At 64.9% G+C, this 56,826-nt stretch carries 51 protein-coding genes and 3 tRNA genes (1 of these 54 only partly in view); 34 read left to right on the forward strand and 20 right to left on the reverse strand.

Annotated elements, in window-relative coordinates:
• From NA2_RS18600 to NA2_RS18610, 3 genes are all read left to right on the forward strand, one after another.
• A partial coding sequence (locus NA2_RS18600; protein WP_008598708.1) for a DUF192 domain-containing protein occupies positions 1 to 420 on the forward strand: 420 nt, incomplete at its 5' end.
• Positions 421 to 447: 27 nt separating this feature from the next.
• On the forward strand, positions 448 to 1,212 hold the full coding sequence (locus NA2_RS18605; protein ID WP_008598709.1) for an alpha/beta fold hydrolase: 765 nt from the start codon (positions 448 to 450) through the stop codon (positions 1,210 to 1,212).
• Positions 1,199 to 2,068, forward strand: coding sequence for an alpha/beta fold hydrolase (locus NA2_RS18610; protein WP_008598710.1), 870 nt, complete (start codon positions 1,199 to 1,201; stop codon positions 2,066 to 2,068). Before NA2_RS18605 ends, NA2_RS18610 begins: the two co-directional genes overlap by 14 nt.
• A gap of 34 nt (positions 2,069 to 2,102) precedes the next feature.
• Here NA2_RS18610 and NA2_RS18615 read toward each other — a convergent pair whose 3' ends face one another.
• Entirely contained in the window at positions 2,103 to 2,903 is an 801-nt protein-coding gene (locus tag NA2_RS18615) for an enoyl-CoA hydratase/isomerase family protein (RefSeq protein WP_008598711.1), read from the reverse strand.
• 108 nt (positions 2,904 to 3,011) lie between these two features.
• Here NA2_RS18615 and cysE point away from each other — a divergent pair, with 108 nt between their 5' ends.
• Together cysE and NA2_RS18625 are read left to right on the forward strand one after the other, a co-directional pair.
• Positions 3,012 to 3,848: a serine O-acetyltransferase gene (cysE, locus tag NA2_RS18620; RefSeq protein ID WP_008598712.1), complete on the forward strand. Its 837-nt coding sequence runs from the start codon at positions 3,012 to 3,014 to the stop codon at positions 3,846 to 3,848.
• A gap of 223 nt (positions 3,849 to 4,071) precedes the next feature.
• Positions 4,072 to 4,278: a DUF3126 family protein gene (locus NA2_RS18625; RefSeq protein ID WP_008598713.1), complete on the forward strand. Its 207-nt coding sequence runs from the start codon at positions 4,072 to 4,074 to the stop codon at positions 4,276 to 4,278.
• Positions 4,279 to 4,385: 107 nt separating this feature from the next.
• On the opposite strand, the gene NA2_RS18630 is transcribed toward NA2_RS18625, so the two are convergent.
• Positions 4,386 to 5,114 (reverse strand): hypothetical protein, encoded by a 729-nt coding sequence (locus tag NA2_RS18630; protein ID WP_008598714.1) that lies wholly within the window; start codon positions 5,112 to 5,114, stop codon positions 4,386 to 4,388.
• A 265-nt stretch (positions 5,115 to 5,379) separates the two neighbouring features.
• On the opposite strand from NA2_RS18630, the gene NA2_RS18635 reads away from it, so the two are divergent.
• Positions 5,380 to 5,907 (forward strand): gamma carbonic anhydrase family protein, encoded by a 528-nt coding sequence (locus NA2_RS18635; RefSeq protein WP_008598715.1) that lies wholly within the window; start codon positions 5,380 to 5,382, stop codon positions 5,905 to 5,907.
• A gap of 190 nt (positions 5,908 to 6,097) precedes the next feature.
• On the opposite strand, the gene NA2_RS18640 is transcribed toward NA2_RS18635, so the two are convergent.
• Complete coding sequence (locus NA2_RS18640; RefSeq protein ID WP_420798714.1) at positions 6,098 to 6,706, reverse strand: transglutaminase-like cysteine peptidase; 609 nt, start codon at positions 6,704 to 6,706, stop codon at positions 6,098 to 6,100.
• A gap of 348 nt (positions 6,707 to 7,054) precedes the next feature.
• On the opposite strand from NA2_RS18640, the gene NA2_RS18645 reads away from it, so the two are divergent.
• Positions 7,055 to 7,549 carry a GNAT family N-acetyltransferase gene (locus NA2_RS18645; protein WP_008598718.1) on the forward strand — a complete coding sequence of 165 codons (495 nt, stop codon included), beginning with the start codon at positions 7,055 to 7,057 and terminating at the stop codon, positions 7,547 to 7,549.
• Positions 7,550 to 7,621: 72 nt separating this feature from the next.
• Here NA2_RS18645 and NA2_RS18650 read toward each other — a convergent pair whose 3' ends face one another.
• Positions 7,622 to 8,239, reverse strand: coding sequence for a PilZ domain-containing protein (locus tag NA2_RS18650; RefSeq protein WP_008598719.1), 618 nt, complete (start codon positions 8,237 to 8,239; stop codon positions 7,622 to 7,624).
• 90 nt (positions 8,240 to 8,329) lie between these two features.
• Complete coding sequence (locus NA2_RS18655) at positions 8,330 to 8,968, reverse strand: PAS domain-containing protein (protein WP_008598723.1); 639 nt, start codon at positions 8,966 to 8,968, stop codon at positions 8,330 to 8,332.
• A 326-nt stretch (positions 8,969 to 9,294) separates the two neighbouring features.
• Here NA2_RS18655 and NA2_RS18660 point away from each other — a divergent pair, with 326 nt between their 5' ends.
• Positions 9,295 to 10,038: a rhomboid family intramembrane serine protease gene (locus tag NA2_RS18660; protein WP_008598724.1), complete on the forward strand. Its 744-nt coding sequence runs from the start codon at positions 9,295 to 9,297 to the stop codon at positions 10,036 to 10,038.
• Positions 10,039 to 10,156: 118 nt separating this feature from the next.
• Positions 10,157 to 10,588 (forward strand): CBS domain-containing protein, encoded by a 432-nt coding sequence (locus NA2_RS18665; RefSeq protein ID WP_008598725.1) that lies wholly within the window; start codon positions 10,157 to 10,159, stop codon positions 10,586 to 10,588.
• 49 nt (positions 10,589 to 10,637) lie between these two features.
• Here NA2_RS18665 and NA2_RS18670 read toward each other — a convergent pair whose 3' ends face one another.
• Entirely contained in the window at positions 10,638 to 10,895 is a 258-nt protein-coding gene (locus NA2_RS18670; protein ID WP_008598726.1) for a YjhX family toxin, read from the reverse strand.
• Between the two features lie 285 nt (positions 10,896 to 11,180).
• On the opposite strand from NA2_RS18670, the gene gatB reads away from it, so the two are divergent.
• From gatB to NA2_RS18695, 5 genes are all read left to right on the forward strand, one after another.
• Complete coding sequence (gene gatB / locus NA2_RS18675; protein WP_008598727.1) at positions 11,181 to 12,683, forward strand: Asp-tRNA(Asn)/Glu-tRNA(Gln) amidotransferase subunit GatB; 1,503 nt, start codon at positions 11,181 to 11,183, stop codon at positions 12,681 to 12,683.
• The gene (locus NA2_RS18680; RefSeq protein ID WP_008598728.1) at positions 12,676 to 13,182 is read left to right on the forward strand and encodes a GNAT family N-acetyltransferase; all 507 of its coding nucleotides are present in this window, start codon (positions 12,676 to 12,678) and stop codon (positions 13,180 to 13,182) included. The genes gatB and NA2_RS18680 overlap by 8 nt, the downstream gene beginning before the upstream one ends.
• 11 nt (positions 13,183 to 13,193) lie before the next feature.
• Entirely contained in the window at positions 13,194 to 13,670 is a 477-nt protein-coding gene (locus NA2_RS18685) for a GNAT family N-acetyltransferase (protein WP_040678589.1), read from the forward strand.
• 203 nt (positions 13,671 to 13,873) lie between these two features.
• Positions 13,874 to 14,272 carry an NADH:ubiquinone oxidoreductase subunit NDUFA12 gene (locus tag NA2_RS18690; protein ID WP_008598730.1) on the forward strand — a complete coding sequence of 133 codons (399 nt, stop codon included), beginning with the start codon at positions 13,874 to 13,876 and terminating at the stop codon, positions 14,270 to 14,272.
• Positions 14,273 to 14,519: 247 nt separating this feature from the next.
• The gene (locus tag NA2_RS18695; RefSeq protein WP_008598731.1) at positions 14,520 to 14,906 is read left to right on the forward strand and encodes a DUF2155 domain-containing protein; all 387 of its coding nucleotides are present in this window, start codon (positions 14,520 to 14,522) and stop codon (positions 14,904 to 14,906) included.
• Positions 14,907 to 14,909: 3 nt separating this feature from the next.
• Here NA2_RS18695 and aat read toward each other — a convergent pair whose 3' ends face one another.
• From aat to NA2_RS18730, 7 genes are all read right to left on the reverse strand, one after another.
• Positions 14,910 to 15,533, reverse strand: coding sequence for a leucyl/phenylalanyl-tRNA--protein transferase (aat, locus tag NA2_RS18700; RefSeq protein ID WP_008598732.1), 624 nt, complete (start codon positions 15,531 to 15,533; stop codon positions 14,910 to 14,912).
• A gap of 47 nt (positions 15,534 to 15,580) precedes the next feature.
• On the reverse strand, positions 15,581 to 16,924 hold the full coding sequence (gene accC, locus NA2_RS18705) for an acetyl-CoA carboxylase biotin carboxylase subunit (protein ID WP_008598733.1): 1,344 nt from the start codon (positions 16,922 to 16,924) through the stop codon (positions 15,581 to 15,583).
• A 16-nt stretch (positions 16,925 to 16,940) separates the two neighbouring features.
• Positions 16,941 to 17,405 carry an acetyl-CoA carboxylase biotin carboxyl carrier protein gene (accB, locus tag NA2_RS18710; protein WP_008598735.1) on the reverse strand — a complete coding sequence of 155 codons (465 nt, stop codon included), beginning with the start codon at positions 17,403 to 17,405 and terminating at the stop codon, positions 16,941 to 16,943.
• 20 nt (positions 17,406 to 17,425) lie between these two features.
• Entirely contained in the window at positions 17,426 to 17,869 is a 444-nt protein-coding gene (aroQ, locus tag NA2_RS18715; protein ID WP_008598737.1) for a type II 3-dehydroquinate dehydratase, read from the reverse strand.
• Positions 17,870 to 18,048: 179 nt separating this feature from the next.
• A complete protein-coding gene (locus NA2_RS18720; protein WP_008598739.1) occupies positions 18,049 to 18,813 on the reverse strand; it encodes a DsbA family protein in 765 nt (254 codons plus the stop codon).
• A 77-nt stretch (positions 18,814 to 18,890) separates the two neighbouring features.
• Positions 18,891 to 20,261, reverse strand: coding sequence for a M48 family metalloprotease (locus tag NA2_RS18725; RefSeq protein ID WP_008598741.1), 1,371 nt, complete (start codon positions 20,259 to 20,261; stop codon positions 18,891 to 18,893).
• Between the two features lie 185 nt (positions 20,262 to 20,446).
• Complete coding sequence (locus NA2_RS18730; RefSeq protein WP_008598742.1) at positions 20,447 to 23,152, reverse strand: ribonuclease E/G; 2,706 nt, start codon at positions 23,150 to 23,152, stop codon at positions 20,447 to 20,449.
• 676 nt (positions 23,153 to 23,828) lie between these two features.
• On the opposite strand from NA2_RS18730, the gene NA2_RS18735 reads away from it, so the two are divergent.
• From NA2_RS18735 to prfB, 3 genes are all read left to right on the forward strand, one after another.
• On the forward strand, positions 23,829 to 25,013 hold the full coding sequence (locus NA2_RS18735) for an N-acetylmuramoyl-L-alanine amidase (RefSeq protein ID WP_008598744.1): 1,185 nt from the start codon (positions 23,829 to 23,831) through the stop codon (positions 25,011 to 25,013).
• 363 nt (positions 25,014 to 25,376) lie between these two features.
• Complete coding sequence (locus NA2_RS18740) at positions 25,377 to 27,833, forward strand: penicillin-binding protein 1A (RefSeq protein WP_008598746.1); 2,457 nt, start codon at positions 25,377 to 25,379, stop codon at positions 27,831 to 27,833.
• A 218-nt stretch (positions 27,834 to 28,051) separates the two neighbouring features.
• Positions 28,052 to 29,180 (forward strand): peptide chain release factor 2 gene (gene prfB / locus NA2_RS18745; protein WP_157188315.1). Its coding sequence is split into 2 segments (ribosomal slippage): positions 28,052 to 28,120 and positions 28,122 to 29,180, totalling 1,128 coding nucleotides; the frame shifts between segments, so codons are not numbered across the junction.
• Positions 29,181 to 29,211: 31 nt separating this feature from the next.
• On the opposite strand, the gene NA2_RS18750 is transcribed toward prfB, so the two are convergent.
• Both NA2_RS18750 and NA2_RS18755 read right to left on the reverse strand, forming a co-directional pair.
• Positions 29,212 to 30,510, reverse strand: coding sequence for a M23 family metallopeptidase (locus NA2_RS18750; protein ID WP_008598751.1), 1,299 nt, complete (start codon positions 30,508 to 30,510; stop codon positions 29,212 to 29,214).
• A gap of 128 nt (positions 30,511 to 30,638) precedes the next feature.
• Positions 30,639 to 31,118: a peroxiredoxin gene (locus NA2_RS18755; RefSeq protein WP_008598752.1), complete on the reverse strand. Its 480-nt coding sequence runs from the start codon at positions 31,116 to 31,118 to the stop codon at positions 30,639 to 30,641.
• A 194-nt stretch (positions 31,119 to 31,312) separates the two neighbouring features.
• On the opposite strand from NA2_RS18755, the gene NA2_RS18760 reads away from it, so the two are divergent.
• Positions 31,313 to 34,579: a YhdP family protein gene (locus NA2_RS18760; RefSeq protein ID WP_008598753.1), complete on the forward strand. Its 3,267-nt coding sequence runs from the start codon at positions 31,313 to 31,315 to the stop codon at positions 34,577 to 34,579.
• 14 nt (positions 34,580 to 34,593) lie between these two features.
• On the opposite strand, the gene tyrS is transcribed toward NA2_RS18760, so the two are convergent.
• Together tyrS and NA2_RS18770 are read right to left on the reverse strand one after the other, a co-directional pair.
• A complete protein-coding gene (gene tyrS, locus NA2_RS18765) occupies positions 34,594 to 35,847 on the reverse strand; it encodes a tyrosine--tRNA ligase (RefSeq protein WP_008598755.1) in 1,254 nt (417 codons plus the stop codon).
• A 72-nt stretch (positions 35,848 to 35,919) separates the two neighbouring features.
• Positions 35,920 to 36,594, reverse strand: a complete 675-nt coding sequence (locus NA2_RS18770; protein WP_008598757.1) for an alpha/beta hydrolase — start codon at positions 36,592 to 36,594, stop codon at positions 35,920 to 35,922.
• A 259-nt stretch (positions 36,595 to 36,853) separates the two neighbouring features.
• On the opposite strand from NA2_RS18770, the gene NA2_RS18775 reads away from it, so the two are divergent.
• The 8 genes from NA2_RS18775 to NA2_RS18810 all read left to right on the forward strand — a co-directional run bounded on the left by NA2_RS18775 (position 36,854) and on the right by NA2_RS18810 (position 46,514).
• A complete protein-coding gene (locus NA2_RS18775) occupies positions 36,854 to 38,017 on the forward strand; it encodes a cysteine desulfurase family protein (protein WP_008598759.1) in 1,164 nt (387 codons plus the stop codon).
• A gap of 186 nt (positions 38,018 to 38,203) precedes the next feature.
• A complete protein-coding gene (sufB, locus tag NA2_RS18780) occupies positions 38,204 to 39,727 on the forward strand; it encodes a Fe-S cluster assembly protein SufB (protein ID WP_008598761.1) in 1,524 nt (507 codons plus the stop codon).
• A gap of 27 nt (positions 39,728 to 39,754) precedes the next feature.
• Entirely contained in the window at positions 39,755 to 40,510 is a 756-nt protein-coding gene (sufC, locus tag NA2_RS18785; RefSeq protein WP_008598763.1) for a Fe-S cluster assembly ATPase SufC, read from the forward strand.
• A 10-nt stretch (positions 40,511 to 40,520) separates the two neighbouring features.
• Positions 40,521 to 41,789, forward strand: coding sequence for a Fe-S cluster assembly protein SufD (gene sufD / locus NA2_RS18790; protein WP_008598764.1), 1,269 nt, complete (start codon positions 40,521 to 40,523; stop codon positions 41,787 to 41,789).
• A gap of 103 nt (positions 41,790 to 41,892) precedes the next feature.
• Positions 41,893 to 43,134: a cysteine desulfurase gene (locus tag NA2_RS18795; protein ID WP_008598765.1), complete on the forward strand. Its 1,242-nt coding sequence runs from the start codon at positions 41,893 to 41,895 to the stop codon at positions 43,132 to 43,134.
• Complete coding sequence (locus NA2_RS18800) at positions 43,131 to 43,532, forward strand: SUF system Fe-S cluster assembly protein (RefSeq protein ID WP_008598766.1); 402 nt, start codon at positions 43,131 to 43,133, stop codon at positions 43,530 to 43,532. Before NA2_RS18795 ends, NA2_RS18800 begins: the two co-directional genes overlap by 4 nt.
• Positions 43,533 to 43,730: 198 nt before the next feature.
• Positions 43,731 to 44,111, forward strand: a complete 381-nt coding sequence (sufA, locus tag NA2_RS18805; RefSeq protein ID WP_008598767.1) for a Fe-S cluster assembly scaffold SufA — start codon at positions 43,731 to 43,733, stop codon at positions 44,109 to 44,111.
• Between the two features lie 294 nt (positions 44,112 to 44,405).
• The gene (locus tag NA2_RS18810) at positions 44,406 to 46,514 is read left to right on the forward strand and encodes a TonB-dependent receptor domain-containing protein (protein WP_244423679.1); all 2,109 of its coding nucleotides are present in this window, start codon (positions 44,406 to 44,408) and stop codon (positions 46,512 to 46,514) included.
• 292 nt (positions 46,515 to 46,806) lie between these two features.
• Here NA2_RS18810 and NA2_RS18815 read toward each other — a convergent pair whose 3' ends face one another.
• Together NA2_RS18815 and NA2_RS18820 are read right to left on the reverse strand one after the other, a co-directional pair.
• Positions 46,807 to 48,240 (reverse strand): DEAD/DEAH box helicase, encoded by a 1,434-nt coding sequence (locus tag NA2_RS18815; RefSeq protein ID WP_008598770.1) that lies wholly within the window; start codon positions 48,238 to 48,240, stop codon positions 46,807 to 46,809.
• 159 nt (positions 48,241 to 48,399) lie between these two features.
• Positions 48,400 to 49,173, reverse strand: a complete 774-nt coding sequence (locus NA2_RS18820) for an NAD kinase (RefSeq protein ID WP_008598771.1) — start codon at positions 49,171 to 49,173, stop codon at positions 48,400 to 48,402.
• A 158-nt stretch (positions 49,174 to 49,331) separates the two neighbouring features.
• Between NA2_RS18820 and NA2_RS18825 the strand changes: the two genes are divergently transcribed.
• From NA2_RS18825 to NA2_RS18850, 6 genes are all read left to right on the forward strand, one after another.
• Positions 49,332 to 49,407 (forward strand) — tRNA-Thr (locus tag NA2_RS18825).
• A 295-nt stretch (positions 49,408 to 49,702) separates the two neighbouring features.
• Entirely contained in the window at positions 49,703 to 50,629 is a 927-nt protein-coding gene (locus tag NA2_RS18830) for a LysR family transcriptional regulator (RefSeq protein ID WP_008598772.1), read from the forward strand.
• 386 nt (positions 50,630 to 51,015) lie between these two features.
• Positions 51,016 to 51,507 carry a Csu type fimbrial protein gene (locus NA2_RS18835; protein WP_008598773.1) on the forward strand — a complete coding sequence of 164 codons (492 nt, stop codon included), beginning with the start codon at positions 51,016 to 51,018 and terminating at the stop codon, positions 51,505 to 51,507.
• 19 nt (positions 51,508 to 51,526) lie between these two features.
• Positions 51,527 to 52,243 carry a fimbrial biogenesis chaperone gene (locus NA2_RS18840; RefSeq protein ID WP_008598774.1) on the forward strand — a complete coding sequence of 239 codons (717 nt, stop codon included), beginning with the start codon at positions 51,527 to 51,529 and terminating at the stop codon, positions 52,241 to 52,243.
• A 7-nt stretch (positions 52,244 to 52,250) separates the two neighbouring features.
• Entirely contained in the window at positions 52,251 to 54,626 is a 2,376-nt protein-coding gene (locus tag NA2_RS18845; RefSeq protein ID WP_008598775.1) for a fimbria/pilus outer membrane usher protein, read from the forward strand.
• Positions 54,626 to 55,576, forward strand: coding sequence for a Csu type fimbrial protein (locus NA2_RS18850; RefSeq protein ID WP_244423682.1), 951 nt, complete (start codon positions 54,626 to 54,628; stop codon positions 55,574 to 55,576). The genes NA2_RS18845 and NA2_RS18850 overlap by 1 nt, the downstream gene beginning before the upstream one ends.
• A 15-nt stretch (positions 55,577 to 55,591) precedes the next feature.
• On the opposite strand, the gene NA2_RS18855 is transcribed toward NA2_RS18850, so the two are convergent.
• Positions 55,592 to 56,458 (reverse strand): TrmH family RNA methyltransferase, encoded by an 867-nt coding sequence (locus tag NA2_RS18855; RefSeq protein ID WP_008598777.1) that lies wholly within the window; start codon positions 56,456 to 56,458, stop codon positions 55,592 to 55,594.
• Positions 56,459 to 56,648: 190 nt separating this feature from the next.
• On the opposite strand from NA2_RS18855, the gene NA2_RS18860 reads away from it, so the two are divergent.
• Positions 56,649 to 56,733 (forward strand) — tRNA-Tyr (locus NA2_RS18860).
• A gap of 31 nt (positions 56,734 to 56,764) precedes the next feature.
• A tRNA-Gly gene (locus tag NA2_RS18865) sits at positions 56,765 to 56,826 on the forward strand (it continues 12 nt past the right edge of the window).

The following is a 56,826-nucleotide window of genomic DNA, read 5'->3' on the forward strand; positions in this document are numbered from 1 at the left end:
TTCGCGCAGACAAGCGTGATGCGCCTGCCGGCCGATGCGGACCCGCTGATCATCGAGACGCGGGCCGGCGAGAAGACGTTTTCCATCGAGATCGCCGACGAGCCGCATGAGCGGCAGCGCGGCCTGATGTTTCGCCAGTCGATGGCGGCCGACCGGGGAATGCTCTTCATCTTTCCGACGGAAAGCAGACAGGGCTTCTGGATGCAGAACACGCCGCTGCCGCTCGACCTGCTGTTTATCGGCGCAGATGGGGTGATCCGGGCCATCGCGCGCGGCGTCCCGTTCTCCACCGCATCCATCTCGCCGGACGTCCAGTCCCAGTTCGTGCTTGAACTGCCAGCCGGAACCGCGCAAAAATCGGGGATCGAGATCGGCAACCGCCTGCGTCATCCGCGCATCGGCGCGCCGGCGGGCAAGTAGATTTCAACGGACGATCCTTCAGCCGACATGCAATCATTCACTCACGACGGATTTGAGCTGGCCTTTATCGACGAGGGCCATGGCGACCCGGTTCTTCTCATTCACGGCTTTGCCTCGACGCATTACGTCAACTGGGTGGCGCCGGGCTGGGTGAAGACCCTGCGCGACGCCGGTTACCGGGTCATCGCGCTCGACAACCGCGGCCATGGAAAGTCGGCGAAAAGCCACGACAAGGCGGACTATACGCCTGTCAGGATGGCGGGGGACGCGGCCGCGCTACTCGATCACCTGGACATCGGGCGGGTGCATGTGTTCGGCTACTCGATGGGCGCGCGCATCTCGGCTTTCCTGGCGCTGGAGCACCCCGACAAGGTTGCTTCGCTGATCTTCGGCGGGCTGGGGATCGGCATGGTCGAGGGCGTCGGGGAATGGGACGAGATCGCCGAGGCGCTGCTCGCTCCCGATCCCGAGGCGATCGTCTCGCCGCGCGGCCGCATGTTCCGCAAATTTGCGGACCAGACGAAGAGCGACCGCCAGGCGCTGGCCGCCTGTATCGCGACCTCGCGCGAACTGCTCAGCGCCGAGCAGGCGGCGCGCATCGTCCAGCCGACGCTGGTGGCCGTGGGCACCGCAGACGACATTGCCGGCTCCCCCGAGGCGCTTGCCGCCCTGATGCCTGACGCGACCGCCTTTGCGATCGAGCGCCGCGACCATATGCTGGCTGTCGGCGACCGCACGTTCAAGGCGCGCGCGCTGGCGTTTCTGGAGGAGCATCCGCTTGGTCGATCGTAAGCCTATTTCCTTCGTCGGGGCCGAGGGCAATCCGCTCGTTGCCGACCTCTGGGACGGGGGCGGGCATCCGGTGATCTTCCTGCATGGCGGCGGCCAGACGCGACGTGCCTGGGATGCCACGGCGCGCGCGGTGGCGCGCCAGGGAATGCGGGCGATCTCCGTCGATCAGCGCGGCCATGGCGAGAGCGCCTGGGTGGAGACAGGGCACTATGGTTTCCGCCACTACGGGGCGGACGCCGCGGCGCTCATCCGGCAGGTCCACGCGCGCTTTCACGCGCGTCCCTCCGCGGTCGGCGCTTCACTTGGCGGGCTGGCGTCGCTGACGGCGGAAATGCAGGAGGGACCGCTGCTCGAGGCACTGGTGCTGGTCGACATCACGCCGCGGCTCGATCCGCAGGGCGTTGACAAGATTCAGGGCTTCATGGGCGCGCGCATGGAAGAGGGGTTCGCCTCGCTCGAGGAGGCGGCGGAGGCGATCGCCGCCTATCTGCCGCATCGCGCGCCGCGCCGCTCCCTCGAAGGCTTGCGCAAGAATCTCCGGCGCGACGAGGACGGGCGGTACCGCTGGCATTGGGACCCGGCCTTCATCAAGGGCGCGCAGAACATCAACTCGGGCGCCGACGCGCTGATGCAGGAACTGATGACGGGGTTGCCCGGACTTCACCTGCCGGTTCTTCTGGTGCGTGGCATGCGCTCCGAGCTGGTGCAGGAAGCCCATGCCCGCGAATTCGTCTCGCTCGCGCCGGCGGCGTCCTATGTGGATGTGGGCGGGGCGGGGCACATGGTGGCGGGCGACCGCAACGATGTCTTTGCCACCGAAATCCTGAAATTCCTCAGCCGCGACCAGGCCGCATAGATCAGGCGACCGCGCGGCCCGTCGATCCCGGCTCTCAGCGACCCAGGAACTTCGCTGCACGTCTTTCCAGGAAAGCCCTGCGGCCCTCCGCATAGTCCGTGCTCTCGAAGGTTGCATCGCCCAGGTTCTGGGCGTGTTCCATGTCCTCTTTCCGGCCGGACAGCGCGGCCGCGATCGAGGCTTTCGACGCGCGGATCGACAGGGGAGCGTTCAGCGCCAGAACCCCGGCGATCTCGCCGGCGCGTGCCAGCAGGGTTTCGGAGGCGGTGATCTCCAGCAGGAACCCGCAATCCATCGCCTTTTGTGCATCGATCCGGGCGCTGCTGAAGGTCAGATACCGCGCCATCTGAGCGCCGGCGGTGGCGACGATGTCGCCCATGGCCTCCACCGGGTAGGCGAGGCCGAGTTTCGCTGCCGGAACGGCGAAGCGCGCCTGCGGCGTGGCGATCCGCAGATCGCAGGCAGCGGCGAGGCCGAAGCCGCCGCCGAAACAGACGCCGTCGATCGCCGCGATGGTCGGTATCGTGGCGTTGCGGATGGCGGCGAAGGCGGCGGCATTGAGCGCCTCGTAGGCGCGCGCGGTCTCGGCATCACGCCGGACGGTTTCGAACTCCCCGATATCCGCGCCGGCGCAGAAATGCGGTCCCGCGCCGGTCAGGATGATCGCCCGTGCGGCTTCGTCGCGCTCGATCCGCCCGATCATGACGCCGAGCGCCTGCCACATGTCCCGGGTCATCGCATTCATCTTTTCGGGCCGGTCCAGCGTCAGCGTCGCCACCTGATCGCGGAGCGAAAGCGTGAAACCGGTCAGTTCCGGCAGATGGTCGTCGGCCATGGTTCAGTATTCCTGCAACCAGCTTCAAGGTTTTTTGCGGTTCAACTGAACGGGCTTCTGGCGTATGTTTCGCGGCAACGCAAGAACAGCTGTCACTGGAGACCGGCCATGAGCGTCCGCAATGCGGTTCGAGAAGATGGCGCCCACAAGGACGCACCAGCACCCGTCGATCCGATCTGGCGCGCGGTGCGCGGCGAGGCTGAAGCGGCGGTGGCCAACGATCCGCTGCTCGCTGCCTTTCTTTACGCGACTGTGCTGAACCATGACACGCTGGAAAGCGCGGTCATTCACCGGGTCGCCGAAAGGCTGGACCATCCCGATATCGGCGCCGACCTGATCCGCCAGACCTTCCACGCCATGCTTCAGGACGAGCCGGAATGGCGCGCCGTGGTGCGCGTGGATATCCAGGCCTATTACGACCGGGATCCCGCCTGCGACCGCTTCCTGATGCCGGTCCTCTATTTCAAGGGTTTTCACGCGATCCAGACGCATCGGCTCGCCAACTGGCTGCTGCGGCAGGGGCGGAAGGATTTCGCGCTCTACCTGCAAAGCCGCTCGTCCGTCGTGTTCCAAACGGACATCAATCCGGCCGCCCGCCTCGGCAAGGGCATCTTCATCGACCACGCGACCGGCGTGGTGATCGGCGAGACCGCGGTCGTCGAGGACAATGTCTCGCTGCTGCATGCCGTGACGCTCGGCGGAACGGGCAAGGAGGGCGGCGACCGGCATCCGAAGATCCGCCACGGCGTGCTGATCGGCGCCGGCGCCAAGATCCTCGGCAATATCGAGGTCGGGCACTGCGCGCGGGTGGCGGCCGGTTCGGTGCTTCTGACCTCCGTGCCGCCCAACAAGACCGTCGCGGGCGTGCCGGCGCGGGTGGTCGGCGAATCGGGATGCCGCGAGCCGTCCCGTTCCATGGACCAGATTTTGCGCGACGAAGCCTGACGAGGGACCCGGTGGCGCAAGGAGGCAGCCCGTGCGCCTGTCCCTCACGAAATTCCGTTTCAGGGTTTACAGCGCGCCGGAGCACATGTCAGAAGCCGGGTCAGGCGAGGGCGGAACGCCACCTTCCGGTGATGCGTTCTGCGAACAGTTCGCACGGAAACCCAGAGATCGATCATGACGGCGCGCATCGAGGCGCACCGTCCAAAGGCACCGGAGACACGTCTTGAAACCTGAAGAAATCAGAAAACTCGAAGCGTATTTCAAGCGTACCTTCAACAATCCGACGCTGTCGGTGAAGGCCCGGCCGCGCAAGGAGGATTCCTGCGAACTGTATGTGGGCGACGAGTTCCTCGGCATCATCTTCAAGGACGAGGATGAAGGCGAGCTGTCCTACAATTTCTCGATGGCCATTCTCGACATCGATCTGTAGTGGGGATCTGCAGCCCGCGCGCTGCATGGCCCATGGAGACGTATGGGCGCCGGGATTCATGAAAAGGGTCCGGAAATCCGTGGCGGTTTCCGGACCTTTTTCGCTTTTCAGTGTGCCGTCTGTAGAAAGCTCTTCGCTTTTGCGGCGATCGCCATATCGAGTGCCTGCCATTCCCCGAGCAGTTCGGCGGGGAACCTGTAGGTGAGGCTCATCTCGTCTCCGATGGCGATGTCGCGCTCGCAGGGCGCCAGGGATTCGCGCGCCGCCGGGCCGCTGAGGCAGCGTGCGACGAAGAGGCGTTCACCCGACGGATCGTCTGCGACAGCGAGGGCCTCGTTCTGATAGCCGGATTCGGGGGTGAAGCCGTGAAAGCGGATCCCGTTCGGGCCGTCGAACGATTGCGGGTCGACGACATGCGCGTAGATCGGCTCGAAGCGATCGCTCATGTCGCGCGACATCATGCGTTCCTCGAAGCTGAGAAAGACGATGCGCCGCGCTCCATCGGTGTGGTTGAAGTCGTCGCGCGTGGCGCGGGTATAGCCTTGGAGGTCCGGCCAGCGCAGATAGAGGTCTAGCCGCTGCGTCACGCCGCTCCGCCGCGCTGCCTCGAAACGAATGGCGTTCTCCGGAACGGTCAGAACGTTGTTTCCGAGCACGATCTCGTGGGCTTGGGTGGATTCGCTGTGACCGGCCGTCGCCATCGAGCCGCCGAGCCAGTGACCCGCTCCCGCGATGCCGAGCGACAGGAGCAGCAGGGCGACGCTGACCTGGAAGACGCGCAGCATGAAACGGGGATTCGGCGCTGCCGGCGCATCTGTCAAAACCGTTGTCTCCATCGCTGCGGCCATTCCAGGGTTCGATCGCGGACGCCGGAGGTGAAGGGCAGCGCGACCGACGCTCATCTGGATGCGATGAGCTTGCAGCCATTATGGTAAATGGCGCGTAAAAGTGGCGGCGCTTCGCCGGGTTTTGCGGGCGTTTGCGCCAGCGGGTTGCGGTGAAACCGCCAGCCTGGCAGCCGGCGCGGCCTTCCAAATCGCTGCGAAACCTGCTCTGGTTCCGGGTTCAGCATGCCGCCTTCATTCAGACAGGAAATTGCCAATGCCGATTTACGCACTCGCCGGCGAGAGCCCGCTTTTTGACCAGCCCGGATCCAACTGGATCGCCCCCGATGCGACGCTGATCGGCCGCGTGCGGCTCGGGCGCAATGCCGGTATCTGGTTCGGCGCGGTGCTGCGCGGCGACAACGAGCTGATCGATATCGGGGAAGACACCAACATCCAGGAGCATTCCGTGCTGCATACGGATATGGGGTTTCCCTTGCGGGTGGGACGCGGCTGCACCATCGGCCACCGGGCGATCCTGCATGGCTGCACGATCGGCGACAATTCTCTGATCGGGATGGGGGCGACTGTGCTGAACGGGGCGAAGATCGGCCGCAACTCGCTTGTGGGTGCGGGCGCGCTGGTCACGGAGGGAAAGATGTTTCCCGATAATTCGCTGATCGTCGGCGCGCCGGCGAAGGTCGTTCGCACGCTCGACGAGGAGGCCGTCAGGCAACTCGAATGGTCGGCGGCGCACTACGTGGAGAATGCGCGCCGCTTCATGAGCGACCTGAAGCCGGTCTGACAACGTTCAAAATGCGGAGCCGACCCAGAGGACTGGGCCGGCTCCTAGACCCGGTCGTTGGGGACGGGGAGGTGGGGACTCGACCGGGTATCCCGCATCAGCCCGACGCGCAGCCGGCGTTTCCGGTTCTGCAGCATCGCCTGAAAGGTAATGGGTTGCGTCCCTTGCGGAACGCGCGCCCTGTTGCGTGCTATCTGCTGGTTCCGACACTGGCGACCGCGCCGGCGCGGCCGTCATTGATGCTGACCCATTTGCCCGAGCTGGCGGCCGACTGGCGCTTCAGATAGGTGTATTCCGTGTCCGTCCAGGCCAGAACGCGCGGTTCCAGATTGTCCAGGATGTAGTCGCCCATGCTGGTCATGACCGTCAGCACGGCGTGGCCGTCGCCGTTCGGCTGGCGCACCACGGTGATGAGGAGATTGCCGGCCGGCACGCCGGCCTTCATCAGAAGCCTGCGCTTTTCCAGCACATAGTCCTCGCAGTCGCCGAAGACGTCCGGATAGGACCAGAATTCCTCGATGCCCCAGATCTCCTGGTCCGTTCGCGGCTGGACGGCGGCGTTGACCGAATTGTTGATGTCGATCATGGCCTGCCAGAGATTGCGTGTCAGCTTGATCGGGCGCGCATTGGCCGTCGACTGCCGGCATTCCGCAGGCTCGCGTTGGCAAAGCTCATAGTGCCCGATCGGCTGGGTGGTCAGCCCGCCGGTCTTCATGAAGGTCTGCGCTGCATGCGCACCGACCGTGAAAGACGCAAGCAGCGTCGCGGCGGCAGCGGCAAGCCGCAAGCTCTTTGAAATCCCCATCGTCTTGTCTCCCGTTTGAGGAGACAATGACATGTAGGTATTTATTCCATGCAAAATCCCGAAGTATAAGTCTCGCTAAATTCTACTGTTATTTTCATTTAGTAAGTATAAAATTGAAATCAAATCCAATTTATATTTTAGTAGAATTTATCTAAAATTGTAGGGATCTGCAGCGCCGGCCATGGGAGGGGTTTGCGGTGGAAGCCGACAAGCGCGGTATGGCCGCGAAGGCGCGGCTTGGAGGGGTGGATCTCTCTCCACTGTCCGAAAGCCAGGTGAAATTCCGGATTCCAGGTGAAATCCGGGCGTGACAGTGCAGCCTGACATGCTAATCCTCGATCCATGCATGTTCGATCCGAGAACCAGACCGACGCGGCGGCAATCCGCGCTCTCATCACGGCGGCCTTCACGGGCGCCGAGCACGCGGACGGCACGGAGGCGGAGATCGTGGAGCGGCTTCGCGCGAGCGATGGCCTGTCCATCTCGCTGGTCGCCATCGAGGACGGCGAAATCGTCGGTCACGTCGCGTTCTCGCCCGTAAGTCTTGGGAGAGCGCCGGGATATTACGGGCTTGGGCCGGTCGCGGTGCATCGTGACCATCGGCGACGGGGCGTAGGGGCCGAGCTTATCCGAACGGGGCTGGATCAGCTCAGGGATCGGGGAGCGAAGGGCTGTGTCGTGCTTGGCGATCCGGCCTATTATCGGCGCTTCGGCTTCGCCTGCGATGAACGGGTCACGCTCGCCGGTGTCCCGGCGGAGTATTTCCAGATTCTACGGCTGACCGATAGCGGCGATGTCGGCGCGGTCCGCTATCATCCCGCTTTCGGAATTGAATAGGCCGGGCGTCGTGCCGGAAGAACAGGGGCGCTGCATTCTGCAAACGGACGTGGAAGGCGCCAGTGGCGCTTCTCAGTTGTCGCTCGGCAGCGAGAACTCGGCCTCCAAGGCCTGGCGGTTCTGGATGCCCGCGAACTCGATGGCGATGCCGTCCTCGAAATGACGGACCACCTGGCCGCGCATCGTTCCCAGATGAACCTGCGTTCCCTTCTCCGGGCGGATGTCGCTCTCGATGGCCGCGCCCGAAAGGGAAAGGTCGATGATGCGGCACCGGTATTCGCCGCCATCGGGCAGGCGCAGCGTGCTGATCGGATTGCGCGGCGCGATACGCTCGTGGCGGCGGTCTTCGGGTAGGTCCAGCTCGTGCTTGTTGGCAAGCCAGGTGAGCTGGGCGGCGAGCTTGTCGCGCTTGCGCTCCGAAGCGATGATGGTCATGGCGAAGCCATGGTCCAGCGTCCGCGTGACGACGCCTTCAATGCGGCCGATGTGATCCAGGTAGGCGATGATCTTTTCACCCGGGCGTCCGGACCGGTCGGCGATCAGGGACGCATTGCCGGGTGACATATCGATGACGCGGCAGGCATGCTCCGTCCGGTCCTCTAGCATGAACCGTCCATAGATCGTCACCCTGACGCGCTGAAAATTCCGACGCTCGCTGCGCAGGGGGATGGGGTTGATCGCCGCTGACATTGTCCTCTTTCACGCTCCCGCTCGGACAGGTCCCGCTGCCTTCTCGAAGCAGCGTAAAATTACGCCCGGCGGGTTAACAAGCGGTAAGGGTCAACCGGTGCGGCCACCCTCGAAGACAACCAGATGGCGAAACCGGCGGCCGCGGCCGGGCTCGATCAGACTGTCGGTCAGCGAGTGGCCATCCGGCGCCAGCGGCGGCACGGGGACGGCGGGACGGTTCTTGAGGAACATCGGTTCACGATCGGCATCGACCACGCGCAGCGAGGTGATGCGGCACTCGACGACCGCCTCGGCGCCCAGCCAGAAAGGCTTTTCGCACGGAATGAGCGAGCCGAGCGCGCGCGGATTCTCCATGCCGCCGTCGAGCGGCAGCAGGAGCAGTTCGAAACCGGTCGTTTCGCCGCCCGCCGTGCATCCCTCGAACGAGAACACCACCACGGATTTCTGGTCGAATGCGCTGCGCGCCAGCTTGCCAACGATGGCCTGGTCCTTCTTGGCCCAAAGGGAAGCGAAGGAGAAGCCTTTCAGTTCCTTGCCGAAGGTGGCGCAGAGACGGGTGCCGGCGAGGCGGAAAACGGCTTCGCCGCGCGCATCCTTCTCCAGGATGAAGGTGTCGGCGAGCAGGGTCTTGATGTCCGCCGGCTCGATTTCCGTGCGCTTCGGCGCTGGGCGATTGCCGCGCAACCTGTCCCAATATTGGAACAGCGTAACAGAACCGTCCTGTTTCATGCCTGTTGGCTCCTGCTTTCGGCCCGGGCCTGTCTCATAGGCGGACAGGCGCCGGCATTTTCAATAGCGACATGTGGACGGGTGCAGGTTGCGTGCCAGACCGGCAGGACTTGTTAAGTCTCGGATTTCGTTAAGGTTAAAAAAGGGTTTAGATTGCCCGCTGCGGCGCCCGGTGGCAGGGTGGTTTTGTCAGAACACGCCGAATCAGGCGGATGACGGGGCAGACGCCGATCCTCTTCACGAGACCGGCAGGGGGGCTCGACCAGGCCGTTCAGGAGCGATCCTGAGCGGCTTTTTTCTTGCTCCGTCCTCTGCTACCGAGGGCGATGGACAAAGAACGAGACGATGGTGCGCCGGAAGCCGGTCCGGACGTGGTGAACGACATCCCGAACGAAGCGGGGGAGCCGCCGCGCCGCGAGCCGGTGTTCAACCTGGCGCCGGTCGTCACGGTCTTTGCACTCGCCTGCATCGGCATCTTCGCGCTGCAAGCCCTTTGGCTCGGCCCGCAAGGCGAGGCATGGCTCATCCTGCGCTTCGCGTTCCTGCCGATCCGCTATACCGGACCTTACCTGCTCGACGCCTATGCGGCGGTGAGCCCGCTCACCTATTCCTTCCTGCATGGCGGCATCGCCCATCTGGCGGTCAACATGATCTGGCTGGCGGCGTTCGGTTCGCCCCTGGCCAACCGGATCGGAGCCATGCGCTTCGTGCTGTTCTGGGGCGCGGGGGCGCTTGCCGCCGCCGGCCTGCATTTTGTCCTGCATCCGCTTTCGGCAGCACCGCTGGTCGGCGCATCGGGCGCCATCTCGGCGATGATGGGGGCAGCGGCGCGCTTCGCGTTCCAGGTCGACCGGCGCCAGCCCAAGCCATCCTTCGCCGGCCCGGTCTGGCCGATCCCGATGGTTCTGCGGTCGCGCACCGTGCTTGTGTTCCTGGCCGTCTGGATGGTCGTCAACCTGGTCACCGGACTGGGTGTCGGCGCATCGCCCGATTCGCCCCAGATCGCCTGGGAAGCGCATATCGGCGGTTTCCTGTTGGGCTTCTTCGCCATCCGCCTGTTTGACCGCTGAGGCGCGGGCCGGCGGTTTTGCAGGGCTCGCGCAAGGTTGACGCCGCTTCCATCCACAGACTTGCAAAGCGCCTTTCCCGGGCGCAACATCATGGCATTGCCGGTAGAAGGAGATTGCCATGACCGTGAAGGCCATTCTGGATACCAAGGGGCGGGATGTCGTCACGATCGCGCCGGACAAGAGCCTTGCCGAAGCGGCGCAGATCCTGGCGGAGCACGGCATCGGTGCGGTGGTGGTCACAAGGGATGCGGGCCAGATCGCCGGCATTCTTTCCGAGCGCGACATCGTCCGGGCCGTCGGCCAGAACGGCGCCGCGGTGCTCGAAAGCCCCGTTTCCTCGGTGATGACGGCGAAGGTACAGCGCTGCCGGGAGCACCATACGGTCAACGAGGTCATGCAGATCATGACCGAGGGCCGCTTCCGCCACTTGCCTGTCGAGCATGACGGTCGGATCGCCGGGATCATCTCCATCGGCGACGTGGTCAAGAAACGCATCGAGGAAGTCGAGCGCGAGGCCGAAGACATCCGCAGCTACATCGCCACGGCCTGAGGCGAAGGGGCCGCCGCAAACGGCAGCCCCCGTCGCAAAGGTCCGCGCCCTATCGATTGTCGAGCTGCGAGCGCACCAGACCCAGGCCGCGCCGGGTGATCCGGTAGGGACCTCCGCCGCGGGACTGGATCGCCTGCTTGCGCTTCAGCTTGCGAAACAGGCCGATGTCCAGTCCGGGATAATGCCAGCCGTCACGCGTGACGCAGCTGAGGTCTTCGATATGGCCCCTGTCGTCCTTCTCGACGTCGATGCGGCCGCCCTGCGCCAATATGTGCAGGATGCGCTGTTCTGCGCGCGATATGTCCATGTCTTCAAGTCCTGGAAAACCGTCGGCCGGATGGCCAACACAAAGCGCCGCGCTGCGCCTGGCAGCACGGGGTTCAGGGTTTTCGCGCCCCGGTCCTGACGGTCTTGCAGGCCGGGGCCCTAGCGGGACTCAAAGCTGGTGGACATAAAGACTCCATTCGAAGGCGCGTTTCATAACGCAAACCGCGCGTGGAATAAAGCGCTCCGCTTGCCATGCGTAGGCGATTGGTCTAGCCAATGCGGCAGTCCAATTCCGAACAATCCGACTGCACGGCCCCGCGAAATCATGACACTCATCGACACACGCACGCCCGACCCGAAGCGCTTCATCTCCGGTGCGACCGGCGATTGGGAGATCATCGTCGGCATGGAGATTCACGCGCAGGTGACCTCCGAGGCGAAACTGTTCTCCGGCGCCTCCACGGCGTTCGGCGCGGAACCGAATGCGAATGTCAGCCTCGTCGATGCAGCGATGCCCGGCATGCTGCCGGTGATCAACGAGGAATGCGTCCGGCAGGCGGTCCGCACGGGCCTCGGCCTGAAGGCGAAGATCAACCACCGCTCGGTGTTCGACCGGAAGAACTATTTTTATCCGGACCTGCCGCAGGGCTACCAGATCTCGCAGTTCAAGCAGCCGATCGTCGGCGAAGGCGAGGTGATCGTCTCCGTCGGGCCGGCCAAGGACGGGTCGTTCGAGGAGATCGTGGTGGGCATCGAGCGCCTGCATCTCGAGCAGGATGCGGGTAAATCGCTGCACGACCAGCACCCGACCATGTCCTATGTCGACCTCAATCGCTCCGGCGTGGCGCTGATGGAGATCGTTTCCAAGCCGGACATCCGCTCGGCGGACGAGGCCAAGGCGTTCCTAACCAAGCTGCGCACCATCCTGCGCTATCTCGGCACCTGCGACGGCAACATGGACGAAGGCTCCATGCGGGCCGATGTGAACGTCTCCGTGCGCCGGCCCGGCGGTGACTTCGGCACGCGCTGCGAGATCAAGAACGTCAACTCGATCCGCTTCGTCGGCCAGTCGATCGAATCCGAGGCGCGGCGGCAGATCGCCATTCTCGAAGACGGTGGGACGATCGATCAGGAGACGCGCCTGTTCGATCCCGTCAAGGGCGAGACGCGCTCCATGCGCTCGAAGGAAGAGGCGCACGACTACCGCTATTTCCCCGATCCGGATCTGGTGCCGCTCGAGTTCGACCAGGCCTATGTGGATGCGCTGGCTTCCGGCCTGACCGAGCTGCCGGACGAGAAGAAGGCTCGCTTCATCGAGACCTTCGGCCTGTCGGAATACGACGCTTCCGTGCTCATCGCGGAGAAGGCCACGGCGGACTATTTCGAGAAGGTGGCCGAGGGCCGCGACGGCAAGACGGCTGCCAACTGGGTCATCAACGACCTGCTCGGCGCCCTGAACAAGGCCGGCCAGGACATTGAAAGCACGACGGTTTCGCCAGAACAGCTCGGTGCCGTGATCGATCTGATCAAGGACGGGACGATCTCCGGAAAGATCGCCAAGGACCTGTTCGAGATCGTGCTCGCCGAGGGTGGCGACCCGCGCAGGATCGTCGACGAACGCGGCATGAAGCAGGTCACCGACACCGGCGCCATCGAGAAGGCAGTCGACGACGTGATCGCGGCCAATCCCGACAAGGTCGAGCAGGCGAAGGCCAAGCCGACATTGGCCGGCTGGTTCGTCGGGCAGGTCATGAAGGCGACGGGCGGCAAGGCCAATCCGCAGGCCGTCAACGACCTGGTCAAGGCCAAACTGGGCATCGATGGCTGACGCCGCGCCATACTTCGTCAGGACCGTGGCGCGCGGCGACCTGGAGAAGGTCCGCGCGCTTCTGATCGAAACCTGGCACCACACCTATGACGCGCTTTACGGCGCCGCGCGTGTCGATGAGATCACCGGTTCGTGGCACACGATCGCTGCGCTCGAGGCTAGGCTTACGCGGCCCAACAGCGAGTTCGTGGTGGCGGATAATGGCCTGGAGATCGGCGGGATGGCGTTCGCCGAGGCAACCGACGAGGGCAGGGCGGTGATGCTGCGCCAGCTCTATGTGCACCCTTCGCGTCAGGGGCAGGGCATCGGCGCGGCGTTGCTCGAGGAGGTCGAGAACTGCTTCCCCGAGGCGCGCCGGATCCGGCTCGAGGTGGAGGAAGCCAATGCCGGGGCGCGCCGCTTCTATGCCGCGCACGGCTTCGCGCAGGTTGGAAGAACCGAAAACTGCGGCGCGGGCGGTTCGGGCATTCCGGCGCTGATTTACGAAAAGCGCCTGTGAGAGAGATCGCGATGTCGGTTGACGAGGATCAGCCCGTGTCGATCCGCGAGGCAGAGCGTCGCGACGTGGCGGCGATCGTCGCGCTTTTTGCCGCCGATTCCCTTGGCGGGCATGGCGACACGGTCGATCCGGCCGCCATGGGCGCCTATCTGGCCGCCTTCGAGCGCATCGTGGCAAGTCCCAACGACACGCTTTACGTGGCCGAGGTCGACGGCGTGGTGGCGGGCACATTCCAGACGACCCTGGTCACCAGCATGTCGGGGCGCGGCGCGACGAACCTGATCGTCGAGGCGGTACAGACACGCGAGGACATGCGCGGGCGGGGCATTGGCGCGGCGATGATGCAACATGCCATCGTGCAGGCGAAAACCGCCGATGCGCGCCTCGTGCAGCTCACCTCCAACGCCGCGCGCGAAGGGGCGCACCGCTTCTACGAGCGGCTTGGTTTCGCGAAGTCTCATGTGGGTTTCAAGATGTGCTTGAAATGACGTCGCAGCCGCGCCGGCAGGCCTTGCCATCGGGCGACGCGGACGCCATAACCCAATCGACGGGCCATGCTGGCCGGTCACGGTGAGCGACGAGAGCGTTTTGCAGTCCGGTTGAACCATCCGGCGTCCGCATGAACGCGGAAAACGAGGAGATGGAGCGGGGCGTCGTTTCGTAGAAGCGATGAAGCGGTCCAGAGGAAGCGATGAAGAAGTTCCTGCTTCAGTTCTTTACCTGGTGGAACGGCCAGACCCTGGGCACGCGGTTTCATACGTGGCGCAAGGGTACGCGGGTCGGCGAGGACGAGTTCGGCAACGTCTATTATGAAGGCGGCAAGGATTCGGAAGGCCGCACGCGGCGCTGGGTCATCTATCAGGGCATTTCCGACGCATCGCTCGTGCCGCCGGGCTGGCATGGCTGGCTGCACCACCGGGTCGACGTGGCTCCGGTGAACGAAAACTATACCCCGCGCGAATGGCAGAAGCAGCATCTGCCGAACCTGACGGGCTCGCCCGCCGCCTATCGGCCGAAGGGGTCCGCGGTCACCAATGAGGACCGCCCGCGGGTCACCGGCGACTACGATGCCTGGACGCCCGGCGGGTGAGGGGACAGGCCTTTCCTGCCACAATTGAGCACTATAGCATCTGTCGTCGGGTCGAATCACCCGGCGTCCGCGAATGAGCGGAAAAACAATGGGATAGGTGAGCCATGCGTCTCCAGGGGGACGTGCAGGCTCGATGCTTGGGGACAGGGCGGGAGAACTGCCTGGCGCCCCCCGGACGAGGTGCGGAAAAGACGGTGTCGAACACATGAAGCCAATGCCTGGAAAGAGACACGGCGCTGCGCGCATCATGGCGGTGGCCGGCGTGCTTTGCGCCGTTGCGGTCCTGCCGGCGCAGGCCGAGCGGTTGAAGAACCCGGTCGCCGAGTTTACCGGGATCGACAAGATCACCGGCCGCATCATTTCCTTCGACGCCTATATGGACGAGACCGTGCAGTTCGGCGCCTTACAGGTGACGCCGCGCGTCTGCTACACCGCGCCGGAGACGGAAGAACCGAAAACCGACGCATTCGTCGAGGTGGACGAGATCACGCTCGACCGGGCGATCCGCCGCATCTTCACCGGCTGGATGTTTGCCGAAAGCCCAGGCCTGAACGCGGTGGAGCATCCCGTCTACGACGTCTGGCTGAAAACCTGCAAGCAGTCCTCGGACGTGCCGCCCCCGTCCCCGAGCTGATCCTCACCCGTCGGTAAAATCCGCTTCCGCGCCCTGCAACGCCTCCTGCAGCAATTGCTCGTAGCGGGCGCGTGGAATGTCGACGGCACCGAACTGCTTGAGATGCGGCGTGGTGAACTGGGTGTCGAGCAGGACGAAGCCGCGTTCGCGCAGCCGCTCCACCAGGTGGACCAGACAGATCTTCGAGGCATCCGTCCGGCGTGAGAACATGCTTTCGCCGAAGAAGGCGCGCCCGAGCGTGACTCCGTAGAGGCCGCCGACCAGCTCCGCTCCGGCCCAGGCCTCCACCGTGTGGCAATGACCGTTCTCGAACAGAAGCGCGTAGGCGTCGCGGATCGGGTCGTTGATCCATGTGTCGCGGCTGTCCCGACGCTCTTCGGCACATCCCGCGATCACCCCTTCGAAATCCGTATCGAAAGCGATCCGGAAAGGATTGCGCCGCAAAGCCTTGGCAAGGCTTCGCGGGACATGGAACCGATCGAGGGGAATGATCCCGCGCGTCTCCGGGCGCACCCAGAAGACCTCGGGGTCGTCGGCGCGCTCGGCCATGGGGAACACGCCCGTCGCGTAGGCACGCAGCAGAAGGTCGGGCGGGATCGCGTAGCCGGGAGCGAAGGGTCGTGCCATGGTTGCAGCGCCAGCGTCAGGCCGGGGCAACGATCCGGCGATGGGTGTCAGCCACCCTTCGCCAGATAGTTTTCCAGCCAGTGGATGTCGTAGTCGCCATTGGCGATGTCCGGATTGCCGACCAGATCCTGGAACAGCGGCAGGGTCGTCTTGATGCCGTCGACGACGAACTCGTCCAGCGCGCGGCGCAGGCGCATCATGCATTCGACGCGGTTGCGGCCGTGGACGATCAGCTTGCCGATCAGGCTGTCATAGTAGGGTGGGATGCGGTAGCCGGAATAGACGCCGGAATCCACGCGGATGCCGAGACCGCCCGGCGTGTGGAAATGGCTGATCTTGCCGGGCGAGGGGGTGAAGGTGCGCGGGTCCTCCGCGTTGATCCGGCATTCGATGGCGTGACCTTCGAAGCGCACATCCTCCTGCCTTGCCGACAGGCCGCCGCCGGAGGCGACGCGGATCTGCTCGTGCACCAGATCGATGCCGGTGATCGCTTCCGTCACCGGATGCTCCACCTGCAGACGCGTGTTCATCTCGATGAAATAGAACTCGCCGTTCTCGTAGAGGAACTCGATCGTGCCGGCGCCCGAATAGCCGAGATCGGCTATCGCCTTGGAGACGGTCGCACCGATCTGCGCGCGCTGCTCGACATTGAGGGCGGGCGAATTGGCCTCTTCCCAGACCTTCTGGTGGCGCCGCTGCAGCGAGCAGTCGCGTTCGCCCAGATGGATCGCCTTGCCGGCGCCGTCGCCCATCACCTGGATTTCGATATGGCGGGGTTTTTCGAGGTATTTCTCGATATAGACGGCGTCGTCGCCGAAGGCCGCGCCGGCCTCCGCCCTGGCGGTGGAGAGCGCCTCGGAAAGGTCGGCTTCGCTGCGCGCCACCTTCATGCCGCGCCCGCCGCCGCCGGCAGACGCCTTGATCAGGACGGGGTAGCCGATGTCGGCGGCGATGCGCTTGGCTTCCTTGTCGTCGGTGACCGCGCCGTCGGAGCCGGGAACCACGGGAATGCCGAGATCCTTGACCGTCTTCTTGGCCGTGATCTTGTCGCCCATGATGCGGATGTGATCGGCCGAGGGGCCGATGAAGGTGATGTTGTGGGCGGCGAGGATGTCGGCGAACTTGGCGTTCTCCGACAGGAAGCCGTAGCCCGGATGGATGGCGTCGGCGCCCGTGATCTCGCAGGCGGCAAGAATCTGGTGGATGTTCAGATAGCTATCGCGCGAGGGCGGCGGCCCGATGCAGACGCTCTCGTCGGCCAGCCGCACATGCATCGCGTCGGCATCGGCCGTGGAGTGCACGGCAACGGTCTGGATGCCGAGTTCCTTGGCGGCACGCAGCACCCTGAGTGCGATTTCGCCGCGGTTGGCGATGAGGATCTTGTGAAACATATGCGGCTGTCCCGGACTACTCGATCACCACCAGCGGCTCGCCATACTCGACCGGCTGCGCGTCCTCGAACAGGATCGCCGTGACGGTGCCGGAGCGGGGCGCCGGAATCTGGTTCATGGTCTTCATGGCTTCGATGATCAGCAGCGTCTGGCCTTCCTTGACCGCCTGGCCGACCTCGATGAAAGAATTGGCGCCGGGAGCTGGGGAGCGGTAGGCGGTTCCGACCATGGGCGAGGGCACGGCATTCTTCGAACTGGCGGCCGGCTTTTCCTCCGGCGCGGAGGTGGCGGCAACGGGGGCCGGCGCGGCAGGCTGCGGCGCGGCGGGCGCATAGGCCTGAACCGCGGCGGGCGCCTGCTTGCTCACGCGGATGCGCAGATCGTCCTGCTCGACCTCGATCTCGGTCAGATGGGTCTCGTTCAAGATCGCCGCAAGCTCGCGAATGAGTTGCTGATCGACCCCGGTTTTCTTTGTCGACATGTGTTCTGTCCTGATTTTTCTCAAGCCTGCACGCGCGCCGCGAGCGCATCCAGGGCGAGTACATAACCGAATGCGCCCAAACCGCAAATCATGCCTGTCGCCGCCGGTGCGATCATCGAGACATGGCGGAAGGCTTCGCGCGCGTGAATGTTGGAAATATGCACTTCGACCACCGGCAGCGGACGGACGGCAAGCACCGCGTCGTGCAAGGCGATCGAGGTATGGCCGTAAGCGCCGGGATTGATGACGACGCCGACGGCCTTCTCGCCGGCCTCGTGAATCCAGTCGACGAGGTCCCCCTCGTGATTGGACTGCCGGAAGACCAGGTCGAACCCAAGCGCGCTTGCCTTCTCCGCACAGTCGCTCTCGATGGTGGCGAGGGTCTGGGCGCCGTAGATGCCCGGTTCCCGCTTGCCCAGCGCGTTCAGGTTGGGTCCATTCAGGACGAAGACTGTTTTTGTCATCAATATCCCCTGGACCGCGGATGCGGCCCAACTGTGGCCCAGTGCGGCCCGGTCGTCCGCTCCTCTATAGAGGGCTTAGACCGTGCCGCAAAGATCGCAAGGGGCTTCTTTTTCTGTCCACAACGGGGTTTTGCGGCCCGCAAAGGCATTTCCGGCGCGCGATTGCCTCGGCAGTCGCCTCAGCAGGCCTTGTCGAGGCAGGCGCGGGCCGTCTCGATCTTTTCCTGGAGCACGTCCTTGCCGAGCGCACCGAACACGACTTCCTTGCCGATGACATAGGCCGGCGTCCCACTGACGGCGAGCTGATTCGCCAGGTCGTAGGTTTCGGCGAAGACCTGCTGGATCTGCGGATCCTCCATTCCGGCGCGCAGGGCGGTCTCGTCGATGCCGAGACCGGTGGCGATCTTCACGGCCACGTCGCCGTCGGCGCGCGTGTCGCTGCCCAGAAGCGCTTCGTGGAACTCCGCGTATTTCTCGGGAGCGATTGCATGGACGGCGGCCGACACCACATGCGCCTCGCGCGACTGGGGCGACAGGATCGGGAATTCCTTGAGAACGAAGCGAACGTCGGGATTGTCCTCGACCAGCGCCTGCATGTCCCCGAGGGCGCGTTTGCAGTAGCCGCAATTGTAGTCGAAGAACTCGACCACGGTGATGGCGGCCTCGGGATTGCCGATGACGCCGTCATGCTTGCTGTTGAAGATGGCGTCGCTGGCTTTGTCGAGCACGTCGCGCTGCGCCATCTCCTGCTGCTCGCGCTGCTTCTTCTCGAGCGCGGACTGCACTTCGAGCATGATCTCGGGATTGGCGAGCAGGTACTCGCGGACGACCTTCTCCACGGCGGCCTTGTCGACGCCGTCGGCCGCCTGGGTTACGCCCGTGAGGGAGGACATCAGCAGGACGGAGGCTGCGAGCGCTGCGCCGGCGGGTTTGGGAAATCTCATGGCAGGTTCCAATTTCATTTCGGGTGCGGGGTTCGAGACTGGGTGTCTTCAGCAGTGGGAATGGTTCACCGGCGCTGTCAGCGAGGTTGCTTGTACTGGATGATGTCCTGAGCCCGCAGCCAGCCCGGCGATCCCGGTTTCAGCCGCTTCTGCGAGCGAAGCGCAAACAGTTTGGCGTCACGATAATGCCCGGAATGGAAATGTCCCTCCGCAGTGGCAAGCTCGGCGGAAGCCACATCGCCCAGCTGCCCGTAGGCCTGCGCCAGATAGCGGTAGCCGTTGGCAAATTCGGGTTCGCGCGACAGGCCCGTCTGCAGCTCCGATGCGGCCTTGCGAACCAGATCCGGCTTGCCGGTCGCCATCAGTGCCTGGCCGTAGCCGACCTGCAGAAGGCCCGGTGTGCCCGGAGCCAGCACGATCGCCTTGGCGTAGGCGTTGGCGGCCTCCTGCGGCCTGTTCGCCTTGATTAGGATGTCGCCGCGCAGTTCCTGGAGATAGGGGTTGCGCGGCAGCTTCGCGGCGAGGGCGTCGGCCTTCTTCAGGGCGGCGGCCGGATTGCCGGTCAGATAGGTCGAGATGGCATCGCCGTAGCGGGCGGCCAGTCCGTTCGGGTCGCTGCGGAACAGACGGGCCGCGGCAGCCGCGCCCTGGGTATAGGCAGCGATCTTGGCGCGCATGAAATCATGGCGCAACTGCAGTTCGGGCGGATCCTTGCGATCGAAGTGACGGCTGTTGCGCGCCAGCTCCTGCAGGTTGGCGATCCGCTCCCGCGGCATGGGATGGCTGATCTGGTAGGGATCGACATTGACCCCGGCGAGGGCCAGTCCGCCGGCCAGCCGTTCGAAGGTCGTCAGCATGCCGCGGGCCGACTGGCCGGTCGCATTGAGATAGTCGATCGCCGTGCGGTCGGCCGTCGCTTCCTCGGAACGCTGGTAGCCGAGCAGGCCGCGCCGCGCGACTTCTGCGCCGCCGGCGGCCATGCCGACACCGGCCTGCGCCAGCTCGCCCGATTTGGAGGCGGCGCCGGCGACGCCGGCACCGATGCCGATCAGCGCCGCCACGATGGCCATGGTCTGCGCCCGCTGGATCTGCTGGCGCAGGCGTTCCTGGTGTCCGCCGGCGATGTGCCCTGCCTCATGGGCGATGACGCCGATGATCTCGTTGGGGGTTTCCGCCTCCATCAGTGCGCCGGTGTGGATGAAGATGCGCCGGCCGGCGACGAAAGCGTTGAAGCCCCGGTTGTTGACGAGAATGATGTCGATCCCCGAGCGGGACAGTCCGGCAGCCTTGAGGATCGGCCGGGCATATTCGGAGATCAGGGCCTCGATCTCGGCGTCGCGCACCACGGGAATGCCCTGCTGGGCCGTTGCGGGCGGGACGGAGAAGACGAGCAGATGCACGGCCGCCAGAAAAAGTGCCGCAAAACGCGGCATGATGCTTCGAAGCATGGTCGGTTTCTCAAACATGATCAAAACTGGTAGCCGAGCAAAACGGCAATGGAAAGGCCGGTCCGGCCTGATCAGCTAGTTTTGATCGATGCCGGAAAGGGGCTTTTGGCCGCAGCGGATGCAAGAAAGCCGGCGCGGGGCGCCGGCTTTCAGGTCAATCAGATACGCGTGTGGACGTTCGAGGCTCAGAAGAAACCCTTGCGCTGCCACCAGCCGGTCTTGCGCGGGGCGGCATCCTCGGCGCCCTCGGGCGAGGACGAGACCACCACCGGTTCAGCGCTCGCGGCGACTTCCTTGGCCTTTGTCGTCTTGCGCTTTGCCGGCGCCCGGCGCTTCGGCTTCTCCGCCTCGGTCACCTCGGGCTCGGCAGCGGGTTCCGCTGCGGCTTCGGCGCCTTCCGATGCCTCGTCAGCGACGACCGGTTCGGCGGCCGCCTTGTCCTCTGCCGCGGCGTCCTCGCTCTTCGCGGCGCTCTTGCGCGTGCGACGGCGCGGCTTCTTGGCCGGCGCTTCGTCTTCCGCTGCAGGGCCGGATGCAGGCGCGTCCTCGGCCACTGTGTCGGCCGCGACGCTCTCCGCTACGGTGCCATCCGCCGGGGCGTCCTGTTCCGTCGCAACGGCTTCGGGCGCCGGCGTCGAAACAGCGTCCTCCGCGCCGTCGGCATCCGTGTCGCCTTCGGCCGAGACCGTTTCAGTCGACTCGGCATCCGCCGCCTGCTCGTCGCGGCGGTTGCGTCGGCCGCCGCGACGCCCGCGATGCCGCTTCTTGCGTTCGCCGCCGTCCTCGCCGGTGGAGGATGCCGTTCCGGTCTCCTGAGCAGGCTGCTCGTCGCCGTCACTCTCGGGCTGCGCCTCGATCTCCTCGCCGGATGTCGATGCGTGCTCGCCGCCGCCATTGCGGTTGCGGCCGCCGCGGCGCTTGCGCTTGCGCCGGCGCTTGCGGGTTTCCCCGTCCTCATTCTCGCCTGTCCCTGCAGCCGCAACCGCAGCCGCATCGGCTTCCGCTTCCTCCTCGTCATCGACGAGGAGCGCCGGAGCAGGCACAGGCTGGGTGTGCGCCGACTTGTCGGCCAGCTGCTGCTTGACGATGGCGAAATGCTGGACGCCGACCGCGTCGTCCGCCTCGACCGTGATGGAAACGCCGAAGCGGCCTTCCATCTCGACCAGGTTGGCGCGCTTGTGGTTCAGCAGGTAGAGCGCGGTGGAGGTCGGCGTGCGCACGGCGATGTCGTTGCGCGCGTCCTTGAGAAGATATTCCTCGATGGAGCGGGCGACATAGAGCGCGACCGAGGATTCGGAACGGATATGGCCAGTGCCGCCGCAATGGGGGCAGGGCTGCATCGTGCTTTCCAGAACGCTGGCGCGGATGCGCTGGCGCGACATCTCCAGCAGTCCGAAATGCGAGATCCGTCCGACCTGGATGCGGGCGCGATCGTTCTTCAGGCAATCCTTGAGGCGTTTCTCGACCGCACGGTTGTTGCGGTTCTCCTCCATGTCGATGAAGTCGATGACGATCAGGCCGGCCATGTCGCGCAGGCGCAGCTGGCGGGCGACCTCCTCGGCAGCCTCCAGATTGGTCTGCAGCGCAGTGTCCTCGATCGAGTGTTCCTTCGTCGAGCGGCCCGAGTTGACGTCGATCGCCACCAGCGCTTCGGTCTGGTTGATGATGATGTAGCCGCCGGACTTCAGCGTCACCTGCGGCTGCAGCATGCGGTCGAGCTGGGCTTCGATGCCGCTGCCGGCGAAGATCGGCGTGACCTCGCGGTAGGGCTGCACCGACTTTGCATGGCTCGGCATGAGCATGCGCATGAAATCCTTGGCCTCGCGATAGCCGTCCTCGCCGGAGACCAGGATCTCGTCGATATCCTTGTTGTAGAGATCGCGCACCGAGCGCTTGATGAGGCTGCCTTCCTCATAGACCAGCGAAGGTGCGATCGATTCCAGCGTCAGCGAGCGGACCTTTTCCCAGAGCCGCATCAGATAGTCGTAGTCGCGCTTGACCTCGACCTTGGTGCGGTTGGCACCGGCAGTGCGCAGGATCACGCCCATGCCTTCCGGAACGTCGAGATGGCGCACCACGTCCTTCAACCGCTTGCGGTCCTGGACATTGGTGATCTTGCGCGAAATGCCGCCGCCGCGCGCCGTGTTCGGCATCAGGACGGAGTAGCGTCCGGCGAGCGACAGATAGGTGGTCAGCGCGGCGCCCTTGTTGCCGCGCTCCTCCTTCACCACCTGGACCAGCAGGATCTGGCGGCGCTTGATGACTTCCTGGATCTTGTAGTTCTTGCGGGCAGGGCGGCGGCGGTTCTGCGCCTCGTCCAGCGCATCCTCGGCGCCGACCGTGTCGACATCGTCCTCGCCATTGTCGTCCTCGCCGTCGCGGGCGGAGCGGGGTTCTTCGGAAACGCTTTCGGAAGCGGCCTCGGCCGCCATGGCGGGTGCCTTGTCCTCGTCGCCTTCGTCGCCCGCCTGATCCTGCAGTGCTGCGTCGTCGGCAGCCTCAGCCTTCTTCGCGGACTGCTTCGTGCTGGCGCGCCGGCGCTTGCGGCCGCCTTTCTGGGAGGAACGCGGCTCGTCGTCCTCGGCTTCCTCTTCCGCCCTGGCCTCGGCCGCCTCCGCCTGGAGCAGAGCCTGCCGGTCGGCTACCGGGATCTGGTAGTAGTCGGGATGGATTTCGCTAAAGGCCAGGAAACCGTGCCTGTTGCCGCCATACTCGACGAAAGCCGCCTGGAGCGAGGGTTCGACGCGCGTCACGCGCGCCAGGTAGATGTTTCCTCGAAGCTGCTTCTTGTCCTGCGATTCGAAATCGAACTCTTCAATGCGGTTACCGCGAAGTACGACGACTCTCGTTTCCTCCGGATGGGAGGCATCTATCAGCATTTTGTTCGGCATAAATTCTTGTCTCCCCGGCAGCGGACGATTGTCGGGCTGCAGCCCGCGGGCGTCGCCGCAAGCCGTTCTGACAGTCTGTGCCGGATAATTGGAGGTTCGCCTGCGCTGATGGCCGCGCGAAAGAACGCCGGGGCACCGTCGATGCGGTGCATGTTAGTCCGGATCTTTTACCAATCGCGCCTGAAGCCATTAAATCGCCCGGCAGAACCGTTTCAACCAAGGCCCGAGCAGCGGGCCAGCTTTTGCTCACAGTGAGCCGGCGCGGACGTTCGAGGTCCGGCCGTTTCTTCAAGTCGGAGCTACCATTGTCCGGGAGCCCCTGAAAATTTCTTCTGAATCAACGCCCGTGCTTGCTTGCGGCGGCAGAAATGACGTGCCCCGTAATCCATCGTCGATTGTCAACAGAGACTCAAGCCAAGGACGGATGGCGCGATGATTCAAAAGTGCTTTTATGATTTGACAATTGCATTGGCAACCCTGATTTCCATCACGCCTGAAAGCACTTGCCGCTCCGGCAGCGGGTTGCGGGCGCGTCGCCCGTTTGCGTGCAACGCGTGCCGGAGGCATGAAAGCGGGAGCCTACCCCGCTGATTCGAAGGTAAATTCGCCATCATCATTCGATTCCATGGTTCCTGATTCGACCTCGCACCGCCTGACGCACCGGAGACAAACGGTTTTGCGCCGACCGATCATCCACGCTGCCGCATTTCTCGGACTGTTCCTTCTCGCCGTCGGCCATGCACTGGCGACGGAACAGGCGCTGAAGGCGCGCGACTACAAGATGGCGGGCGACCAGCAGTACACGCGCATCGTCGTGCATTTCGACCGGAAGCCGACGCTGAACTGGTTCCTCCTGCGCGATCCGAGCCGCCTCGTCGTCGATCTGCCGGCGACAGAGTTTTCCTTCGATCCCCGCGAACTGGCACCGCGCGGGCTGGTCGCGGGCGTGCAGTACGGGGTGCTCGGAGAAGACCGCGCCCGCTTGCTGTTCGAAACGGTCGGCCCGTTCGCCGTCGAGACGGCGGAGGTCATCAAGAATGAGAATTCGGATGGTTTTCGCCTGATCCTCGAACTGCGCGCGAGTTCCAGCGCCGATTTCGATGCGGCGCTGCGGGCGGGCCTCGCCAGTCCGGCCACCGCGCCCGGGGACGCCGTGACCCCGCCGGCGCAGCGGTTCACGGTGGCGCTGGACGCCGGACATGGCGGAGCCGATGGCGGCGCGCGCGGCATGAACGGCACGGTCGAGAAGACGATCACCCTGATCTTCGCCCTGGAACTCGCGAAGAAACTCGAGGAAGCGGGGCTCTACGACGTCGTTCTGACCCGGGAAACCGACCGTTTCCTGCGCCTCGACGAGCGGGTCAGGATCGCCCGGGAGAAGGGCGCGGATCTGTTCGTCTCGATCCACGCCGACGCGATCGGTGTCCGCGCCGTGCGCGGCGCGACGGTTTATACGGTGTCCGACAAGGCCTCGGATGCGGAGGCGGCGGCGACTGCGGCCCGCGAGAACCTGTCGGACGAGATCGCCGGGATGGTCGATGACGAGGCGCAGGACGAGGTCGAGGACATCCTTGTCGACCTGATTCGGCGCGAGACGCACGCTTTCTCCATCCGTTTTGCGCGAACGCTGGTCGGCGAACTGTCCGACACGATGCAGATGGTGAAGAATCCGCATCGCTATGCCGGCTTCCGCGTCCTGCGCGCGCCGGACATCCCTTCCGTTTTGCTGGAGCTCGGCTATCTGTCCAATCCGGGCGACGAGGCGCAGCTGCGCGATCCCGAGTGGCGCACGAAGACCATGGGTGCAATCGTGACCGCGATCGGCTATTTCGCCAGGGCGAAGTCCGGGCAGGGCGGTTGAAATCGGGTGGTCGCGCAACCGGCGGCGTTGCAAGCGCGCAACGGGACATGGTTTAATGCCGGCGCGCCCCCGACGGTGATTCATTCGCCGCATTTTGCCCACAAGCCTGAGGCAGAACGCGATGATCCGACGGGTGCCGGAATCGCCGGCATGAGGTCGGTTGTTCCGGGCGGTCGTTCCGGGCCGTGACGGAGATGACGCCGCCCCGTTCATTGGGCCGTGGCTCCGTCTCGGATATGCCGGGGCAGACTGAAGGGCGGTTCGGTGCATCCTTAAAGATGCTCCGTTGGGATTTGAAGAAGGGGCTCCGCGCCATACGCGCCTTGTAAGGCGGCGTTGCCTGGGACCCGAATTGGAGCGGGCATGATACGTCTGATCGGTTACTTTTTTGGCGTCGGCATCGTGCTCGCCTTGCTCGTGGCGGCAGGCCTCGCGATCTATGTCGGCGATCTGACCAAGGATCTGCCTGACTACGAGGTTCTCGCAAAGTACGAACCACCGGTAACCACCCGTGTCCACGCCGCCGATGGCGAGCTGATGGCCGAGTTTGCGCGCGAACGGCGCCTGTATCTGCCGATCCAGGCCATTCCGGACCGCATCAAGGCGGCGTTCCTCTCGGCAGAAGACAAGAATTTCTACACGCATCCCGGCGTCGACGTGACGGGCCTGGTGCGTGCCGTCGTGACCAATGTGCGCAATGTGGGTTCGGGTCGCCGGCCGGTCGGCGCATCGACGATCACCCAGCAGGTGGCGAAGAACTTTCTGCTGACCTCGGATCAGACGATACAGCGGAAGATCAAGGAGATGATTCTGTCTTTCCGCATCGAGCAGGCCTATTCGAAGGATCGCATTCTCGAACTCTATCTGAACGAGATCTTCTTCGGTCTCGGCTCCTACGGCATCGCCGGGGCTGCGCTGACCTATTACGACAAGTCGGTCAACGAGCTGACGCTGGCCGAGGCCGCTTATCTCGCCGCCTTGCCGAAGGGACCGTCCAACTATCATCCGTTCCGCAACACGGAGCGGGCGATCGAGCGGCGCGACTGGGTGATCGACCAGATGGTGGCCAACGGCTATGCGAGCGCCGAGGAAGGCGCGAAAGCCAAGGCGACCGGGCTCGACGTCAGCCCGCGGCGCCGTGGCGGCTACCTGTTCGCCGGCGAATATTTTACCGAGGAAGTCCGCCGCGACATCATCTCGCGCTATGGCGAGGACGCGCTCTACGAGGGCGGCCTGTCGGTGCGCACCACGCTTGATCCCAAGCTGCAGCTCCATGCACGCAAGGCGCTCCAGAACGGATTGCTGCGCTACGATACGCTGCGCGGGTTCCGCGGGCCCGTCACCCAGATCGACATCTCGGGCGACTGGGGCGCGCCTCTCGGCGAGGTCGAGGGCCTGAGCGACGTGCCGGAATGGCAGCTGGCGGTCGTCCTCGGCGCCGAGGATGGCATGGTGTCGATCGGCCTGCAGCCGGAGCGGGAAGTGTCCGGCGCGCTCGCCGAGACGCGCGAGACCGGCACCATCGCCGTCGACGACATGCAGTGGGCGATGCGCCACGTGGTCGATGGCAAGCGCGTCAAGGCCGGCGCGCCTTCGGAGGTGCTGAAGCCGGGCGATGTGGTGTTCGTGCAGAAGAAGCCCGATACCGAACGGTCCTGGGAGCTGCGCCAGGTGCCGCAGATCGAGGGCGCGCTGGTGGCGATGGACCCGCATACCGGGCGTGTCCTGGCCATGGTCGGCGGCTTTTCCTATGCCGGGTCCCAGTTCAACCGCGCGACGCAGGCCTATCGCCAGCCCGGCTCTGCCTTCAAGCCGATCGTCTATGCCGCGGCGCTCGACAATGGCTATACGCCGGCATCCGTGGTGCTCGACGCGCCGATCTCGATCCAGGTCGGGAACGACGTCTGGGAGCCCAAGAACTATGGCGGGAAATCCGCCGGCCCCTCCACGCTGCGCGCCGGCATCGAGCGGTCGCGAAACCTGATGACCGTGCGGCTGGCCAAGGACATGGGCATGACGCTGGTCGCCGACTATGCGGAGCATTTCGGCATCTACGACAAGATGCTTCCGGTGCTCGCCATGTCGCTGGGTTCGGGCGAGACCACCGTCATGCGCATGGTTTCGGCCTATGCGGTGATGGCCAATGGCGGCAAGCAGATCGTTCCCTCGCTGATCGACCGCATCCAGGACCGCTACGGCAAGACCGTCTACAAGCACGACCGGCGCGAATGCGACGGCTGCGTGGCGACAGAGTGGAACGGCCAGGCCGAGCCGGAGGTGATCAACGATCGCGAGCAGGTGCTCGACCCGATGACGGCCTATCAGATCACCTCGATGATGCAGGGCGTGGTGCAGCGCGGCACGGCGGTGACGGTCGCCGAACTCGGCCGACCGATCGCCGGCAAGACCGGAACCACCAATGACGAGAAGGACGCCTGGTTCATGGGCTACACGCCCGACCTCGTGGTCGGCGTGTTCATGGGATACGACACGCCCACGCCGATGGGACGCGGCTCCACGGGCGGCGGCTTGGCCGCGCCGATCTTCAAGGAATTCATGGCTTCGGCGCTGAAGGAGATGCGTCCCGTCGACTTCCAGGTGCCAGAAGGCATGAAGCTCATCCCCATCGATCGCAAGACCGGCATGCACGCGCAGGCGGGCCAGCCGGGCGTGATCATGGAAGCCTTCAAGCCGGGAACGGGGCCAGCCGACAGCTACTGGGTGATCGGCATGGAAGACCTCGAGGGTGCGGGGCGGATCAAGACGATCTCGCCGCAGGCCAATCGGGCCGTGAACTCGGGCGCCGGCGGTCTTTATTGAACGACCTGGGTATCAGACGGCATGCCGGCTTTACACGGGCGGGCATGCTCCATATGTTCCGCTGCGATTCAGGGCAAAAGCCGACCTGGATCGCCGGGCGTCCCTCCGGACGCACAAGGGACGATCCAAACCATCAACGGAGCATCGGAATAACCGCAAACTGGATTCCATTTTTCGGTCCGATGCTCTCGCCAATCCATCCGGGGTGTTGATCTGCCATGCGTGCGGAAACCGAAAATCTTGTCGACGAAATCAAGCAGGCCATAAGCCTGCTGAGGAGGCATCTTTGACTGGGATGCTGCGGTAAAACGACTCGACTATCTCAACGCGCGCGCCGAGGAAGCCGACCTGTGGAACGATCCGCAGGAGGCTCAGAAGCTGATGCGCGAGCGACAGACGCTGGATGAGAGCATCAGCGGCGTTCGGTCGCTGACCGCCGCGGTCGAGGACAATACGGGCCTGATCGAGCTTGGCGAGGAAGAAGGCGACGAGAGCGTCGTTTCCGAGGCCGAGGCGGCGCTGAAGGCGTTGCGCGACGAGGTCGCTGCCCGCCAGGTGGAGACCCTGCTCTCCGGCGAGGCCGACGGCAATGACGCCTATCTGGAAGTGCATGCCGGAGCCGGAGGCACGGAAAGCCAGGACTGGGCGCAGATGCTTCTGCGCATGTACACCCGCTGGGCCGAGCGTCGCGGCATGAAGGTCGAGGTCCTGGAACTGCATGACGGGGAAGAAGCCGGCATCAAGTCGGCGACCCTGCTCGTCAAGGGCCGCAACGCGTATGGCTGGCTGAAGACGGAATCGGGCGTGCACCGGCTGGTACGCATCTCGCCCTTCGACAGCAATGCGCGGCGCCACACGTCGTTCTCCAGCGCCTGGGTCTATCCGGTCATCGACGAGACGATCGAGATCGACATTCCCGATTCCGAGGTGCGCATCGACACCTATCGGGCGTCAGGTGCGGGCGGACAGCACGTCAACACGACGGATTCGGCGGTGCGCATCACGCATATTCCGACGAACATCGTCGTGCAGTGCCAGAAGGAACGCTCGCAGCACAAGAACCGGGCGACCGCCTGGGACATGCTGCGCGCCCGCCTGTACGAGCACGAGCTGAAGAAGCGCGAAGACGCGGCGAGCGCCACCGAGGCCGCCAAGACCGATATCGGCTGGGGGCATCAGATCCGCTCCTACGTGCTGCAGCCCTACCAGCTGGTGAAGGATCTGCGCACGGGCGTCGAGAGCACCAGCCCTCAGGATGTGCTTGACGGAGCGCTCGACCCGTTCATGGAAGCCTCGCTCTCGCAGCGCGTCCATGGCGATGCGCCGGAAGTCGAGGATCTGGCCTGAGCGATCCGCGGCAGGTCTTCCGCCTTGCCGGTCAGGAGCCGCCGTTCTTCAGATATTGCGCGACCTTCCTGCCGGCGGTCAGGAAACGGGTCGGGTTCACCGCGGCGCCCGACTTGCGGACTTCATAGTGAAGATGCGGCCCCGTCGAGCGGCCGCTGGAGCCAACCTTGCCGACCGGGGTGCCTGAGGTCACGTCCTGTCCTTCCTGGACCAGGATCTTGCTCATATGGGCGTAGCGGCTGGTCAGGCCGTTGCCGTGGTCGATCTCGACCATGCGGCCGTAACCACCATTCCAGCCGGCCTTGACGACCCGGCCGGCACCGGTCGCCCGGACGGAGGTTCCGCGCGGCGCGCGAAAGTCTATGCCCGAGTGATGCGCGAGGCGGCCGAGAAACGGGTCGCGCCGCGTGCCGAAGCTGCTCGATACCTGGGTGCCGGGCGCGGGATTTGCGATCGGCATCCGCAGCGCCTGGCGCTTGACTTCGCCAAGCTGCGTCAGCGCATCGTCGAGTTCGCGCACTTCGTCCTCGAACATCTGCGCTCCGGTGGACACGACCAGGGGACCGCCGACATCCTGTTCGCCATAGCTCGCCGCGACCGTGATGCCCGCGCCCTCCAGCGCCTCGGCGATGGCGCCGGCGGTTTCATAGGCGTTTTCCGCCAGCGACTTGACGTTGTCGATCTGCTCGTTCTCGATCGACTTGAGCGCCCGGTTGAGTTTTACGAAAAGCTGATCGGCCCGGTCGGCGGCGGACTGGGCTTCGGCGCCGCCGCTGGTCTGCGCGCGCAGCGGCCAGGGCACGTTTCTGCCGGGGGCGGCGGCGAAGGCCGATGCGCCGATGCTTCCGGTGGCGGTGGGATCGAGAACCGGCGCCTCGGCCTTGACCTGCGGCCGTGGCGAGGGCGTCGGCGGAGCCTTGCCCGCACCGCCGCCGCCAAAACGCTCCAGAACCGGCGCGAGGCGGCTCTGCCGTTCGGTCAGCTGGTCCTGCCTGGCGATCAGTTCGCCGACCTTCTCCTGCATGAACTGCTGGTCGAGAAGCTGCCGGCTGGTGATCCTGTCGACCTGGGCGCGCAGCGCCGAAATGCGGTCCTCATAGGCCTGCTGCATGCGGGCCTGACGCGCCATGGCGCCGCCGATCAGGTCGTCGCGCAGGACCAAATAGGTCGTCGCCAGCAGATAACCGATCGCCAGCGCGGCGAGCGCCGATCCCAGAGTCGCCGCGAGCCAGGGCCTGATGGTGAAATGGCGGATCTCATCGCCCCGCGCGATGATGATCGTGTGGGGTTCCTTGCGCCTGCCGAAGACCGCTGTTTGCTGCAAGTTCATCAAATGCCCAAGCTTCTGTTGAGAGGAGCAGAGTTCGGGGCTGATTACACTTGGTTAGGGTTAATAAAGATTTTCGCGAACAGCAGTCTTGATGCGACAGGCTGGGCCATTCCTGCAAATAATGGCGCTCAGCCGGACTTGCCGAGCGCTGCAGTGGCATCGAGGACCGCCTGCGCATGGCCCGGCACCTTCACCTTGCGCCAGACCTCGGCGATTCGCCCCGTGGCGTCGATCAGGAAGGTTGAGCGCTCGACGCCCATATATTTGCGCCCATACATGCTTTTCTCCACCCAGACGCCGTAGGCCTGGAGGGTTTCCTTCTCCTGGTCGGAGACCAGGTCGACGGTGAGTTCATGCTTGGCCTTGAACTTGTCATGGCTTTTCGGGCTGTCGGGGGACATGCCGAGCACGACGGCGCCATGCTTCTCGAATTCCGGCCTCAGCGCGGAGAAATCGATCGCCTCGGCGGTGCAGCCGCTGGTGTCGTCCTTGGGGTAGAAAAAGAGGACGACCGGCTTGCCGCGCAGGTCGGACAGTTTCAGTTCACCGCCGCCATCGCGCGGCAGGGCAAAGTCAGGTGCTTCGCTTCCTTTGACGGGTTCGGTCATTTTCTTTCCCCTGTTGGTGGATAGGCGATTGGGGGGAGAGATATAATGATGCCCATGGATTCGTCCATGGCTGCTGTGGATTGAATGGAACGGGTGTGGATCGACAAGGCGCTCATCACAGAAAGGTGCGGTTCCGGCGCGGAGACATAGCGGCCCTAGAAACTTATCCGTCGTCCGAGGGACGCGCGCGAAACATGCTGCGCCGTTCCATCTATCTGCGCTGGCTGCGCCGTTCGATGGCCGTCATTGTCGGCGTGGGTACCCTGATCGTCCTCCTGGCCGTCGCCGTCCAGTTCATCGGTGCGGGCGCGATCGGCCAGGAACGGCTGCGGGCCGAGGCGGAACGTGCGCTGACGGCGCTGGCCGGGTTCGAAGTCCGCACCGAGATGGATGCCCTGCGTCTCGTCCTGAGCGACAGGAGCCTTGTGGCGCTGGAAGTCAGCAATCTGCATCTCAGCCGCGCGGGCACCGGCGACAGCCTCATCGATGCCGACAAGCTGCGCTTCGGCTTCAAGCTTCTGCCGCTTCTGGGCGGGCGCATCGAGATCGGCAGCGCCGAAATCGTCGGCGCGCGTGTCCAGATCGGGCAGCTTGCCGCCGCGACGTCGCGGGGAACGGAAAAGGCCCCCTGGAACCACACGGTCGCGCCGGATGCCCTTCGGCAGGAAGTCTTCGACGGGTTGCGAACGGCCTACGCGTTGAGCGCGCGGACGGGAACGCGCTTCATCACGCTGCGCGACGTGGCGTTCGTGCCGGATGATGAGGCAAAGGACCCCGTGCGGTTCGATCTCCGGGCGTCCCTGGCGCCGGCCGGCAAGCTGGAGTTCAGCGGCAGCGCGACGGTCGGCACACGGGTCGTCTCCCTGTCCGGCCAGGCGCTGCGTCCGGTCAAGGACGGGCCGATCAAGGCGTTCTCGACCGAAATCGGCCTGCAGCAGGGCGGGGTGCTCGGGGTATTGAAACCCGCCGAGGCGGAGCTCTCCGGCGAAACCAGCCTGATCGGTGCGCTGAGCGTTGCGCTTACGGGCGCGGAAACACAGATCGGCGTCGGGCAGCTCGCGCTGGACATGCGTTTCGAGGACGCGGCTGTCGATCTCGGCGAGGATGGCGTCCTGTCGGCGACCGGTCGGATCGAGGCGAGCATCGATTCGGGGGCGGACGTCATCGCCATCCGCCAGGCCGATTTGTCGGTCGGCCGTTCGGTTTTCTCGTTCGTGGGCGCCGTTGCCCAGCAGGATGACGCCGAGGGCTATCGCTTCGACCTGACGAGCCGGGAGGCGAGCGTTGCGCCGCAGGATTCGCCCGAAGCCCAGGTTCCTTTCGGGGCCCGCATAGAGGGGCGCATCGAACCGGATGCCGGACGCATTGTCGCCGACGCCATCCGCATCGTGACCGCCTCCGGCCAGATATCGGCGAGCGCGGCGGTGACGCTGGAGGCCGGGAAGTCTCCCGGCCTGTCGCTCGCCGTTTATGCGAGCGGCTTGCCGACCAGCGAGGTTAAGCAGTTCTGGCCGTGGTTCGCCGCGCCCGGAGCCCGCAACTGGGTGCTCAGCAATCTGTTCGGCGGCAGGGTCGAGGAAGGCAATCTCAGGCTGCGCGTTCCGCCCGGCCGGCTCGGTGACGGCAACCCGCTGAACAATGAGGAGGTCAGCGGAGAGTTCAGCGTCGCCAGTGCCCGCTTCGATGTGGCCGGTCGCATCCCGCCGGTCCGCGACGCCGAGGGAACGATCCGCTTCCAGGGGGCGGACGTCGACATCTCGATCGGGTCGGGAACGATCTACATGCCGAGCGGACGCAGCGTCGCCGCGCATGACGGGACGCTGACGATCCGCGACGCGCATATCCGCCCGCGCATCGGCAAGCTGGAGATCGACCTGAAAGGCGAGGCGCCCGGCGTCGTCGAGCTCGCATCCTACGAGCCGATCGACGTGTCGGATGTCATCGATCTCGCGCCCGACGACGTCTCCGGACAGGTGACGGGCCATGTCTCGGCGGACATACCGCTCAGCGACGGGATACCGCGCGACATGCTGCGCTGGCGCGTCGCGCTCGACTACGACGACCTGACGATCAACAAGCCCATCGACGGGCAGGCCGTTGCCAACGCCAAGGGACGCGTTCTGATCGAACCGGAACGCGCGGAGATTTCCGCAACGGCGAACCTGAATGGCATTCCCGCGAAGATGCAGGTGGTGGAGCCGCTCGGCGGGTCGGACGAGCCGCGGGTGCGCGACATCGTGATGACCTTCGACGACAAGGCCCGCCGGCGCCTGTTGCCCGGTCTGGACGATATTCTTGCCGGCCCGACGGAGGTGAGCTACGCGGTGCTCGAGGGAGGGCGGAAGAAGATCTCCGTCAAGCTCGACGGGGCCACGCTGGCGTTGCCGTGGCTGAACTGGAGCAAGGGCAGGGGGATCCCGGCCACGGCGTCCTTCATCCTCGACGAAGAAGAGGATGGGACGACGTTGCGCGACTTCGTCCTGAAGGGCGCAACCTTCGGCGTGCAGGGCCTTCTGACGCTCCGCAAGGGCGCTCTCGCCAGCGCCCGCTTCGAAAACGCGCGCCTCAACCGCGGCGACGATTTCTCCGCGACGATCGAGCGTGCGGCAAACGGCTATGCGATCTCCGTTCGCGGGGCGGCGCTCGACGCGCGCTCCGTGATCAAGCGCTATCTCGACACAAGCAAGGTTGCCGGCGGCGCTGGCGAAGGCGGCGACGCGACCGCGATCACGCTCGATGCGCGGCTTGCCCGTTTGTCGGGGTTCGATGGCGAGACGTTGCGGGATGTAACGCTGCGTTACGCTGACGACGGACGCAACGCCGGCACGCTCGAAGCAAAGGCGACGACCCGCAATGGCGGCAGCCTGACACTGTCGCGCGGCAAGGGCGGCATCGACGCCCGTTCTTCGGATGCCGGCGCCGTCATGCGTTTCATCGATTTCTACCCGAACATGGAGGGCGGCCAGATGCGCGTCGCCCTGCAGGAGGACCGTTCGGGAGCGCTTACCGGCACCATCGCCGCGCAGGAGTTCTTCGTCGTCAACGAACCGCGTCTGCGCTCCCTGGTCGCCGCGGGCGAGACCGAGGGCGAGGCAGGGACCGTGGATGCCATGCGCGTCCACTTCGAACGCGGCTTCGCCAATATCCGCAAGGGGATGGGCAGCCTTGAACTGCGCGATGGCGTGCTGCGCGGGCCGCTCATCGGCACCACGTTTCAGGGCACGCTTTTCGACGCGAAAGACAACATCTCGATCACCGGCACCTTCATGCCGCTTTACGGTCTCAATCGCATCTTCGGCGAAATCCCGCTGTTCGGCGGGATTCTCGGCAATGGCCGCGACCGGGGCCTGATCGGCATCACCTACCGGCTGTTCGGCAAGCTGGAACGGCCGGAACTGGAGGTCAATCCGATCTCGGCCATCGCGCCGGGCATTTTCAGGCAGATCTTCGAGTTTCGCTGAACGCCGGCGGGCGGTCAGACGGGGCGCAGCAGGACGTGCTTCTTCTTGCCGAGCGAGAGCTTGACGACGCCGTCATCCGTCACGTCCGGCACGCCGACTGTCTGGCGATCGTCGCTGACCGGCCGGTCGTTGAGACGCACCGCGCCGCCCTTGATGTGGCGGCGGGCCTCGCCATTGGATGCGGCAAGGCCGGCGGTGACGAACAGCGACAGGATGCCAATGCCCGCCTCAAGCGACGCGCGCTCCACCTCGACCGTCGGAAGCGTGTCGGTGAACGCGCCTTCCTCGAAGGTCTTGCGGGCCGTTTCGGCCGCTTCCTCGGCGGCGGCGCGGCCGTGCAGCATGGCGGTGACCTCGGTCGCGAGGATCTTCTTGGCCTCGTTCATCTCCGCGCCCTCGAGCGCGCCCAGCCGGGCGATTTCGTCCAGCGGCAGAACGGTGTAGAGCTTCAGGAAGCGCTCGACATCGGCATCCTCGGTGTTGCGCCAGTACTGCCAGAAATCATAGGCGCCGAGCAGGTCCGGATTGAGCCACACGGCGCCCTCGGCACTCTTGCCCATCTTGGCGCCGGACGCGGTGGTCAGCAGCGGCGAGGTCAGGGCGAAGAGCTGGGGTGTTCCCATGCGGTGGCCGAGATCGATGCCGTTGATGATGTTGCCCCACTGGTCGGAACCGCCCATCTGGAGCCGGCAGCCGTAGCGCCTGTTCAGCTCGACATAGTCGTAGGCCTGCAGGATCATGTAGTTGAATTCGAGGAAGGACAGCGATTGCTCGCGGTCCAGCCGCAGCTTCACCGAATCGAAGGACAGCATGCGGTTGACCGAGAAATGGCGGCCGACATCGCGCAGGAACTCGACATAGTTGATGCCGAGCAGCCAGTCGGCATTGTTGACCATCAGCGCGTCCTTCGGGCCGTCGCCGAAGGTGAGGTAGTTCGAAAACACCTTCCTGATGCCGGCGATGTTGTCGGCGATCGTTTCGGGCGTCATCAGCTTGCGCGCCTCGTCCTTGAAGGAAGGATCGCCGATCATGCCGGTGCCGCCGCCCATGAGCGCGATCGGCCGGTGGCCGGTCTGCTGCATCCAGTGCAGCATCATGATCTGGATCAGCCCGCCTGCGTGCAGGCTGGGTGCCGTCGGGTCGAAGCCGATATAGGCGGTGACCGTCTCGTTCCTGAACAGTTCATCGAGACCGGTCTCGTCGGAGGTCTGGTGAATGAACCCGCGCTCGCTGAGGGTGCGCAGAAAGTCGGATTTGAAGGCGGTCATGGTTGTTGCAGGCTCTGTTCGAGGGCGCGGGCGGAGAGGCTTGTTCCTGCTCCGCTCGGTCCCGGTCCGTTTCTATTTCAGGCGTTTTGGGCGCGGTTCGGCGAGTTCGCCGCGCAGGCGGCGGTCGAGATAGTCCGAGCACTCCTCGATCAGCGTGTCGACGCTGTCCGAATAGAAGTGGTTGACCCCGGGCAGCGTCTTCTGGGTGATGGTGATGCCCTTCTGCGACTGCAGCTTGTCGACCAGGCCCTGAACGTCGCTTGGCGGCGCGACCTTGTCGGCATCGCCGTGGATGATCAGACCCGACGAGGGGCAGGGAGCGAGGAACGAGAAGTCATAGAGATTCGGTTGCGGCGAGATCGACATGAACCCCTCGATCTCCGGACGGCGCATCAGGAGCTGCATGCCGATCCAGGCGCCGAACGAGTAGCCGGCGATCCAGCAGTTCTTCGAATCGGGATGCAGCGTCTGGACCCAGTCCAGCGCGGCCGCCGCGTCGGACAGTTCGCCCGTGCCGTGGTCGAAGGCGCCCTGGCTGCGGCCGATCCCGCGGAAATTGAAGCGCAATGTGGTGAAGCTGCGCTGCTGGAACATATAGAAAAGGTCGTACACGATTTTGTTGTTCATCGTGCCGCCGAACTGCGGATGCGGATGCAGGATGAGCGCGATCGGAGCGTTTTTTTCCTTGGAGGGCTGATAGCGGCCTTCCAGGCGGCCGGCAGGGCCGGTAAAAATGACCTCGGGCATGGGTACTCCAGATTGGGCGCCGCATCGCCTGGTTCGAAAGGATCCGCGTTCCTTGACCCTTGACGCGACGCCGACGCCTCCATAGAAGCTAGTTTAGAATTGTTCAAAAATGGTGGCCACGCGAATTTGACCGCCATGTCGGCAAGCCGGGTAAATAGGACGGCTCGCCCTGAAAATTCAAGGAAATTACGCGCGATGGCCAAGTTTGGCCGCGGGGGATCGCAGCGCGGGCAGGAAAAGTGAGGTCGACCGGAAGGACATGACGGCAAACCGCGCCTATCTCGACTATAACGCAAGCGCGCCGCTGACCGACAGCGCGCGCGCGGCGATGGTCGATGCGCTCGCTGTGGCCGCCAATCCATCCTCGGTCCATGCCGAGGGCCGCGCCGCCAAACGCATGCTGGAGGAGGCGCGCGCCGGTGTCGCCGCCCTGGTGAACGGCCGGGCGGAGCATGTGGTCTTCACCTCCGGGGCGACGGAAGCGGCGACCCTGCTGCTCACGCCGGACTGGACGATGGGGCGGGCGCCACTGCGTTTTCCACATCTCTATGTCAGTGCGGCGGATCATCCCTGCATTCTTAAGGGCGGGCGCTTCGCCGCGGCGAATGTGACGCGCATCGCGGTTCGCGCCGATGGCCTGATCGACCTCGACGACCTGGCGGTCAGGCTCGCCCGGCACGACCGCGCGGCCGGCCTGCCGCTTCTGGCCATGCATCTGGTCAACAACGAGACCGGAACGATCCAGCCGGCGGCGGAGATCGGTCGCATCGCCAGAGAGGCGGGTGCGGTCACAGTGTTCGACGCCGTGCAGGCGGCAGGGCGTATCCCGCTCGATATTTCAGAGGGTTATGCCGATTATCTTGTTCTTTCATCGCACAAGATCGGAGGCCCGAAGGGCGCAGGCGCGGTTGTCAGCGCAGCCGATCTGATGATGCCGTCCCCGCTGGTCGTGGGCGGTGGGCAGGAAAAGGGACACCGGGCCGGCACGGAGAACCTGCCGGCGGCCGTGGGCTTCGGCGTTGCGGCGCGTGAGGCACTGGCGGGGCTTGCGGGAATACCGCAGGTGACGGCGTTGCGCGACAGGATCGAAGATCTCGTCCGGACGCAGGTGCCCGATGCTGTCATCCATGGAGCGGACGCGCCGCGCGTCGGCAATACGAGCTTCTTCTCGATACCGGGCATGAAGGCGGAGACCGCGCAGATCGCCTTCGACCTCGCGGGCGTTGCCGTGTCTGCGGGATCGGCCTGTTCCTCGGGGCGCGTGGGCCCGAGCCATGTGCTTCAGGCCATGGGGCATGGCGACCAGGCCAGCGCTTTGCGCGTTTCCATCGGTCATGGCACGACCGACGCCGAGATCGGCCTGTTCGCCGACGCCCTGGCAGGATTGGCCAGACGTCGCAAAGGCAATTCGGAGGCCGCCTGAGGTGGCCCCAAATGTCGCATGAGACTGTTACAAGTTAAACTGGAGAAAGTGACGCATATTATCTATGTGACCGGGTGAAACCTCTGCCCCGAGGCACTATATGAGGGGCAGCCGAAAGGTTGTAACCACGGTGTGCCGGATTTGAAGACGGCCGGGCCTTGACCCCGGCATGGATGGAGAACGCATATGCCTGCCGTGCAGGAGACGATTGATCAGGTCCGCATGATCGATGTGGACCAGTACAAATACGGGTTCGAGACGCATATCGAGAGCGAGCTTGCGCCGAAGGGACTGAACGAGGACATCATCCGCTTCATCTCGGCCAAGAAGGACGAGCCGGAATGGATGACCGAGTGGCGGCTGCAGGCGTTCAAGCGCTGGCAGACCATGGAAGAGCCGAGCTGGGCACGCGTCAGCTATCCGAAGATCGACTTCCAGGATCTGCATTACTACGCGGCGCCGAAGAACCAGTCGGGCCCGAAATCGCTCGACGAGGTGGATCCGGAACTGCTCCGCACCTATGAAAAGCTCGGCATCCCGCTGCGCGAGCAGGAAATCCTGGCCGGCGTGCGCAAGCAGGGCGAACCCAGCACGCTGGACGGCGAGCCGGGCGACAATGTCTACAGCTCGGGCCGCGTCGCGGTGGACGCCGTCTTCGATTCGGTGTCGGTGGTGACGACCTTCAAGAAGGAGCTCGCGCAGGCGGGCGTCATCTTCTGCTCGATCTCCGAGGCGATCCGCGAGCATCCGGAACTGGTGAAGAAGTATCTGGGATCGGTGGTGCCGGTCTCCGACAATTTCTACGCCACGCTGAACTCCGCCGTCTTCACCGACGGGTCCTTCGTCTATGTGCCGAAGGGCGTGCGCTGCCCGATGGAGCTGTCCACCTATTTCCGCATCAACGAGAAGAACACTGGCCAGTTCGAGCGGACGCTGATCATCGCCGACGAAGGGGCCTATGTGTCCTATCTGGAGGGCTGCACGGCGCCGCAGCGCGACGAGAACCAGCTCCATGCCGCGGTGGTCGAGCTGATCGCGCTCGACGATGCCGAGATCAAGTACTCGACGGTGCAGAACTGGTATCCGGGCGATTCCGAGGGCAAGGGCGGCATCTACAATTTCGTCACCAAGCGTGGCGACTGCCGGGGCAAGAACTCCAAGATTTCCTGGACGCAGGTCGAGACCGGCTCGGCGATCACCTGGAAGTATCCGTCCTGCATCCTGCGCGGCGACAACAGCCGCGGCGAGTTCTACTCGATCGCCGTGTCGAACGGCCATCAGCAGATCGATTCCGGCACCAAGATGCTCCATCTGGGCAAGAACACCACGAGCCGGATCATCTCGAAGGGCATTTCGGCCGGCAACTCGCAGAACACCTATCGCGGGCAGGTCTCGGCCCATCGCAAGGCCGCGAACGCCCGCAACTTCACCCAGTGCGACAGCCTGCTGATCGGCAATGATTGCGGCGCCCATACGGTGCCCTACATCGAGGCCAAGAACGCGACGGCGCAGTTCGAGCACGAGGCCACCACGTCGAAGATTTCCGAGGACCAGCTGTTTTACGTCATGCAGCGCGGCATTCCCGAAGAGGAAGCCATCGCGCTCATCGTCAACGGCTTCGTCAAGGACGTCATCCAGCAATTGCCGATGGAGTTCGCCGTCGAGGCGCAGAAGCTCATCGGCATTTCGCTTGAGGGATCGGTCGGCTGAGGCCGGCGCAACAGTTTGGAAGAAATCATGCTTGAGATCAAAAACCTGCACGCACGCATCGCCGAGGACGGCACCGAGATCATTCGCGGCCTCAACCTGACCGTCAAGGCCGGAGAGGTGGCCGCGATCATGGGGCCGAACGGGTCCGGCAAGTCGACGCTCTCCTACATCCTGGCCGGCCGCGAGGACTACGAGGTCACCGAGGGCGAGATTCTCTACAACGGCGAATCCATCCTCGAGATGGATCCTGCCGAGCGCTCCAGCGCCGGCATTTTCCTCGCCTTCCAGTATCCGATGGAGATACCGGGCGTGGCGACGATGGAGTTCCTGAAGACGGCGATGAACGCCCAGCGCCGGGCGCGCGGTGAGGAAGAGCTGAAGATCCCCGATCTCCTGAAGCGCGTTCGCGCCAGCGCCGACGAACTCAACATGGACATGGCCATGCTGAAGCGTCCGCTCAATGTCGGCTTCTCCGGCGGCGAGAAGAAGCGCGCCGAGATCCTCCAGATGAAGCTGCTCGAGCCAAAGCTCTGCATCCTTGACGAGACCGATTCCGGCCTCGACATCGATGCGCTGAAGATCGTCGCGGACGGCGTCAACGCGCTGCGCTCGCCCGAGCGCGCCGTCGTTGTCATCACCCACTACCAGCGGCTTCTGGAATACATCGTCCCCGACACCGTGCACGTGCTCTATCGTGGCCAGGTGATCAAGTCGGGCGAGAAGGACTTGGCGCTGGAACTGGAAAAGAACGGCTATGCCGGCATTATCGGCGAAGCCGCCTGAGGAGCCTGCGATGAACGTGCACGCACAGACCACGCGGACACCCGCCGAGGCGGCGCTGATTGACAGTTTCGCCGGTCGCGTTTCCGAGTTACCGGGCGACGCGGCCGTTACGGTTCGCCGCGACGAAGCGCTCGAGCTTCTGAAGAACGGCCTGCCGTCGCGGCGCGTCGAAGCCTGGCACTACACCGACCTGCGCCGGCTCCTGTCCTCCGTTCCCGCGTTCAAGCCCGTCTCCGAGGCGGAGCCGGTCGCGCCGCTGATCGAACGCTCCGCGGTTCTGGCGGTTCTCGGCGGCGCTGCCGTGGACCGGAACACGGGGATCGACGGGGTCACGGTTTCGACCGTCGCCGACCGGCTGATCGAGGGCGGCATGACCGACGGTCTCGCCGCCGCCGAGCCGCATGACGCGGTGGGCGCGATCAATGCCGCATTCGTTTCGGACGGCTACGTGATCGACATCGCCGAGGGAGCAAACCTCGACCGGGCGATCGAACTGCAGAACCTCCACACGGGTGGCCAGGCGCATAGCCGCTTCTCGGTCAAGGCGGCTGCCGGGGCGAAGGCGACCATCGTCGAGCGGCAGGCTGGCGACGGAGAGGCGCTGGTCTCGTCCATCAGCGATCTCGATGTGGCGGACGACGCCGAGGTCCTCTGGATCGTGCTGCAGGAGCAGCCCGACACGGCATCGTATCTCGGCAGATTCTCCGCCCGGCTCGGCAAGAATGCCAAGCTGACCCTGTTCGTGATGAACAGCGGCGGCAAGCTGGTGCGGCAGGAAGTCAGGGTCGAGGCTGCTGGCGAGGGATCGGAGTTCCGCCTGCGCGGGGTCAATCTCCTTGCCGGCGAGGCCCATTGCGATGTCACCATGGTGCTCGACCACATCGCGCCGGACACCTATTCCACCGAGACCCTGCGCAACGTGGTGACCGGTCGGGCCAACGGCGTCTTCCAGGGGCAGATCCGCGTCGCGCGGGATGCACAGAAGACCGATGCCAAGATGGCCTGCAACACGCTGCTCCTGTCGGACGATGGCGGCTTCTCGGCCAAGCCGGAACTCGAGATCTTCGCCGATGACGTGGCCTGCGGCCATGGCGCGACGGTGACGGAGATCGACGGCAATCACCTGTTCTACCTGATGGCGCGCGGCATTGACGAGAAGACGGCGCGCGGTCTGCTGGTGAAGGCGTTCGTCGCCGAGGTGATCGAGGAACTCGACGACGAAGCGGTCGTCGAGGCGCTGGAAGGCAAGCTCGACGCCTGGTTCGTGGAACACGGGTGATGGCTGGCACAGGCTGAACGGCGGTTTCCGCCGCAACGTTTGCGGCGAGACCCGCCACCAGCCTCAGCTGAACGCCGGGTATAAAACGGGAAGGTTCGAGGCAGTGGACCAGAAGGTCGAAAACAGCAAATACGACGTCGAGGCGATCCGCCGCGATTTCCCGATCCTGGCGCGCGAGGTCTATGGGAAACCGCTGGTCTATCTCGACAACGGCGCTTCGGCCCAGAAGCCGCAGGCCGTTATCGACGCGGTGACGCATGCCTATGCGAACGAATACGCGAATGTGCATCGCGGCCTGCACTTCCTCTCCAATGCGGCGACCGACGCCTATGAGAAGGCGCGCGAAACCGTTCGCCGCTTCCTCAACGCGCCGAGCGTCGACGAGATCGTCTTCACCAAATCCGCGACCGAGGCGATCAATACGGTCGCCTACGGCCACGCCATGCCGCAGATCGGGGAGGGCGACGAGATCGTGCTCTCGATCATGGAGCACCATTCCAACATCGTACCGTGGCACTTCCTGCGCGAACGCCAGGGCGCCAGGCTTGTCTGGATACCCGTCGACGACGAGGGCGTGCTGAGCGTCGAGGCGTTCGAGCGGAGCCTGACGGATCGCACGCGGCTGGTGGCGATTACCCATATGTCAAACGTGCTGGGCACGGTGACGCCGCTGAAGGCGATCATCGAGATCGCCCATGCGCGCGGCATTCCGGTGCTGGTCGATGGCAGCCAGGGTGCCGTGCACCTGCCGGTCGACGTCCAGGCGCTCGATTGCGACTTCTATGTCTGCACGGGGCACAAGCTCTACGGGCCGTCGGGGATCGGCGTGCTCTACGGCAAGAAGGAGCGGCTCGCCGCCATGCGGCCCTTCCAGGGCGGCGGGGAGATGATCGAGGACGTGTCCCTCGATGCCGTCACCTACAACGACCCGCCGCATCGCTTCGAGGCGGGAACCCCGCCCATCGTGCAGGCGATCGGCCTGGGCGCGGCGCTGGAGTACATGGAAGGCGTTGGTCGCGAGGCGATCGCCGCGCACGAGGCCGATCTGGCGCGTTACGCCCATGAACGGCTCGGACGCATCAATTCGCTGCGCATTTTCGGCAACGCGCCCGGCAAGGGATCGATCATCTCCTTCGAACTGCAGGGCATTCACGCGCACGACGTGTCGATGGTGATCGACCGTGCCGGCGTCGCCGTGCGTGCCGGAACCCATTGCGCCCAGCCGCTCCTGAAGCATTTCGGCGTGACCTCGACATGCCGCGCCTCCTTCGCCATGTATAACACGCGGGCCGAGGTGGATGCCTTGGCCGAAGCGCTTGAAAAAGCCCGCACATTCTTCGGATGACGATGATGACCGACGCACCGCAGGACGACCAGGCCGCAACGATCGACACGGATGCCCCCGTCGTGCCCGGGTCCAGCATACCCCAGGAGGAACTGGCCCGGCTGACGGACGACATCGTCAGCGCCCTGAAGACCGTCTACGACCCGGAGATACCGGCCGACATCTATGAGCTCGGCCTGATCTACAAGATCGACATCGAGGACGACCGCTCGGTCAAGATCGACATGACGCTGACGGCGCCCGGCTGCCCGGTGGCGGGCGAAATGCCCGGCTGGGTGCAGAATGCGGTCAGCGCGGTCGAGGGGATCAGCGATGTCGAGGTATCGATGGTCTTCGACCCGCCATGGACGCCGGATCGCATGTCGGAAGAGGCGCAGGTGGCCGTCGGCTGGTACTAGAACATCGGACCGGAAAGTGGAAACCGGTTTTCGGTCATTCCGATGCTCCATCAATGATTTGGATCGTCCTTTGTGCGTCCGAAAGGACGCACGGCGATCCAAGGCGCCTGAACGCGCCCCTTGCAACCGCGCTGAAACTTGACCATCTTCAGGGAAAGCCTTCCGCGAGCCTTGCCCTCGCTGTGAATGGAGAGACGCATGAGTCGATTTCAAGTGATGAGCATGACCGACGCCGCAGCCAGCCGCGTGCGCGAGATCATGGATGCGCGCGAGGGTGCCAGGGGCGTGCGCGTCGGCATCAAGAAGGGCGGCTGCGCGGGGATGGAGTACACGGTCGATCTGGTGACGGATGCCGATCCCGGCGACGACCATGTCGAGCATCAGGGCGCGCATGTCTATGTCGCGCCGGAAGCGGCGCTGTTCCTGCTTGGAACCGTGCTCGACTTCGAGGTGACGAAGCTGCGCACCGGCTTCACCTTCAACAATCCGAACCAGACATCCGCCTGTGGCTGCGGCGAATCGGTGGAATTAAAGCCTGCCGAGCTCAAGGAACTCGCCGAGGCACGCGGCGCATTCTGAACCGCCGGGGCGGCAAACTCCACAGATCGATCGTAAGGGATCTCCGAAATTCCCTGCGGGCGAAGACCCGCCGGAGTTTTCGCGTGCGCTCCATGGTTTGTTTGCAGAATAATACTTGACTATAAAAATCATATTTATAACGTGCCGACGCGGTTGCCGCTGACCCGGCCGCCGTTCCTGCCAGCAAGCATGTGTCTGAACCCGCGTGATGAGCCAGCCTTTGTCCAGGTCGACTGAAGGGGGCTTCACATGCTTATGCGCTCAAGGCGCCGTCACATCGTTTCCGCAACCGCCATGGCCGTTGTCATGGCAGGGGCATCGGCAAGCGTCTCACTGGCTCAGGAAAGCGGAGAACGGACGGCGGATCGCGCCTTCGCGCAATCGACGCTTCTCCAGCGGCTTCTCATCACGGACGCCGGCGGGGGGGATCCCTATGCCAGGCCCGCGCCCGCGAGCCGCGTGGAGCGGGAGGCGATCACCGAGCGTTTCGGCGGCGACGCCAACCAGGTGCTTCGCTCGGCGGCGGGCACGTTCACCCGCAACCCGTCCGACCAGCCGGGACTGACGGTGAACGTTCGGGGCCTGCAGGGCATGGGACGCGTCAACACGATGATCGACGGGGTGCCGCAGACTTTCCGCAATCTGTCCGGCCATGGCGGCACCTTCGACGATCTTGCCTATGTCGATCCCAATCTCCTGACGAGTGTCGATGTGGTCCGCGGGGCCGTTTCCGGTGCGGAGGGCATGGGGGCGCTCGGCGGCTCCGCCAATTTCCGCACCATCGGCATCGATGACGTGCTTCTGCCGGGACGCGACTACGGCGTGATGAACACGTGGCGCGGGGGCAGCAACCATTTCGGCTGGTCCGGCATGATCGCCGGCGGCCTGCGCGCGCCCATGTTCCCCAACGGGGAGGGGACCGCGAACCTTGTCGGTGCGTTCTCCTATACGGAGAAAGGGCATTTCGAGAATGGCGATAGTGTCGCGGTGCCGTTCGATCCGACGAACAAGCCCGGTTCGGGGCTGCTGAAGATGGAGCTGAAGCCGAACGACACGCACGAGCTGAAGCTCGGCGGACGCTGGTATGACAACGCGTTCCACGTCCAGAGCGCCGGCTACGACTGGTCGATCAACAATCAGACCTATACCGCCAACTATGCCTACACGCCGGGCAACCCGTTATGGGATCTGCGGGTAAACGCCTATCTCAACACGACGGAGCTGGATTTCGACGGCGTCGGCGGGGTTTTCTCCGACCGGAACGGCGTCAACAAGAGCGCCGGCGTCGACATCAGCAACCGCAGCCGTACCAGCTTTGGCGAGACGGACCTCGAGTTCTACTACGGCGCAGCCTATTCCTCCGACGACTACAAGGGTAACGACCGGCGGGGCGCAAATCCGGACGGACGCCTAATCAAGGCGGGCCTGTTCGGCGAAACGTCGCTCACCCACGGCATGCTCGGGCTGAAGGGCCGGCTGCGCTACGATCGCTGGCAGTTGAGCGGTGTCCGGGGCTACACGCTGCCGGGTGTGGGAACCTGCCCGCCTGGCGGCGGCAACTGTCCCGGCGAAACCGCCAGCCGCTCCGGCGACGAGTGGAACCCGAGCGTGACCGCCACATTGAGGCCGCTCGACTGGATGGAGTTCTACGCCACCTACGCGCACACCTATCGCGCGCCGACGGCTTCGGAAATGTTCTATCCGGGTGGACACAATTTCAGCGGCGGCGGCAGCCCGATCGAGAACAATCTGGATCTGGTGGCCGAGACCATGCGCGGCATAGACATCGGTGTGAACGTCACGGCGAACGACCTGCTGATCGCGGGCGACGCATTCCGGCTGAAGGCGGGCTATTTCCGCAACCGCATCGAGAACTTCATCACCTATGGGCGGGAGCAGAAGCCGAGCGACCCTCGTCCGATGGTGCGGTGGATCAACCTGCCGGGCACCACGACCATGAGCGGCTTCGAGCTCGAAGGCGGATATGATGCGGGCTTCCTCTACGCGAACTTCTCGCTCACCATCGCCGACACCGAGCAGCCGCTGCCTTATTTTGCGGGCGTCGGAAACGACGTGGGCAGGCTGCCCGACGACTTCGCGACGATCGACGTCGGGACGCGGCTGTTCGACCAGCGGCTGACGCTCGGCGGGCGCATGCGCTACGTGGGCGACAGCGTGCAGGTCTTCTTCGACGATGCCAATTCGCTGCACTTCCCGGACTATGTGCTATTCGACGCCTATGGCTCCTGGCAGTTCAACGAGAACGCCAAGCTCTTCTTCTCGGTCGAGAATATCGCGGACAAGAGCTACATGAACGCCATGGGCGGCTTTGCGGACAGCTACAAGGGCGTCAACACGGGCCGTGGCCGCACATTCATCGTCGGTGCGACGGCGCGCTTCTAACGCATGCCGCTTTCGGATGGATTCATCCGAAAGGAAAAAGCACTGTTTCAGACCGTTGCAGCGCCGTGCGTGTCATGAGACGCGCGGTGCTACAGGGCACAGGATCAGATCCCGGTTGTTCTGCCCGCGCCAGGGAGCGGGCAGCGGCGCGCTAACAGCCATGTGCGCTTGAACCAGGAACAACACGATCCATGGAGTGCCGCGATCCGGAATGGATGGAGAGTGCTCCGGAATCGAAGAAGCCGCCACGGGTTACCGCGGCGGCTTCTTTTTAGGGTCGTCTGAAGGGCATTCAGCCCTTGACGCCGATCTCCATGAAGGCGGGAACGTCGTCGCCAAAGCCGACCACGGCGTTGTCTTCCTCGCGCTCGCGGCGCTGATCCTGCTTGCGCGGCCTGCGCTCTGCCTGAGACGCGTCGTCGTGGCGGGCCTTGCGCTCGGTGTTCTCCGCCTTGATCGCTTCCCTGCGGCCCTTTCCGGCCTCAGCCTTGCGGCCCTTGTCCTCGCCGACGTCCGAATCTTCCTTCTTCGGCGCGCGCTTGCTGCCGCCGCGGCCGCGCGGCTTCTCCGCCGTCTCGTCCTCGGCGCTCAGCGTCGACAGGTCGCCGTCGAGCCATTCCGGCTCCCGGCCGATCAGCTTGCCGATCGCGTCGACATATTTCTGGTCGGCGCGGCTCACCAGCGTGAAGGCCTTGCCCGAGCGGCCGGCACGGCCGGTGCGGCCGATGCGGTGCACATAGTCGTCCGCATGGATCGGCACATCGAAGTTGAAGACGTGGCTGACATCGGGAATGTCGAGGCCGCGCGCGGCCACATCGGATGCCACGAGCAGCTTCAGATTGCCCTTGCGGAAATTCTCCAGCATGGTCATGCGCGCACGCTGGTCCATATCGCCGTGCAGCGCGCCCGCGTCGTATTCATGGCGCGCCAGGGAGCGGAACAGCGTGGCCACTTCGCTCTTGCGGTTGCAGAAGATGATCGCGTTCTTCAGCGTTTCGCCTTCATCGTCGATCAGCTTGCGCAGCTTCTCCCGCTTGTCCCACGGCTTTGATCCGACCTTGACGAAGCGCTGCGTGATGTTGGTGGCGGTGGTGGCGGGGCGTGAAACCTCGACACGCACCGGACCCTGCAGGAACTGTTCCGTCAGCTTGGTGATTTCGGGCGGCATGGTCGCCGAGAAGAACAGGGTCTGCCGCGTGAAGGGGATCAGCTTGCAGATGCGCTCGATATCCGGAATGAACCCCATGTCGAGCATGCGGTCGGCCTCGTCGATGACGAGGATCTCGACGCCGGTCAGAAGCAGTTTGCCGCGCTCGAAATGATCGAGCATGCGGCCGGGCGTGGCGATCAGCACATCGGCGCCGCGCTCGAGCTTCTTCTCCTGCTCGTCGAAGGAGACGCCGCCGATCAGCAGCGCGATGTTCAGCCGATGGTTCTTGCCGTATTTGACAAAGTTCTCCTCGACCTGGGCCGCGAGCTCGCGCGTCGGTTCGAGGATCAGCGTGCGCGGCATGCGCGCCCTTGCGCGTCCACGCTCGAGCCTAGTCAGCATCGGCAGGACGAAGGAGGCGGTCTTGCCCGTCCCCGTCTGGGCGATGCCCAGAACGTCCTTGCCGGCCAGCGCGTGCGGTATGGCGCCTGCCTGGATCGGAGTGGGTTCCGTGTAGCCGGCATCGGTTACGGCGGAAAGAACCTTCGGCGAGAGGCCAAGGTCCGAAAATGTCATCGCTTCCTGAGCGGCGTCTTGTTCTGCTGGCACGTTTTGGCTGTCTTTGCTTTCGCGGCGTGGCGCCGTCCGTGAGGCATCCTGCCTCGAATCCATGCAGGGCCTACGGGTTGCAGCGCCCATTGTCAACAGAACACATGCCGTAAAGTCAGGCGCGTTTCAATAGCGAAACTGTTCTGACAGGATGCGTTCGTTCCAGGAATGGCTCTCGTCGAAAAGCACGGTCACCGTCCTGTCGTGGGATTCGCGAACGCTGACGGAGACCACCGACTTGATTTCCGTGTGATCGGCGACCGCGTTGACGGGCCGCTTGTCGGGTTCCAGAATGTCAAAGCGCACCGTCGCCTGGTTCGAGACGAGGGCGCCACGCCAGCGGCGCGGGCGGAAAGGGCTGACCGGGGTCAGGGCGAGCAATGGTGCGTCAAGCGGCAGGATCGGCCCGTGCGCCGAGAGATTATAGGCGGTCGACCCCGCTGGCGTTGCCACCATCACGCCGTCGCAGATCAGTTCCTCCAGCCGCACCTTGCCGTCGATGGAGATGCGGATCTTCGCGGCCTGATAGGACTGGCGCAGCAATGACACCTCGTTGACGGCGAGAGCCTCCGTGATGTTGCCATCTGCGTCGAGCGCGTGCATCTGCAGCGGACGAACCGTCTCGCCGATGGCCGCGGCAATGCGCTCACGCAGCCCGTCCTCGCGATACTCGTTCATCAGGAAGCCGACGGTCCCGCGGTTCATCCCGTAGATGCGCTTGCCGGTGCCCATGGTTTCACGCAGCGTGTGCAGCATGAAACCGTCGCCGCCGAGCGCGACGATGACGTCGGCATCCTCGATGCGCTCCTGTCCGTAGAGGGCCGAAAGGCGCGCTGCTGCTTCCTGGGCATCGTCGGTGTCGGCGCATACAAAGGAAAGGGCCGGTAGCGGTGGGTTCATGGAATGGATCGGCCCTCTAGACTGCGGTCTGCTACCGGTTAGCATGCAGCCGGACAACTGCAAAGGTTCCGGCGGCTGCATTGATGTGGGTATCGCGTCGGCGCAATGCCAGTTTTGATTTCACTCGCGCGGCGATTATGCTAACGGGAGCACCGATTGCCCTTGTAGCTCAGTTGGTAGAGCACCTGATTTGTAATCAGGGGGTCGGCGGTTCGAGTCCGTCCGGGGGCACCATCATCGCCGCTGCCGCGCCTCTGCATCACCACCGCTGCCCAAGGGCGAAAGAACCGTCTTTTCTTTGCAGCTTTTTCGTGTATTCATCCTTTTCCTGAACTGCAGGGTTGCTTGGTTCGGGGGCCTCGCGCGCGATGGTTCTTTCGTGTGCGGGCGGGCCGGTTTCCCGTGACGGGATCCGCGAAACGCAAGCGGATAAGGCTGTGTTCGTTCCCATCGGGCCTGTACGACCCGGGCGGAATGGTTATAACCGTGACGGCTTTTCCGGGTGCAAAAGGGCGAGGGGAATAAACTGGTGGTAGACTGGGAGGATATCCGGCACTTCCTGGCCGTGGCCCAGAGCAAATCGCTCGCCGGCGCCGCGCGTGCGCTCGATGTGGATCGCGCGACCGTCGGAAGGCGGCTTGCTGCGCTGGAAGCCACGCTCGACGTGCGCCTGGTCGACCGCCCTTCCCGATCCTGTCGTCTCACGCCCGTTGGCGCGCAGGTCTATAAATGGGCCGTCGATATGGAAGCCAATGCCCACGGCATTGCGGACGTGGTGAAGGCCGCCCGCACTCCCATCATCGGGCGGGTCACGCTGAGCGCGCCGCCGATCCTCGCAGCCCATGTCTTCGCCGCGCACATGCCGCGTTTCCGCAGCGAGCATCCGCATATCGAGATATCGCTCTCCGCCCATGATGCCCAGAGCCAGCCCAGGAAAAGCGAGACGGATCTCGCCGTCCGGCTCGTCCCGCCCGATGAGCGCGACGGTACTGCCCGGACCATCGGGACGATGACCTTCGGTCTTTACGCTCATCGGGACTATGCCCATCTGGATGTGCCGGAGCGCTGGCAGTTCATCGCTTTCGATCAGCGGTACGCCGATCTGCCGCTGCAGCGCTGGCTGCTCGGCGTTGCAGGCGACCGGCCCGTGGTCAGCGAACTGAACCGCATCAGCGAACATCTGATCGCTGCGCGCGCCGGGATCGGCATTGCGGGCCTGCCATGCTTCATCGCCGATCGGGACCGGGACCTCGTGCGGATCTATGACGACGTGCCGTCCTTCGCGCGCGATCTCTGTCTGGTGAAGCGCAGGGACCTGCGCAAGACGCAGGCGGTGCGGGCCGTCATGGACTTCATCGCTGATGTCGTCGCGGGCAATCCCGACCTGGCGCCCGGAAGTCCTCTATCGCAGTATGACGACCGGCTGGAGCAGCCGGCCAGGCGCGCGGTCGGCTGACGCGGGCGATCTGCCGTTGTCGCCACCGTAGTCGCAGCACGATCCGCGCGGCGTCGGCTCTTGAAGTTTCCCGCGGGTTTCCTTTTTGGACGCAATGGCCGCTGTCTCAGGCTTCGGAGTCCTGGCGGAAATTTGATCAAATAATCATTTTTTCCGCTTTGATCTACGTCAGGCGTGTTCTGTGGTCTCCTGTGCTTCCTGCGGGTGAATTATTTTCTATTTAAAATGTTTTCATTGCATTTGGATGGGCATTCTGTCCTTTCGGTCATCTGTCTATTAACGAAAATTTATCTGTCTGATATGAGTATTCGATGAGGGCCGGGGTGATTCTGTCGGTAATCCGATGTTGTCGGATTCGAGGATTCACGAGGTCCAGCGTGCCAAGATTGATCCAGATTGCACTTCCCGTCGCCGTCCTGGCGTCGTTTGCGTCGGCAGGTCCGGTCCATTCGGCCACTGCGACGGGCACGATGAATGTCCGCGTCACCATCCAGGCCGAATGTACGGTCGTATCGGCCGCCGACCTGGATTTCGGCACCCAGGGCGTTCTGAGTGCCGACATCGACCAGACGACAACGATCAATGTCCAGTGCACCGACGGCACCCCATACAATGTGGGTCTGAACGCCGGAACGGGCGCCGGGGCCAGCGTGACGACGCGGTACATGACCGGGCCGGGATCGGCCGTCGTCGCCTACGGGCTCTACCGGGACGCGGCCCATGCGCTGGTGTGGGGAGACACGGTGTCGAGCGATACGGTCGGCGGAACCGGGAACGGCAGTTCGCAGGCCCTGACGGTCTATGGAAACGTGCCGCCGCAGACCACACCCGCCGCGGGGGCCTACGCCGACCTTGTGACGATCACGATAACCTACTGAGAAGCGGGAGGAGGCGGCAATGCGCTTGCTCTCGGTCGGTCTTGGCATCCTGCTCTCCGCCTTGTGGATGCATGCGGGCGCAGCGGCGACGCTGCGCGTCGCGCCGACGACGCTCGAACTCATCGCTCCAGACAGCGCAGCGGTTCTCCGCCTGCGCAACGACGCGAAGCGGCCGATCAACGTGCAGATCCGGGTATTTCGATGGATGCAGTCCAACGGCGCGGACCGTTTCGAGGCGACGGACATGGTGGTGGCCAGTCCGCCGGCGACGCAACTCGCCCCGGGCATGGACTACACGGTCCGCGTGGTGCGCACCGCACGCCGCCCGGTCACCGGCGAGGAGAGCTATCGCGTGGTGGTGGACGAACTTCCGGATCCGGGGCGCCGCCGGGCGGGCACGGTTAGCCTCGTGGTGCGCCACGTGATCCCGGTGTTCTTCCGCGCAGCGGATGCTCCGGGTCCGCGCGTTTCATGGAACCTGGCGCGTTCGGGCGGGCGGCTCGTCCTGGTGGCGCGCAATACCGGCTCATCCCGGTTGCGGATTTCGGACGTCCTGCTGCGCGCGGGCGGCGGGGTCGTCAGGCGCGAAAGCGGCCTGCTGGGCTACGTTCTGGGCGGGGCAACGATGCAATGGCCGCTCGGGGCCGCCGCAGGCCTGGGCGGCGGCCCCGTCACCATGACCGTTCAAACCCATCTCGGACCCATTGAAGCGACTTTGCCCATACGCGGCCGCTAGGCTGATCGTGACGATCGCCGTTGCCTGCGGCGGCCTGCCGGCGGTCGCGCAGGAACAGCCGAGAGCCGACCGGGCGCGGGCGCCCGTGGATGTGATACGCGACCTTTATCTGGAGGTGTTCATCAACGATGCCTCGACCCGTCTGATTGGTCATTTCAAGGAACTGGCGGATGGCGGCCTCGCGGCAACGCGCGGGGAGTTGCGCGAGGTCGGCTTGAATGCGGGAGGCGCTGCGGGCAATGACGAGGAGCTGGTCCGGCTCGATACGCTTCCGGGCGTCGTCGTCGCCTATGACGAAGCCGCGCAGGGGCTTTTCGTGACGGCCTCGAATGCCAGCCGGGCGGAGCATGTCGTCGATATCGCTCCCGCGCCTGCCGAAGGACGCAAGCCAACCGCCTCCGGCTTCGGCGCGGTTCTCAACTATGCCTTGTTCGCCAGTTCGAACACGCTGTCGAAGGGCGATGGCGCGCTGCTGAAGGGCATTTCGGGCAGTTTCGAAGCGCGCCTGTTCAGTCCCTACGGAACCGTCAGCCAGTCCTTTGTGGCCGGCTACACGGATGGCGAACTCGACGGGTTCCGGCGTCTGGCCACGAGCTGGACCTATTCGGACCCAGCGCGGCTGATCACATACCGGGCAGGGGATTTGGTGACGGGAGGCCTTCCCTGGACCCGACCGGTCTATCTGGGCGGCCTGCAGGTCCGGCGGAACTTCGCCCTGCGGCCCGACCTCGTCACGCTGCCGCTGCCCGCCTTTTCCGGAACGGCGGCGGTTCCCTCGACGCTGGAGGTCTATACGCGGAATGCGCGCAGCTATTCCGGAGATCTCGCGGAGGGACCGTTCCGCCTCGTCAACCTGCCGGCGGTCGCCGGTGCCGGTTCGGCACGGATCGTGCTGCGCGACCTGCAGGGCCGCGAGAGCACCGTCACCCTGCCGTTCTATGCCTCGACCATGCTTCTGCGCAAAGGCCTGCTCGACTTTTCGGCGGAGATCGGATTTCCGCGGCGGGATTTCGGCACGAATTCAGATGGTTACGATGACGAGTTGATGGGGTCTGTCAGCGCCCGCTACGGATTGGCCGACTGGTTGACGCTAGAAGGACATCTGGAAGGCGGGGCCGAGCTGGTCAACGGCGGGGTCGGCGCAGCCTTTCCACTGGGCGCCTATGGCGCGGCGTCGTTCGCCGCGGCGGGCAGCGCGTATAGGGGCGAAACGGGCTTTCTCGCCAGCGCTTCCGTCGAACTCGGTTTCGAAGGCTGGACGCTGCGCGGCCGCATCCAGCGGACGTTCGGCGACTATCAGGACATCGCCTCGGTGACCGCACGGCCGGAGGCCGGGGGCGAGGCTGGCCTGGCGCGCCTCAGTGCCGGCGTGCCGCGCGCCATCGATCAGCTCTCGATCGGCGTGCCGCTGGCTCTGGACATGTCCAACCTCAATCTCTCCTACACCCACCTCACGGACGCGGCGGGAGAGCGCAGCCGGATCTTTGGTCTTTCCTACGGGCAGCGTCTCACCGAACGCGGCAGCCTTTACGCTTCGGCGTTCATCGACGCGGAGGACCGCCGGCATTTCGGCGTCTTCGCCGGCGTCTCCTTCTCGTTCGGTAAGACGGTGACCGCTTCGACGGCAATCGAGCAGGGACAGGATGGAACACGGCTGGTCTCGCAGCTTTCCAGTCAGGAGCGCAGGGAGAACGGCAGCATCGGATGGCGCCTGCGCAGTGCGGAAGGCAGCAGGCCCGACCGGTCGGCTTCCGTCAGCTACCGTTCCGCCTTCGGGCGGGGCGAGGTCGCGGTGCAGAACCACGACGAGGATTTCCGCTTCACCGGCCAGTGGGACGGCGCGCTCGCCGTCGCCGGCGGCGGCGTGTTTGCGACCAACCGCCTCGACGATGCCTTCGCCGTGGTCGACGTGGGAGCGCCCGGCATCGAGGTGCGGCATCAGAATCGGCCGGCCGGGCGCACCAACCGGCATGGCCGGCTTCTGGTGCCGGACCTGGTGTCCCATGAGGAGAATGCGCTGTCCTTCGATCCGCGCGACCTGCCGGTCGATGCGGAGATCCCGGCCACAACGCGGGCGGTGGTGCCGGCCAGCCGGTCGGGCGTGGTGGTGGATTTCGGCGTGTCCAAGGCGTCGGGCACGGCCCTCGTGGCCTTCGTCGATGCGGCGGGCGATCCCTTGCCGGTGAGCCTGACGGGGGTTGTGGTCGGTCCGGCGGAAAGCGCCTTCGTCGTCGGCTATGACGGAGAAGCCTATCTGCATGGTCTCGAGGCGGAGAACCGGGTGCGGATCGAACTGGCGGACGGGCGCATGTGCGAGGCGAAGTTCGCCTTCCGCCCGGATCCGGGAAACCAGGTGCGGATCGGCGGTGTCCCGTGCCTTTGATCCCGTATCTGCGGCTTCTTCTGCTGGCTGCCCTCGCCATCGCGGCAGGCACGCGGCTTTCCCTGGCGCAAAACTGTTCGTTCACGGTATCGAATGTCAGCTTCGGCGTCGTCGATACGCTGGCGGGAGGGCAGGTCAACACCACCGCGACTGTCAACGCGACCTGCACCGGCCTGACCCTGTCGCGCATCCTCATCTGCCCGAACCTGGGGGCGGGGAGCGGCGGCGCCACGCCCGCCGCGCGGCTGATGGTCAGCGGCGGCAGCGTGCTCGCCTATCAGCTCTATTCCGATGCGGCGCGCAGCACGGTGTGGGGTTCCTATCTGTGGGCCTATGCGGCCCGCCCGCCCTCGCTGTCGCTGACATTGGGGGTTCTGGGCGGAGGGAGCGCGAACTATACGCTTTACGCGGCAATGCCTGGCGGCCAGACGACGGTTGCCGCGGGAACCCATTTGTCCAGTTTCGCCGGCGCCGATGTGGAGTTCCGCTATCGCTATTCGCTCGGGAACGACTGCTCTGTCCTCTCGGGCTCGGTGGAGCGCCCCGGCTTCAATATCAGCGCTACCGTGGCGAGCAATTGCCTCGTCTCGACGCAGGACGTGGATTTCGGCACGCAGGGCGTGCTCGGTACAAACGTGGACGCGACGGGCCGTGTCTCCGTCACCTGCACCCCGGGAAACAGCTATTCGGTGGGGCTGGACGGCGGCGCGTCGGGCGGGCCGCCGACCGCGCGGCTGATGACGAAGGGCGCCGAAACGGTGACCTATGGTCTCTATCAGGACGCCGCCCGCTCCTTGCCGTGGGGATCCGGTTCTGTTCCGGGCGAGGCCGTGGCGGGCACGGGGACGGGCACGTCGCAGGACATCACCGTCTATGGGCGGGTGCCGCCGCAGGCGACGCCGTCGCCCGGCACCTATGCCGACACGGTGGTGGTCACCGTGACCTACTGACCGCCGCGGTGGTGGTCAGCGCCGCTCCGCCAAATGCAGGCGCGCCGCATAGAGTGAGACCGCTGCGGCGTTGGAAACGTTCAGCGAGCGGATCGGCCCCGGCATGTCCAGCCGCGCGAGGGCGGATACCGTTTCGCGGGTTTTCTGCCTGAGGCCCTTGCCCTCGGCGCCCAGGACCAGCGCGATGCGCTCGCCCTCGAAGGTCGCCTCGAGCTTGTCCGGCCCGTCCGAATCGAGACCGATGGCCTGAAAGCCGGCCGCCTGCAGTTCCTCGATGGTGGCGGCAAGGTTGCGGACCGTCACGTGGTCGATGTGTTCGAGCGCTCCCGATGCCGCTTTCGCCAGAACTCCCGATTCGGCCGGGCTGTGGCGTGCGGTGGTGACCAGCGCGTTGACGCCGAAGGCGACGGCCGAGCGCATGATGGCGCCGACATTGTGCGGGTCCGTGACCTGATCGAGGACGAGCACCAGCGCGGCGCCTTCCAGATCGCCGAGCGGCCGCGCCGCGAGCGGCTCGGCTTCGAGCAGCACGCCCTGATGCACGGCGTCCGGCCCGGTCAGACGGTCGATGTCGCGCGGCTCGACCATCTCGACGGGAAAGGGCAGGGCGGCGGGATCGCCCAGTTCAAGGCGCGCGGCGGCGTTGCGCGTGACGCGCATGTGGCGGATGACGCGGCGCGGATTGTCGAGCGCGGCGCGTACTGTGTGCAGGCCGTAGAGCCGCACCAGCCCGTCCTCCGGACCGCCGGCTGCCTGTGGCTTCTGTCCCGGTCTCGGCGCGCGCCCGTCGCGGCGCGTTTCCTGCGTGCGCTCGCGGTGCGCCCGCCGCAGCCTTGCGTAGTGGCTGTCCTTCGGGGTCTTTGAATCTCGATCGTCGCTCATCGCGCTTCTATAGAGCGCGGCGCGGAAAAGTGGAAACGCATTCGCGCGGACGGAAGTTTTTCGCCGCGGATCGCCGACGGGCTGTTGACAGCACCCTGCCGCCTCGCCATAAGGCCCATCGCGGAAAACGACCGGCGGCTTCGCCCGCTTCGCGTTTCGCGACACATCGCACGGCTTCCGGCGGTATGACGGAGGGGTGTCCGAGTGGTTAAAGGAGACGGACTGTAAATCCGTTCGCTATGCGTACGCTGGTTCGAATCCAGCCCCCTCCACCACCGTTCACGGAAGCCAGGCGAAGCGAACCCGGCGGGTATAGCTCAATGGTAGAGCAGCAGCCTTCCAAGCTGAATATGCGGGTTCGATTCCCG

Source organism: Nitratireductor pacificus pht-3B, from assembly GCF_000300335.1.
In the GTDB taxonomy this organism is placed as follows: Bacteria; Pseudomonadota; Alphaproteobacteria; order Rhizobiales; family Rhizobiaceae; genus Nitratireductor; species Nitratireductor pacificus.

Excerpts from the sequence above, each read along its gene's own strand:
- NA2_RS18605 (WP_008598709.1), top strand. The coding sequence starts at position 448 with ATGCAATCATTCACTCACGACGGATTTGAGCTGGCCTTTATCGACGAG.
- NA2_RS18615 (WP_008598711.1), bottom strand. The coding sequence starts at position 2,903 with ATGGCCGACGACCATCTGCCGGAACTGACCGGTTTCACGCTTTCGCTC.
- cysE (WP_008598712.1), top strand. The coding sequence starts at position 3,012 with ATGAGCGTCCGCAATGCGGTTCGAGAAGATGGCGCCCACAAGGACGCA.
- NA2_RS18630 (WP_008598714.1), bottom strand. The coding sequence starts at position 5,114 with ATGGAGACAACGGTTTTGACAGATGCGCCGGCAGCGCCGAATCCCCGT.
- NA2_RS18635 (WP_008598715.1), top strand. The coding sequence starts at position 5,380 with ATGCCGATTTACGCACTCGCCGGCGAGAGCCCGCTTTTTGACCAGCCC.
- NA2_RS18645 (WP_008598718.1), top strand. The coding sequence starts at position 7,055 with ATGCATGTTCGATCCGAGAACCAGACCGACGCGGCGGCAATCCGCGCT.
- NA2_RS18650 (WP_008598719.1), bottom strand. The coding sequence starts at position 8,239 with ATGTCAGCGGCGATCAACCCCATCCCCCTGCGCAGCGAGCGTCGGAAT.
- NA2_RS18655 (WP_008598723.1), bottom strand. The coding sequence starts at position 8,968 with ATGAAACAGGACGGTTCTGTTACGCTGTTCCAATATTGGGACAGGTTG.
- NA2_RS18660 (WP_008598724.1), top strand. The coding sequence starts at position 9,295 with ATGGACAAAGAACGAGACGATGGTGCGCCGGAAGCCGGTCCGGACGTG.
- NA2_RS18665 (WP_008598725.1), top strand. The coding sequence starts at position 10,157 with ATGACCGTGAAGGCCATTCTGGATACCAAGGGGCGGGATGTCGTCACG.
- NA2_RS18670 (WP_008598726.1), bottom strand. The coding sequence starts at position 10,895 with ATGGACATATCGCGCGCAGAACAGCGCATCCTGCACATATTGGCGCAG.
- gatB (WP_008598727.1), top strand. The coding sequence starts at position 11,181 with ATGACACTCATCGACACACGCACGCCCGACCCGAAGCGCTTCATCTCC.
- NA2_RS18680 (WP_008598728.1), top strand. The coding sequence starts at position 12,676 with ATGGCTGACGCCGCGCCATACTTCGTCAGGACCGTGGCGCGCGGCGAC.
- NA2_RS18685 (WP_040678589.1), top strand. The coding sequence starts at position 13,194 with ATGTCGGTTGACGAGGATCAGCCCGTGTCGATCCGCGAGGCAGAGCGT.
- NA2_RS18690 (WP_008598730.1), top strand. The coding sequence starts at position 13,874 with ATGAAGAAGTTCCTGCTTCAGTTCTTTACCTGGTGGAACGGCCAGACC.
- NA2_RS18695 (WP_008598731.1), top strand. The coding sequence starts at position 14,520 with ATGGCGGTGGCCGGCGTGCTTTGCGCCGTTGCGGTCCTGCCGGCGCAG.
- aat (WP_008598732.1), bottom strand. The coding sequence starts at position 15,533 with ATGGCACGACCCTTCGCTCCCGGCTACGCGATCCCGCCCGACCTTCTG.
- accC (WP_008598733.1), bottom strand. The coding sequence starts at position 16,924 with ATGTTTCACAAGATCCTCATCGCCAACCGCGGCGAAATCGCACTCAGG.
- accB (WP_008598735.1), bottom strand. The coding sequence starts at position 17,405 with ATGTCGACAAAGAAAACCGGGGTCGATCAGCAACTCATTCGCGAGCTT.
- aroQ (WP_008598737.1), bottom strand. The coding sequence starts at position 17,869 with ATGACAAAAACAGTCTTCGTCCTGAATGGACCCAACCTGAACGCGCTG.
- NA2_RS18720 (WP_008598739.1), bottom strand. The coding sequence starts at position 18,813 with ATGAGATTTCCCAAACCCGCCGGCGCAGCGCTCGCAGCCTCCGTCCTG.
- NA2_RS18725 (WP_008598741.1), bottom strand. The coding sequence starts at position 20,261 with ATGCTTCGAAGCATCATGCCGCGTTTTGCGGCACTTTTTCTGGCGGCC.
- NA2_RS18730 (WP_008598742.1), bottom strand. The coding sequence starts at position 23,152 with ATGCCGAACAAAATGCTGATAGATGCCTCCCATCCGGAGGAAACGAGA.
- NA2_RS18740 (WP_008598746.1), top strand. The coding sequence starts at position 25,377 with ATGATACGTCTGATCGGTTACTTTTTTGGCGTCGGCATCGTGCTCGCC.
- NA2_RS18750 (WP_008598751.1), bottom strand. The coding sequence starts at position 30,510 with ATGAACTTGCAGCAAACAGCGGTCTTCGGCAGGCGCAAGGAACCCCAC.
- NA2_RS18755 (WP_008598752.1), bottom strand. The coding sequence starts at position 31,118 with ATGACCGAACCCGTCAAAGGAAGCGAAGCACCTGACTTTGCCCTGCCG.
- NA2_RS18760 (WP_008598753.1), top strand. The coding sequence starts at position 31,313 with ATGCTGCGCCGTTCCATCTATCTGCGCTGGCTGCGCCGTTCGATGGCC.
- tyrS (WP_008598755.1), bottom strand. The coding sequence starts at position 35,847 with ATGACCGCCTTCAAATCCGACTTTCTGCGCACCCTCAGCGAGCGCGGG.
- NA2_RS18770 (WP_008598757.1), bottom strand. The coding sequence starts at position 36,594 with ATGCCCGAGGTCATTTTTACCGGCCCTGCCGGCCGCCTGGAAGGCCGC.
- NA2_RS18775 (WP_008598759.1), top strand. The coding sequence starts at position 36,854 with ATGACGGCAAACCGCGCCTATCTCGACTATAACGCAAGCGCGCCGCTG.
- sufB (WP_008598761.1), top strand. The coding sequence starts at position 38,204 with ATGCCTGCCGTGCAGGAGACGATTGATCAGGTCCGCATGATCGATGTG.
- sufC (WP_008598763.1), top strand. The coding sequence starts at position 39,755 with ATGCTTGAGATCAAAAACCTGCACGCACGCATCGCCGAGGACGGCACC.
- sufD (WP_008598764.1), top strand. The coding sequence starts at position 40,521 with ATGAACGTGCACGCACAGACCACGCGGACACCCGCCGAGGCGGCGCTG.
- NA2_RS18800 (WP_008598766.1), top strand. The coding sequence starts at position 43,131 with ATGACGATGATGACCGACGCACCGCAGGACGACCAGGCCGCAACGATC.
- sufA (WP_008598767.1), top strand. The coding sequence starts at position 43,731 with ATGAGTCGATTTCAAGTGATGAGCATGACCGACGCCGCAGCCAGCCGC.
- NA2_RS18810 (WP_244423679.1), top strand. The coding sequence starts at position 44,406 with ATGGCCGTTGTCATGGCAGGGGCATCGGCAAGCGTCTCACTGGCTCAG.
- NA2_RS18815 (WP_008598770.1), bottom strand. The coding sequence starts at position 48,240 with ATGACATTTTCGGACCTTGGCCTCTCGCCGAAGGTTCTTTCCGCCGTA.
- NA2_RS18820 (WP_008598771.1), bottom strand. The coding sequence starts at position 49,173 with ATGAACCCACCGCTACCGGCCCTTTCCTTTGTATGCGCCGACACCGAC.
- NA2_RS18840 (WP_008598774.1), top strand. The coding sequence starts at position 51,527 with ATGCGCTTGCTCTCGGTCGGTCTTGGCATCCTGCTCTCCGCCTTGTGG.
- NA2_RS18855 (WP_008598777.1), bottom strand. The coding sequence starts at position 56,458 with ATGAGCGACGATCGAGATTCAAAGACCCCGAAGGACAGCCACTACGCA.